At 70.6% G+C, this 57,671-nt stretch carries 44 protein-coding genes, 6 pseudogenes and 3 CRISPR repeat arrays (1 of these 53 only partly in view); of the genes and pseudogenes, 26 read left to right on the forward strand and 24 right to left on the reverse strand.

Translation table 11 applies throughout. From position 1 onward, the window contains the following. Positions 1–101: 101 nt before the first annotated feature. Entirely contained in the window at positions 102–3,518 is a 3,417-nt protein-coding gene (locus tag ACFYS8_RS15110) for a DUF4132 domain-containing protein (RefSeq protein WP_387640855.1), read from the reverse strand. 36 nt (positions 3,519–3,554) lie between these two features. Beyond that, positions 3,555–7,436 carry an AAA domain-containing protein gene (locus tag ACFYS8_RS15115; protein ID WP_387640857.1) on the reverse strand — a complete coding sequence of 1,294 codons (3,882 nt, stop codon included), beginning with the start codon at positions 7,434–7,436 and terminating at the stop codon, positions 3,555–3,557. 664 nt (positions 7,437–8,100) lie between these two features. On the opposite strand from ACFYS8_RS15115, the gene paaI reads away from it, so the two are divergent. Continuing rightward, complete coding sequence (paaI, locus tag ACFYS8_RS15120) at positions 8,101–8,532, forward strand: hydroxyphenylacetyl-CoA thioesterase PaaI (protein ID WP_387640858.1); 432 nt, start codon at positions 8,101–8,103, stop codon at positions 8,530–8,532. Beyond that, complete coding sequence (paaK, locus tag ACFYS8_RS15125; RefSeq protein ID WP_387640861.1) at positions 8,529–9,881, forward strand: phenylacetate--CoA ligase PaaK; 1,353 nt, start codon at positions 8,529–8,531, stop codon at positions 9,879–9,881. Before paaI ends, paaK begins: the two co-directional genes overlap by 4 nt. 282 nt (positions 9,882–10,163) lie before the next feature. On the opposite strand, the pseudogene ACFYS8_RS15130 reads toward paaK, so the two are convergent. Together ACFYS8_RS15130 and ACFYS8_RS15135 are read right to left on the reverse strand one after the other, a co-directional pair. Beyond that, positions 10,164–10,892: pseudogene (locus ACFYS8_RS15130) on the reverse strand (putative Ig domain-containing protein); the annotation flags it as partial. Positions 10,893–11,093: 201 nt separating this feature from the next. Then, a pseudogene (locus tag ACFYS8_RS15135) lies at positions 11,094–11,804 on the reverse strand (serine protease); the annotation flags it as partial. A gap of 887 nt (positions 11,805–12,691) precedes the next feature. Between ACFYS8_RS15135 and ACFYS8_RS15140 the strand changes: the two are divergent. Further along, a complete protein-coding gene (locus tag ACFYS8_RS15140; protein ID WP_387640864.1) occupies positions 12,692–13,375 on the forward strand; it encodes a GNAT family N-acetyltransferase in 684 nt (227 codons plus the stop codon). A gap of 9 nt (positions 13,376–13,384) precedes the next feature. On the opposite strand, the gene ACFYS8_RS15145 is transcribed toward ACFYS8_RS15140, so the two are convergent. After that, positions 13,385–14,692 carry a hypothetical protein gene (locus ACFYS8_RS15145; protein WP_387640867.1) on the reverse strand — a complete coding sequence of 436 codons (1,308 nt, stop codon included), beginning with the start codon at positions 14,690–14,692 and terminating at the stop codon, positions 13,385–13,387. A 122-nt stretch (positions 14,693–14,814) separates the two neighbouring features. On the opposite strand from ACFYS8_RS15145, the gene ACFYS8_RS15150 reads away from it, so the two are divergent. Further along, positions 14,815–15,126, forward strand: a complete 312-nt coding sequence (locus ACFYS8_RS15150) for a hypothetical protein (protein WP_387640869.1) — start codon at positions 14,815–14,817, stop codon at positions 15,124–15,126. 472 nt (positions 15,127–15,598) lie between these two features. Then, positions 15,599–16,960 (forward strand): hypothetical protein, encoded by a 1,362-nt coding sequence (locus tag ACFYS8_RS15155; protein WP_387640872.1) that lies wholly within the window; start codon positions 15,599–15,601, stop codon positions 16,958–16,960. Positions 16,961–17,351: 391 nt separating this feature from the next. Here ACFYS8_RS15155 and ACFYS8_RS15160 read toward each other — a convergent pair. Beyond that, positions 17,352–18,193 (reverse strand): annotated as a pseudogene (locus tag ACFYS8_RS15160) (IS5 family transposase). 274 nt (positions 18,194–18,467) lie between these two features. After that, positions 18,468–18,800: pseudogene (locus ACFYS8_RS15165) on the reverse strand (transposase); the annotation flags it as partial. Positions 18,801–19,111: 311 nt separating this feature from the next. Here ACFYS8_RS15165 and ACFYS8_RS15170 point away from each other — a divergent pair. Next, a complete protein-coding gene (locus ACFYS8_RS15170) occupies positions 19,112–20,074 on the forward strand; it encodes a HEAT repeat domain-containing protein (RefSeq protein WP_387640875.1) in 963 nt (320 codons plus the stop codon). 314 nt (positions 20,075–20,388) lie between these two features. Next, a complete protein-coding gene (locus ACFYS8_RS15175) occupies positions 20,389–21,078 on the forward strand; it encodes a hypothetical protein (RefSeq protein ID WP_387640877.1) in 690 nt (229 codons plus the stop codon). A 349-nt stretch (positions 21,079–21,427) separates the two neighbouring features. On the opposite strand, the gene ACFYS8_RS15180 is transcribed toward ACFYS8_RS15175, so the two are convergent. Beyond that, complete coding sequence (locus ACFYS8_RS15180) at positions 21,428–21,925, reverse strand: transporter (protein ID WP_387640879.1); 498 nt, start codon at positions 21,923–21,925, stop codon at positions 21,428–21,430. A 161-nt stretch (positions 21,926–22,086) separates the two neighbouring features. Here ACFYS8_RS15180 and ACFYS8_RS15185 point away from each other — a divergent pair, with 161 nt between their 5' ends. Together ACFYS8_RS15185 and fxsT are read left to right on the forward strand one after the other, a co-directional pair. After that, positions 22,087–22,503, forward strand: coding sequence for a hypothetical protein (locus tag ACFYS8_RS15185; RefSeq protein WP_387640881.1), 417 nt, complete (start codon positions 22,087–22,089; stop codon positions 22,501–22,503). Positions 22,504–22,634: 131 nt separating this feature from the next. Next, on the forward strand, positions 22,635–25,214 hold the full coding sequence (fxsT, locus tag ACFYS8_RS15190) for an FxSxx-COOH system tetratricopeptide repeat protein (protein ID WP_387642123.1): 2,580 nt from the start codon (positions 22,635–22,637) through the stop codon (positions 25,212–25,214). Between the two features lie 228 nt (positions 25,215–25,442). On the opposite strand, the gene ACFYS8_RS15195 is transcribed toward fxsT, so the two are convergent. Continuing rightward, on the reverse strand, positions 25,443–25,631 hold the full coding sequence (locus ACFYS8_RS15195) for a hypothetical protein (protein WP_387640884.1): 189 nt from the start codon (positions 25,629–25,631) through the stop codon (positions 25,443–25,445). 347 nt (positions 25,632–25,978) lie between these two features. Here ACFYS8_RS15195 and ACFYS8_RS15200 point away from each other — a divergent pair, with 347 nt between their 5' ends. Continuing rightward, the gene (locus tag ACFYS8_RS15200; protein WP_387640886.1) at positions 25,979–26,836 is read left to right on the forward strand and encodes a methyltransferase domain-containing protein; all 858 of its coding nucleotides are present in this window, start codon (positions 25,979–25,981) and stop codon (positions 26,834–26,836) included. 7 nt (positions 26,837–26,843) lie between these two features. Here ACFYS8_RS15200 and ACFYS8_RS15205 read toward each other — a convergent pair whose 3' ends face one another. Continuing rightward, complete coding sequence (locus ACFYS8_RS15205) at positions 26,844–27,116, reverse strand: hypothetical protein (RefSeq protein ID WP_387640889.1); 273 nt, start codon at positions 27,114–27,116, stop codon at positions 26,844–26,846. A 301-nt stretch (positions 27,117–27,417) separates the two neighbouring features. Between ACFYS8_RS15205 and argS the strand changes: the two genes are divergently transcribed. Next, complete coding sequence (argS, locus tag ACFYS8_RS15210) at positions 27,418–29,178, forward strand: arginine--tRNA ligase (protein ID WP_387640892.1); 1,761 nt, start codon at positions 27,418–27,420, stop codon at positions 29,176–29,178. Positions 29,179–29,644: 466 nt separating this feature from the next. Then, a CRISPR array of direct repeats spans positions 29,645–30,195; the repeat unit is 38 nt; unit sequence CGTGGCGGTCGCCCTTCGGGGCGGCCGAGGATCGCAAC. A 117-nt stretch (positions 30,196–30,312) separates the two neighbouring features. On the opposite strand, the gene ACFYS8_RS15215 is transcribed toward argS, so the two are convergent. Then, positions 30,313–32,655 (reverse strand): CRISPR-associated endonuclease Cas3'', encoded by a 2,343-nt coding sequence (locus tag ACFYS8_RS15215; RefSeq protein WP_387640894.1) that lies wholly within the window; start codon positions 32,653–32,655, stop codon positions 30,313–30,315. A 90-nt stretch (positions 32,656–32,745) separates the two neighbouring features. Beyond that, positions 32,746–33,593: direct repeats of the CRISPR family, unit length 37 nt; unit sequence GTGGCGGTCGCCCTTCGGGGCGGCTGAGGATCGCAAC. Between the two features lie 100 nt (positions 33,594–33,693). Between ACFYS8_RS15215 and ACFYS8_RS15220 the strand changes: the two genes are divergently transcribed. The 9 genes and pseudogenes from ACFYS8_RS15220 (at position 33,694) to cas2 (ending at position 40,891) form a co-directional block, all read left to right on the forward strand. Further along, positions 33,694–33,999 carry a transposase gene (locus ACFYS8_RS15220; protein ID WP_387640897.1) on the forward strand — a complete coding sequence of 102 codons (306 nt, stop codon included), beginning with the start codon at positions 33,694–33,696 and terminating at the stop codon, positions 33,997–33,999. 5 nt (positions 34,000–34,004) lie between these two features. After that, on the forward strand, positions 34,005–34,907 hold the full coding sequence (locus ACFYS8_RS15225; RefSeq protein ID WP_387642126.1) for an IS3 family transposase: 903 nt from the start codon (positions 34,005–34,007) through the stop codon (positions 34,905–34,907). A gap of 593 nt (positions 34,908–35,500) precedes the next feature. Then, positions 35,501–36,160, forward strand: a complete 660-nt coding sequence (gene cas5c / locus ACFYS8_RS15230; RefSeq protein WP_387642128.1) for a type I-C CRISPR-associated protein Cas5c — start codon at positions 35,501–35,503, stop codon at positions 36,158–36,160. Positions 36,161–36,164: 4 nt separating this feature from the next. Further along, on the forward strand, positions 36,165–36,491 hold the full coding sequence (locus ACFYS8_RS15235) for a hypothetical protein (RefSeq protein WP_387640899.1): 327 nt from the start codon (positions 36,165–36,167) through the stop codon (positions 36,489–36,491). A gap of 9 nt (positions 36,492–36,500) precedes the next feature. Then, positions 36,501–37,958: a type I-C CRISPR-associated protein Cas8c/Csd1 gene (gene cas8c / locus ACFYS8_RS15240; protein ID WP_387642131.1), complete on the forward strand. Its 1,458-nt coding sequence runs from the start codon at positions 36,501–36,503 to the stop codon at positions 37,956–37,958. Between the two features lie 50 nt (positions 37,959–38,008). After that, complete coding sequence (gene cas7c, locus ACFYS8_RS15245; RefSeq protein ID WP_387640902.1) at positions 38,009–38,902, forward strand: type I-C CRISPR-associated protein Cas7/Csd2; 894 nt, start codon at positions 38,009–38,011, stop codon at positions 38,900–38,902. A gap of 98 nt (positions 38,903–39,000) precedes the next feature. Next, positions 39,001–39,570, forward strand: a pseudogene (cas4, locus tag ACFYS8_RS15250) (CRISPR-associated protein Cas4); the annotation flags it as partial. Next, positions 39,567–40,601, forward strand: coding sequence for a type I-C CRISPR-associated endonuclease Cas1c (gene cas1c, locus ACFYS8_RS15255; RefSeq protein ID WP_387640904.1), 1,035 nt, complete (start codon positions 39,567–39,569; stop codon positions 40,599–40,601). The pseudogene cas4 and the gene cas1c, both read left to right, overlap by 4 nt. Then, positions 40,601–40,891, forward strand: a complete 291-nt coding sequence (cas2, locus tag ACFYS8_RS15260) for a CRISPR-associated endonuclease Cas2 (protein WP_387640907.1) — start codon at positions 40,601–40,603, stop codon at positions 40,889–40,891. The genes cas1c and cas2 overlap by 1 nt, the downstream gene beginning before the upstream one ends. Positions 40,892–41,030: 139 nt before the next feature. Then, a CRISPR array of direct repeats spans positions 41,031–41,798; the repeat unit is 37 nt; unit sequence GTGGCGGTCGTCCCTCGGGACGGCCGAGGATCGCAAC. A gap of 390 nt (positions 41,799–42,188) precedes the next feature. Here cas2 and ACFYS8_RS15265 read toward each other — a convergent pair. Continuing rightward, on the reverse strand, positions 42,189–42,323 hold the full coding sequence (locus ACFYS8_RS15265; protein ID WP_387640909.1) for a hypothetical protein: 135 nt from the start codon (positions 42,321–42,323) through the stop codon (positions 42,189–42,191). A gap of 677 nt (positions 42,324–43,000) precedes the next feature. Continuing rightward, on the reverse strand, positions 43,001–43,804 hold the full coding sequence (locus ACFYS8_RS15270; RefSeq protein WP_387640911.1) for an exodeoxyribonuclease III: 804 nt from the start codon (positions 43,802–43,804) through the stop codon (positions 43,001–43,003). 210 nt (positions 43,805–44,014) lie between these two features. Between ACFYS8_RS15270 and ACFYS8_RS15275 the strand changes: the two genes are divergently transcribed. Then, positions 44,015–44,791, forward strand: a complete 777-nt coding sequence (locus tag ACFYS8_RS15275; RefSeq protein ID WP_387640914.1) for a GntR family transcriptional regulator — start codon at positions 44,015–44,017, stop codon at positions 44,789–44,791. Positions 44,792–45,003: 212 nt separating this feature from the next. On the opposite strand, the gene ACFYS8_RS15280 is transcribed toward ACFYS8_RS15275, so the two are convergent. Continuing rightward, positions 45,004–46,155: an ROK family protein gene (locus ACFYS8_RS15280; protein WP_387640916.1), complete on the reverse strand. Its 1,152-nt coding sequence runs from the start codon at positions 46,153–46,155 to the stop codon at positions 45,004–45,006. A 355-nt stretch (positions 46,156–46,510) separates the two neighbouring features. Here ACFYS8_RS15280 and ACFYS8_RS15285 point away from each other — a divergent pair, with 355 nt between their 5' ends. After that, positions 46,511–47,206 carry a class I SAM-dependent methyltransferase gene (locus tag ACFYS8_RS15285; RefSeq protein ID WP_387640918.1) on the forward strand — a complete coding sequence of 232 codons (696 nt, stop codon included), beginning with the start codon at positions 46,511–46,513 and terminating at the stop codon, positions 47,204–47,206. Positions 47,207–47,398: 192 nt separating this feature from the next. Here ACFYS8_RS15285 and ACFYS8_RS15290 read toward each other — a convergent pair whose 3' ends face one another. Next, on the reverse strand, positions 47,399–48,046 hold the full coding sequence (locus ACFYS8_RS15290) for a hypothetical protein (RefSeq protein ID WP_387640921.1): 648 nt from the start codon (positions 48,044–48,046) through the stop codon (positions 47,399–47,401). Positions 48,047–48,189: 143 nt separating this feature from the next. Between ACFYS8_RS15290 and ACFYS8_RS15295 the strand changes: the two are divergent. Further along, positions 48,190–48,612: pseudogene (locus ACFYS8_RS15295) on the forward strand (GNAT family N-acetyltransferase). A gap of 22 nt (positions 48,613–48,634) precedes the next feature. Here the strand turns inward: ACFYS8_RS15295 and ACFYS8_RS15300 are convergent. Together ACFYS8_RS15300 and ACFYS8_RS15305 are read right to left on the reverse strand one after the other, a co-directional pair. Further along, the gene (locus ACFYS8_RS15300; RefSeq protein WP_387640923.1) at positions 48,635–49,420 is read right to left on the reverse strand and encodes an SDR family oxidoreductase; all 786 of its coding nucleotides are present in this window, start codon (positions 49,418–49,420) and stop codon (positions 48,635–48,637) included. A gap of 115 nt (positions 49,421–49,535) precedes the next feature. Further along, entirely contained in the window at positions 49,536–50,120 is a 585-nt protein-coding gene (locus tag ACFYS8_RS15305) for a TetR/AcrR family transcriptional regulator (RefSeq protein ID WP_387640925.1), read from the reverse strand. A 156-nt stretch (positions 50,121–50,276) separates the two neighbouring features. On the opposite strand from ACFYS8_RS15305, the gene ACFYS8_RS15310 reads away from it, so the two are divergent. Beyond that, positions 50,277–50,654, forward strand: coding sequence for a nuclear transport factor 2 family protein (locus tag ACFYS8_RS15310; protein WP_387640928.1), 378 nt, complete (start codon positions 50,277–50,279; stop codon positions 50,652–50,654). A gap of 40 nt (positions 50,655–50,694) precedes the next feature. Here ACFYS8_RS15310 and ACFYS8_RS15315 read toward each other — a convergent pair whose 3' ends face one another. The 7 genes from ACFYS8_RS15315 to ACFYS8_RS15345 all read right to left on the reverse strand — a co-directional run bounded on the left by ACFYS8_RS15315 (position 50,695) and on the right by ACFYS8_RS15345 (position 55,691). Continuing rightward, positions 50,695–51,645: a GDSL-type esterase/lipase family protein gene (locus ACFYS8_RS15315; RefSeq protein ID WP_387640931.1), complete on the reverse strand. Its 951-nt coding sequence runs from the start codon at positions 51,643–51,645 to the stop codon at positions 50,695–50,697. A gap of 146 nt (positions 51,646–51,791) precedes the next feature. Then, positions 51,792–52,493, reverse strand: coding sequence for a LysR substrate-binding domain-containing protein (locus ACFYS8_RS15320; protein ID WP_387640933.1), 702 nt, complete (start codon positions 52,491–52,493; stop codon positions 51,792–51,794). Between the two features lie 128 nt (positions 52,494–52,621). Continuing rightward, positions 52,622–52,852, reverse strand: coding sequence for a hypothetical protein (locus ACFYS8_RS15325; protein ID WP_387640936.1), 231 nt, complete (start codon positions 52,850–52,852; stop codon positions 52,622–52,624). A 45-nt stretch (positions 52,853–52,897) separates the two neighbouring features. Then, positions 52,898–53,530: a M15 family metallopeptidase gene (locus ACFYS8_RS15330; protein ID WP_387640939.1), complete on the reverse strand. Its 633-nt coding sequence runs from the start codon at positions 53,528–53,530 to the stop codon at positions 52,898–52,900. Between the two features lie 131 nt (positions 53,531–53,661). Further along, the gene (locus ACFYS8_RS15335; protein WP_387640942.1) at positions 53,662–53,955 is read right to left on the reverse strand and encodes a DUF1330 domain-containing protein; all 294 of its coding nucleotides are present in this window, start codon (positions 53,953–53,955) and stop codon (positions 53,662–53,664) included. 237 nt (positions 53,956–54,192) lie between these two features. Next, on the reverse strand, positions 54,193–54,954 hold the full coding sequence (locus ACFYS8_RS15340; protein WP_387640944.1) for a dienelactone hydrolase family protein: 762 nt from the start codon (positions 54,952–54,954) through the stop codon (positions 54,193–54,195). Positions 54,955–55,112: 158 nt separating this feature from the next. After that, the gene (locus tag ACFYS8_RS15345) at positions 55,113–55,691 is read right to left on the reverse strand and encodes a dihydrofolate reductase family protein (protein WP_387640947.1); all 579 of its coding nucleotides are present in this window, start codon (positions 55,689–55,691) and stop codon (positions 55,113–55,115) included. 93 nt (positions 55,692–55,784) lie between these two features. Between ACFYS8_RS15345 and ACFYS8_RS15350 the strand changes: the two genes are divergently transcribed. Together ACFYS8_RS15350 and ACFYS8_RS15355 are read left to right on the forward strand one after the other, a co-directional pair. After that, positions 55,785–56,369, forward strand: coding sequence for a TetR/AcrR family transcriptional regulator (locus ACFYS8_RS15350; RefSeq protein ID WP_387640950.1), 585 nt, complete (start codon positions 55,785–55,787; stop codon positions 56,367–56,369). Positions 56,370–56,828: 459 nt separating this feature from the next. Continuing rightward, on the forward strand, positions 56,829–57,671 hold the 5' end (the start) of the coding sequence (locus tag ACFYS8_RS15355; protein ID WP_387640953.1) for an RICIN domain-containing protein. The gene runs 1,638 nt beyond the window's last position; the window shows 843 of its 2,481 coding nt (coding positions 1–843); the start codon lies at positions 56,829–56,831; its stop codon lies off the right edge, out of view.

A 57,671-nucleotide genomic window follows, 5' to 3' on the forward strand; every position in this document is an offset into this window, starting at 1 on the left:
GGCCTACCGAACCTCGGCGGGCGGCTGCTGAAGCTCCTCCTCGGCGGTGGTCGTGGTCATGGCAACCTTCCCGGGGTGTTGGTCGAGAGGGTGGTGGGGTGTCACCGCTTGGTCAGTTCGGTGAGGTCGGCGATCACCTCGGAGGCGATCACCGGGTCGAGCTCGGCGAAGGTCGGGAAGGTGCGGTTGTGGGTCCAGTAGTCGCCCGGGCGCCTGTCGAGCCACACCGTTTCCAGATGCTGCTCGGGGTAGGAGTCGTGCATGCCGACGGCGATGCCCTCGTCCGGGGCGATCACTACGTAGAGGTCGGGGCCGACCCGGCGGGACAGCCAGCGTTCGATGCCGTTGTCCGCGGGCTCGCCGCGGCGCCAGCCGCGTCGTTCCATGCCGACCAGCCGGGCGGTGGGCAGCACCGGACCGTTCTCGAAGCGGGTCAGGCGGTGGCCGGCCCGCTCCTCGTCGGTCAGCGTGTACACCGGGCGGCCGAGTTGACGGAACGGCTGCAGGATCTCGTAGCCGGCGAACAGCTCCGACCAGCCGGCGAGGCCGTTGCCGAGGCCGTCGCCGAGCAGGAGCGGGTGCGCCAGCCGGACGGAGGCCGTGGCCGGCAGCGTGAACGCCTCGTCCCGGACGTCCGCCAGGGTGCGGTCCTCGGCGACGCGGAACGCCGTCACCGTGCCGTCCGTCCCGGACAGCCACACCAGGCGGCGCACCAGGTGCCACAGCAGCGGATGCCCGATGAAGAGCTGGTCGAACTCCTGTGCCGTCCAAGAGCGCCCAGTGACCATCGCCTCCTCCAGGCGGCGGATCTGGTCTCCCGCCACCGTGCGGACGTCCTTCTTGAGCGCGGCGAAGCGCTTGCGCTCGGCGGGCGCCAGCTCGGCGTCGTCCCGCGCCCCCGGGGCGGGCAGGTCCTTGCGGCGGGCGCCGGCCGCGTCGAGCAGGTACGGCTTGAGCTGCTCGTCGAAGCCGACCGTGAACGTCCGGGTGCCGTAGTCGATGACGGTGGTCCCGTCGGCCTCCAGCCCGAAGTCCGGGACCAGGCGGTCGGACAGCTGCTCCCCGGTCAGGCCGAGACCGGCCGCCACCTCGGAGATCTTCTCCTGGGCCCGGGTCTTGAGCGCCTTGAACTTCACCCGCTGCGCGATGCCGTGCAGATGCAGCAGAGCCACGTCGGTGCCGATGGCGGCCAGCACCTCCAGGCCGTCCACCGCACGGTGGTGGGCCCCCTCGCCCGGCCAGGCGCGGAGCACCGGCGTCAGCCGGCGGACCGTCCCGTCGTCACCGAACCGGCCGAGCACGTGCAGCGCCCAGCCGTCCTGGGCGGGCATGCCGGCCAGCCGCCACTGCTCGAACACCGCCCAGCAGAACTCCGTCAACGACTGCGGCTCGCACAGCAGGGCCACCTCGTCGAGGCCGGGGTAGAACGCCTTGGGGCCGGACAGCGCGAGCATGGTGAGCACGTGCCGCACCGCCTCGGTGGGCAGGGCGCGCTCGCCGCCGCGCAGCAGCAGCTGCGGCAGCGTCACCGGCTCCGCCCAGTCGCAGGGCGGGGGCAGCTTCGCCGGGAGCGCGGTCACCAGCGGGTCGGCCGACAGCAGCGTGCCCACGGCCTCCTCCGCCTTCGGCCCGAACTCGCCGGCCACCGCCCGCACCGCGGCCGCGCCGTGCGCCTCGGCGATCACCCGCAGGGCCTGCTCGGCGCCGAACCGGGCTGCCCCGGCCTTCCCGAGCGCGGCGGGCAGCAGCAACCGGGCCGCGTCCGTGCCGTGTCGGACGAACCAGGAACTCGCGGTGTTCCCGGCCGACTTGAGGCGCACCAGCCAGTCCGCCATGGTCTCGGCCACCCGGGCGTCCAGGTACGGAAGCAGCAGGGGCGCGAGCGTGGCCGGGTTCCTCATCGCCGCGGCCAGGATCGGTTCGAGAGCGTCCGTCCCGAAGCGGGCGGCGACCCGGCGCAGGTCGTCCCCGGCGTACCCGACGCGCTCACCGACGCTCCAGTGCGCGATCAGGGGCCTGGCCAACTCCTCCTTGCCGTGCACGAACAGCCCGAGCTCGGCGTACTGTTCGCCGGGCAGTCGCATGGCCTCGGGCTGCCCGATCCTGGCCCGGATCGTGGCCGCGACCCGCTGCCAGTCGTCGTCCGACCAGCGCGTGTACCCGGGCTCGGAGATCACCGCCCACGCCTCGCGCTCACCCGGCAGCCACCGCATCTGCGGTTCCTGCGGCGCGGCGAGGCCGGTCAGTGCACGGGGCTTGCCGGCGGAGCGCGGCCGCGTCCACGGCGGGCTGGTGAACAGCTCCGGCAGCGAGTCGGGGCCGACCTCCGGCACCCGCTCGCCGAGGTCGGTGAGCGGCTCCACCAGGGCCGCCTGCTCCGGCGTCAGCTCCGGCAGCAGTTCGAGCGCGGTCGCGCGGTGAACCGCGACGTGGCCGGTGAGGAGCTGCCGGGCGAGCTGCTGCGTGGCCGGGTCGGTGGAGGCCACCGCGGCCTCGGCGAGCAGGCGCAGAGCACGCCGGGGGAAGCGGCGGACGCCGGCCAGCAGGGCAGCGCGGGTGGACTTGATGCCGTCCTGCTGGGTCAGCAGCCCCCGGAAGCCCTCGTCGGAGGGGAGCTCGGCGAGCGCGTCCAGGATCCGCTTCCTGCCGTCCTTGTGGTGGTAGCTGGTGGTCAGGTCGTGCAGCATCACCGGTGCTGCGCCGCCGCCGAGGCCCTGCACCACGGTCGCGATGATCTCGGTGGACCAACCGTCATAGCCCAGGCTCGGCAGCGGGGGGAGCTTCTCCAACGGCTCCGCCGAGGAGAGCGAGCACAGCAGCATCGACCACTCGACGCCGTCCAGTCGGGAGCCCGACGCGACGCACTCCTTCACCCAGGCGGTCTCGGACGGCACCAGGTACGCCGCCACCACCAGGCGGGTCAGGTCGTTCCGGCAGCCCGTCAGGGCCTCGACCGCCGCGCGGTGGGTCTCCTCGTCACAGTCCGCCAGCAGCGACCGGACCCGGTCCGCAGCGGGACGGTACCCGCCGCGCCTCTGGTCGGCCCCGTGCCGGACGCGGGGGTGGACGGACAGCTGGTTGATCCAGTCGGTCTCGACAGCCGTCGCGAACAGCTCGACGGTGGCCCTGGCCGCGAACGGCAGGCCGAACTCCGCCACCCAGGCGTCCACGGCCACGCCGACCTCGTTGCAGCGGGGATACGAGAACACGGCGGCGAGCACTGCCGCACCGAGCGGGTCCCGGCTGCCGGACCGGTGGGCGCGGGCGGCCGCGACCAGCTCCGGGTCACTGTGCTCCGAGGTGAGCGCCTGCTCCAGCCGGTCCCCCCGCTGCCGCAGCCCGTCGCGGTACGAGGTCACCGGGCTCTTCCCCGGCGCGGACGGCTTCCGGGGAATGCCGCCCCGGCGCGGGATCAGGGCCCGACGCCAGGCGTCCGGCATGACGAAGACGTCCTCGTCCTCGGGGCCGACGGCCCTGTCCGAGCCGCCCTCGACGAACTCCGAGCGCCGCACAGCCACGCCCCTCTCCTCGAACTGATGATCAAGAGGCGAACGCTAGCGAGTCCCACCGACAAGCCCTTGGCCGACTGCCCCCGAAGGCCAGGCGGTTCGGTCGCGGATGTGGTCGAACTCCTCGACCTCGCCGGACAGGACGTCGAAGTGGGGGAGTGGGGCCCACAGGCTCCGTTCCCCGATGACGTACAGGCGGTGTTTGGCGCGGCTGGCGGCGACATTGAGCAGGTGTGGGGTGCGGGCGGCCCAGCCCCGGGCGCCGGGCCGGCCGCCGCCGAGGACGAGGATGACGACGTCGGCTTCCTTGCCCTGGGCCCGGTGGACGGTGGCGCAGCGTTCGTCGAGGACCTCGAAGGTCCAGCCGGGGCGATCGCCGCAGATCTTCTTGCACTCGGAGACGAGTGAGCGGAAGGGGGCGATGATGCGCAGCCGGGTGAGATCGATGCCGTGCTGGTCCAGGCGGTCGAGGACGAACTCGAAGGCACGGCGGTCGCGTTCTCCCCAGGGGGCGTCCGGTGGCCGGGTGGGGTCGTCGGTGTTGAGCCAGCGGCTCGGCAGCAGGCCGTCGCGTTCCTCGTCGGGGAAGGCCTTGCGTGGCGTGCCGTAGACCATGAGGCCGCCATAGGCGACCTCGTTGCTGATGGTGAACATCGGCTCTCCGCAACGGCGGTGGACGCGCAAGGGGGAGCCGACCCAGACGTGTTCGTCGTCGCCGTCAGGAGCGGGCAGGTAGGTGCCGTAACGGTTGGTCCGGTCGGCGACGGCCTGGGCGGAGGTGGCCGAGGGCAGCCACTGGTCGTCGACGCCGTAGGCACCAAGCAGCCGGCGTTGCAGGACGGTGGGCATGGTGACGACGGGTTCGAGCTGGAGGGGGTCGCCGACGAGGACAGCGCGGCAGGCGCGCCACAGGGCGCCGACGGCGGCTTGCGGGGTGGCCTGGCCGGCTTCGTCGACGAGGACCCAGCCGATGGTGCCCTGGCCGAGACGGGCGAACATGCTGCCGATGGAGGAGAAGGTGGTGGAGACGACCGGGATCAGGAGGAAGAGGGTCTGCCAGGCGCGCTCGACCTCCTCGTCGGGGATCGGCCCGTTGGTGTTCGTCATCAGCTCCATGAGGACCTGGAGGTTCCCGTGGACCTGCTTGGCTGCCCCGGCGACGAGGGCGCGGTGCAGGTCGAGGGCACGCAGGAACAGGTCACTGCGGGCGATCGACCAGGCCTCGTCGGACCACGGCGAGCCGAGTTCCTGCTCGCGCTCGTCGAGGTGGAGCCAGTCGAGCGGCAGGGAGGGCAACGTCGATGCGGCATCCCGCAGTTGGCGGTGGCGGACGCTGAGGTCGGCGACGGCGGCGTCCAGGTCGCGCCGGGCCGCCGTCGCGGCGGTGCGGGCGGCCGCGAGGTCGGCGCTGGCCGCGTTCTCCCGGGCGAGGGCGGCCTGCTCGCGGGTCTGTGCGTTGGCGAGTGCGGTCGCGGCGTCGGCGACCACGCGGTCGGCGTCGGCGTGCAGGCCGGCGGCCAGGGCTTCGATGTGGACGGCGTCGGCGACCTGCTCCACGGCGTCGTCGAGGGCGCGTCGCTGCTGGACGAGCAGGTGAAGGATCTCGGCCTGGGTGCGTTCGCGCTGCTGCTCGGCGGCCTGCCGGTCGGCGGTGCTCTGCAGCAGTCGGCGCAGACCGCCGCGCATACCGCGTTCGACGGTGGGGGAAGCGTCGTAGCGGGTGGTCAGCGCGTCCACGTACTCGCGGTGGTGCGCGGCCCGTTCCCGCGCGCCGGACAGGCGTGCGCGGGCGGCTGCCAGCTCCTGGCGGGCTGCGGGTACCAGTCCGCCGGCCGCGCGGAGCTCGGCCTCGGCCGTCGCGGTGGCGGCACGGGCGGAGGCGACGGCGGCGTTGGCCGCGGCCAGGCGGGTCACGGAGGTGGCCACCCGTTCGTCGGCCAGCGCGATCGCGGCGTCCAGATCCGTGATCCGCTGCCGGGCGCGCGGGGATTCGACGGCCTCCAACTCGGTGGCCAGGCGGGTTCGTTGACCGCGCAGGCGCTCCACCTCGGCCTCGGCCACGCGGAACGCGGCGACGGCCTCACGCCACGACGGCACGGGCCGGGCCGGGGCCGCGGTCGGGGCCGCGGTCGGGGCAGCGCCGGTCCCAACGGCCGGGTTCTGTCGGTAAGTTGGCGAGTTCGGCGGGATCCAGCTGCTGAGGATCGCCTTCATGCCGGTGAGCGGCGGCAGGCCGGCGGCGGTGCGGGCGTCGGACTCGTCCGACGGCAGGCGGCCCCACCAGAACCGTTCGCCGAACTCCTTGCGGTTGGCCTTGTTGCCGAGCACGGCTGCCACCAGGCCCCATGCCGGAGCGCCGCCGAGGAGTGCCGAGGCGAGATCGGAGAAGTGGTCCGGGCCGCCCCGCCAGGGCTCGTCGAGCGCGTCCAGCCCCGGCAGTTCCGCGGTGATGTTCTCCACCGCGCCGTTGTTGGAGGAGGTGACCACGATCTCGAACCCGGTCAGCCGCGGGTCCAGCCGGGCGACGTAACGCCGGTGCTTGCCCTGCCGGTCCAGGCCCCGCCAGGCACGGCCGGTGAATGCCTGCCCGGGTCGGTCGAAGCCGGCCATCACCGTTGCACGCTCGACCACCAGGGCGGCCACCAGGTCGCGCAGCATCGTGGTCTTGCCGGTGCCCGGCGGACCGTTCACCGAGAACAGCCCGCCCTCGGTGCCGTCGCGGTCGGCGAGCATCCGGTCCACGGCGAACTGCTGGCTCAACGCGAGGGGGAAACGAGCCGGTGAGGGCCACCGTCCGGCCGGAACCAGAGCCGGAGCCACCCCGGCCAGGACGGCCTCGCGCACCTGCCGTACATCGGTGCGCGCCGCCATGTCCACCGAGCCCTGTTCGGTCAGGTAGGCGTCCAGCGCAGGCCCGAGCCCCTGGCCGGCCGCCGCGCGCACCCGGGCCAGGTCGGGCGGAAGAAGGCTGTTCAGGAACGGCGCGGCGGCGGCGACCTTCGTCCGCGGATCACGCGGACGGTGGACCAGTCGGCTGCGCACGCGGATCACCCGGGGACGCAGGTGTGCTTCCACCCCGCACAGGTCCGCGATCTGCGCGGTCAGTGCCACCAGGTCGGCGAGACCCACAGGCCGGGGACCCGGGGCATCCTCCCCGGCCGGCGGGCCAGGGGAGGGTGCCGCAGGGGCGGGTGCCGGAAGCTCGGGTGCCGCAGGCTCGGCGGAGGAGCCGCGCTCGGTGTGGCCCGGCCGGCCGTCGTCCGCGTCCTCCGGGGCGACACGGCGGGCAGCCGCCCAGTCGGCGGCGCGCCGGACAAGCGGCTCGGTCGCGCCCTGCACTGCGGCGCCGGCGACCTCGCCGAACAGTGCCCCCACCGCGCCCACGGCGGCGCCACCCAGGATCTCGGCCAGCAACTGCCGCCATCCGGAGGCCGTTGACGCCGGTGCGGGAGCCGTCGGGGCATGCGGGTGGGGCTGGTGCTCAGGCACCGGTCCGGAGCCCGAGGTGTAGGGAACGGGGGTGGCGGCCAGCGTGTCGATCGCGTTGCCGAAGGCGTCATTCAGGTCCTCGAAGCCGTCCAGCCACTCCGGTACGGACGGTCCGGGATCGAAGAGTCGACCGGTCGCCCACGCGCACGCGGAGATCACCGACGTGTCTTCGATCGGCCGGCCCTCGTCGTCCAGGACCAACGCGAACATCGCACTCTGCCCCGGCAACACCAGCTCGGCCTGCGGTACCCTGGGATCCGGGTCGGTTCCTTCGGGCAGCATCGCGATCATTGCCTGGCGCAGCAGCTCCAGGTCGAAGACGCCCCCGTACACCTCGTGGCGCCACATCTTGCCGTACGGGGCCCGGCGCTTGGCGGTGTCCGGGTGCTGCGGATCCCACGGCAACGGCAGCCGTTCCCGGCCCGGTTGCGGATCCATGTCGACGACGTATTCGTCCGCGGGTCCGGAGCGTGCGGCGCGGCGCCGGCGCCGCAGCGCAGGGATGGCCGGCGGGCTGAACAGCTCGATCGCTCGCCAGCACTCCAGCAAGGCCTCCCGGCCACGGTCCTGCGCGTGTCCGCTCCGCACCCACTGCCCCCGCGTTGAACGTGCGGCGTGTGGCCGCCCCTGTGTCGATCAGCTGCTGGCCGAATCTACCGGACGGTCACTGGGCCGATCGTCGCGTGCGGGCCGTTGGTCCACCGTGCGAGGGCCTGCTCTCGTCGCCGGCCGCATCCCTGCCCGCCGAACGACTGCCAGTCCTGTACCCCGACCGGCGCTCCGCGTGGGTGGCGGCGCGTTCGACGCGGGCCTCGACGGAGATCACGCCATGGAAGCGTCCGGACCCGGGGCCGTGGCTGACCGATGCAGGGCGAGTGGGACGCGATGGTGTGGGCGAAGGTCGACCGGGCGTTCAGGCGGGCGAAGGACTTCGCGGACGTGGCGCATTGGACGGGGAGAACCGGCGAAGAAAACGGGTCGATCCTGGGCGTTCGGCGACATGCGCTCACCTCTTGACAGGCACTGCCGATGCTGGATTACTTGGCCGAAATCGAGACGGTAACCGAATGTTCGGTCGGGCGACAAGAGTGGTGAAATGCACATGAATCGACCACCCGACGGCGCGGTCGCGGCAGGACCCGCCCAGCTGATGTTCGCCGCGGACACGGCGTCCCGGAGCCTGGGAATTCAACTCCTGGCCGCCGCCGACGGAACGGCTTCGGCGACCATGACGGTGACCCCGCAGATGGTCAACGGCCACGGCATCGCGCACGGCGGATACCTGTTCCTGCTGGCCGACACCACCTTCGCCTGCGCCTGCAACAGCCACGGTCCGGTCACCGTCGCGGCGGGCGCCGACATCACCTTCGTCGCCCCGGCACGCGAAGGCGACCTGCTCGTGGCGACGGCACACGAGCGCACCAGATTCGGCCGCAGCGGCATCTACGACATCACCGTCCTGCGCGGCGACGAGGTGATCGCGGAGTTCCGCGGCCGCAGCCGCAGCCTCAAGGACGTGAAGGAGACACGATGAGCACGACCACCGGCACGACGCGTTCCGTCGGCGGGCCCCGGCGACTGGGCGACGCACTCCCGACCGGTCTGCGGGACGAGGGCGAGCGCCTGGACCCCGAGGAGCTGAAGGCACTCCAGCTCACCCGGCTCCGGAGCACCCTGGAACACGCCTACCGGAACGTCGACTTCTACCGCCGCAAGTTCGACGAGGCCGGCGTCCGGCCCGAGGACTGCCGCACACTCGCCGACCTCGTCCGCTTCCCGTTCACCACCAAGGCCGACCTGCGCGACAACTACCCCTTCGGCATGTTCGCCGTCCCGAGGGAGGACGTCCGCCGGATCCACGCCTCCAGCGGCACCACCGGCCGCCCCACCGTGGTCGGCTACACCGCGAACGACCTGTCGATGTGGGCGGACATGGTGGCCCGGTGCATCCGCGGGGCCGGCGGCCGCCCCGGCGACATCCTGCACAACTCCTACGGCTACGGACTGTTCACCGGTGGCCTCGGCGCACACTACGGCGCCGAACGCGCGGGCTGCACCGTCATACCGGCTTCCGGCGGCATGACCGCCCGCCAGGTCCAGATCATCCAGGACTTCCGGCCCAGGATCATCATGGTCACCCCCTCCTACATGCTGACGCTCCTCGACGAGTTCGAGCGCCAGGGCATCGACCCGCGCACCAGTTCCCTGGAGATCGGCATCTTCGGCGCCGAGCCGTGGACCGAGGAGATGCGCCGTGAGATCGAGGAGCGCCTGGACATCCACGCCGTCGACATCTACGGCCTGTCCGAGGTGATCGGCCCGGGGGTGGCCGGCGAGTGCGTCGAGACCAAGGACGGCCTCCACATCTGGGAGGACCACTTCTACCCCGAGGTCGTCGACCCCCTCTCCGACGAGGCGCTGCCCGAAGGCGACAGCGGCGAGCTGGTCTTCACCTCCCTCACCAAGGAGGCCCTGCCGATCATCCGCTACCGCACCCGCGACCTCACCCGGCTGCTGCCCGGCACCGCGCGGCCCGCCTTCCGCCGCATGGAGAAGGTCACCGGCCGCTGCGACGACATGATCATCCTGCGCGGCGTCAACGTCTTCCCCACCCAGATCGAGGAGATCGTCCTGCGCATCCCCGCCCTCGCCCCGCACTTCCAGCTGGAACTGACCCGGCGCGGACGCATGGACCACATGACCGTGCGTGTCGAAGCACGGCCGGACGCGAGCGCCGACGAGCGCGGGGCCGCCGCCGCAGCCCTCGCCAAGGGCGTCAAGGACGGCGTCGGCATGACCGTCGGCGTTGATGTCGTCGACCAGGACACCCTGGAACGCTCGCTCGGCAAGCTGCGCCGGGTCGTCGACTCACGGAAGTCGTGATCACACGTCTGGGACCCTGATGGCGTGACCCGTCCTCCGTCCGACGGCGTCCCCGGCCCGGCGGCCCCAGGCCCGGCGTCCCCCGGCCCGGCGCCCCCGTCCCCGACCGGACCCCCGCCGAGGCCCGGCGACGGGGCCCGGCGACGGGGCCCGCCGGGTCGCTCGGCGGGGCCGCGGGCCGCACCCTGTGCTGGGCGCCTTGACACCCGACCCCGCCGCGCTGAGGACTCAGCCCGGCGGATCCACCGGAAGCGTTCGGGTGGCTCCGCCGGGCCGTGGGGCTCAGCTGGTCTGGATCGCGGTGTCGTCGATCACGAAGGAGGTCTGCAGCGAGGCGTCCTCGACGGCGTTGAACTTCACCGTCACCGACTGACCGGCGTAGGCCGACAGGTCAGCGGTCTTCTGGGTGTAGCCGGTGTTCTTGTCGAGGTTGGAGTACGTGGCGACCGAGGTGCCGTTCGCCGTGACGGTGAGCTTGTCGTACGCGCTCGAGGTGGTGGTCTCGGCGGTGTCGATGTGGAGCCAGAAGCTCAGGGTCGCCTTGCAGCCGGTCGGGATGGTGACGGTCTGCGAGATGCTGTCGGTGTGGCTGGAGCCGTAGCCGTCCATCCACGCCTTCCACGAACCGCTGTGCGCGGCCTGCGAGGCGGAGCTGTCGACCACGCCGGAGGTGGTGGTCCACGGGGCCGCGGTGCCGGTCTCGAAGCCCGCGTTGCCGAGGAGCTGCGCCGGGGTGCAGGTGCCCTGGTTCGTGGTGACCGTCCAGGAGAACGTGGTGGAGGCGGTCTTGTTGGCCGCGTCCTTGACGGTGACGGTCACCGAGGAGCCGCCAGAAGTGGTGGCGGTCCCGCTGATCAGGCCGGTGGAGGCGTTGATCGACAGGCCGGCGGGCAGGCCGGTGGCCGAGTAGCTCAGCGGGGCGGTGCCGCCGGATGCCTGGATCTGCAGGTTGACCGAACCGTTGACCACGGTGGACTGGTTACCCGGGTTGGTCACCGACACGGCCGCGCCGGCCGGCTTGGTCAGCAGGCAGCCGCTGACGTTCAGGTCGATGACCCGGCCGGTGCCCAGGCAGGTGGTGAACCAGTACGTCTCCTCACCGTAGCTCTGGCCCTTGGTGACGGTCGTGGTGCCGTCCGCGGCCACCTCGCACGGGTTGTTCATGGTGCACATCGCGCCGTCGTCGTTCCCCGTGTTGTTGATGCCGACGACCTTCTTGCTGGCGGCGTCGACGATGGGCGAACCGGACGTGCCGTGCGTGGTGTTGCAGCCCGTGCTGTAGCGCAGCGAGTCGTGCCAGGTCCACTGGTCCTCGCGCAGGGTGCCGACGAACCCGTTGATCGAGCAGTTCCACACCTGCTTCCAGTACGAGGACGGTATGTACATCGCCGACCCGTCGACCGGATGGGTGTCGCTGATCGTCAGCGCGGTCGCCCCGTACTTGGAGGTGATGGCGGCGAAGGTGTCGGTGAGCTGGTACAGCGCGACGTCGGTGCCGGTCATCGTCGCGTACAGCACCTTGTCCGCCTGGACGGTGCCGAGCGAGGTGCCGGAGGAGTCGAGCAGCGTGCCGCTGCGGCTGGCGCTCGCGTTCTGGATGACCTGGCCGGCCGACGGCATGGTGGGCAGGCAGTGGCCGTTGGTCAGCATCATCGCCCGGTCGGTGTCCACCGAGCTCGGGTAACGGACCAGCGAGGCGGAGCAGTTGCTCAGCGCGATGGTGGAGGTCAGGTCGCCCGCCTGAACGGCCTGCGCGGGAGCGGCACCGAAGGTCAGGGCACCCGCAACGACCGCGCCCGCGCCGAGCGCGGCGGCGAATCTCTTGAACATGGCTCTCCTCGTGGGGGATTGCGGACGTGCGACCGGTTGGTGCACGTCTGCGCCGCACGAAAATGCCATGGCCACTTCAATGCGGTCAACCATGTCGACGGAACTCGCAATCGAAGCCCTCCGCAGAAGCCCCCGTCGGGCCGGAGTTCTGGCGCACCGTCAAATCGCGTATGACCGAAACCCGTTCGTCGCCGATGGGCTGCGCACCTTGGCCCCCGCTCCGGGGATGCGAGTTGCCCGGTGGCGATCAGGGCGAGGCGTGAGAAGAGAGTGCCGGAGAATCCGAAGAGTTGACGGAGCGTCCGACCGCCACTGCCACCCTGGAGGCCGACGCGCCCGTCGGCGGTGGAGACGAGCCGGTCGGCTACGGAGACCGCGCCCGTGGGTGGTGAGGATCAGGGCGCGGCCGCCGTCGGCTCCGTCTCGACGTTGACAACTCGATTCGCCCCGCCGATCGACGGCTGGCCCCTCCCCCTCCGAACGGGGGCGACCTGCGAACCGTGGTTTGCGATCCAACGAGGGGCCAGAACACTCTGGGGCTCCGCGCCGAGCAGGTGCGGCAGTGACCTGGGAGGATTCAGCGGATGCTTCATCTTCCGCTGGTGGTACGGGAGTCAGGCGATGTCGAAGACGGCCGTGACGGACACGAGGTCCGACCAGCGCTACGCGTGGGTGGCGGCGCGTTCGACGCGGGCCTCGACGGAGCGGGCGGCGAGGGTGGGGGTGGCACGTCGCCCTCCACATCGGCGACGACCAGATGATCGAGGCCTCCGCCCGGGCACCGACATCAAACAGGCCAGCCTCTGGATCATGGGCCGCCCCGACTTCTACGCCCGCCCCTGACGCCGCCCGCCCCGCGGTGACGACGGGTCAAAACCGCTCGGCCGGCGGCGGATCGGGGCACACTGCGACGGCAGGAAGTCCGCACGCCCGAGGAGCTGCGGCGGCTCGGCGTCGGGACGGCGCTGCTGCGGGCCGCGATGCCCGCGGTCGTGGAGTCCGGGCGCGGCATCGTCCGCGGCCAGCCGATGAAGCCCGACTCCGCAGGGTCGGCCTGGGCGGCGGGCCTCGGGTTCGAGGTGACGCACAGCATGGTGATGCAGGTCCTGCGCCTCGCGGCGATTCCCGCACGGCTGTGGGAGGTTCCCGTCCCGGCCGGCTACCGGCTGACGCAGTGGACCGGCGCCTGTCCCGAGGAACTCGTCGACTCCTACGCCGCGGCCCGGCGGGCGATCCAGGACGCCCCGTCCGGCCGGTCGAGCCACCGGGAGCCCGCCTGGACGCCCGAACTGGTCCGGGACGCCGACCGGGAACTCGCCCAGGCAGGCGCCGAACAGCGGGTGGTCGTCGCCGTCGACGACAGCACCCGGCAGGTGGTCGGCGTGCACGTCGTCCACAGCTACCCGCACCGCCGGGAGATCGGCTACATCCACGACACCTCGGTGCTCGCCGCGCACCGCGGGCGCGGGCTCGGTCGGGCGATGAAGGCCCGTCAGACGCGGACGATCGCTGCCGAACGGCCGGACCTGGAGCTGATCTGCACCACCACCGCCACCACCAACACCCACATGATCGGCATCAACCACGCGCTCGGCTACGAGACGGCCCGGACGATGAACTGGGTCGAGACCACGACGGCGGGGCCGGCCGGGAAGCCGGCCTGAACGACCGGGTCACAGACGGTGGACGGTGGAGGTGTCCTCCGCCCAGAGCCAATTCACCGGCTGGTAGCGCTTCTTGGCGGCGTTGCGGGCCTTGGCGATGCCGGACAGCGTGGCCTCGACGGCGGCGGGGAGGTCGGCGAGGTCGGCGGGGACGGGGACGCGCAGCACGAAGTGCTGCTTGCGGTGGGCCAGGAGGAGTTCGCCGGCGGGGGTGCAGTCGAGCAGGGTGAAGTGCACCAGCGGCTTGAACGGCTTGTCGGCGGTGGACACCCGGGCCCGCAGCGCCCCGTCGGCGGTCCAGGCGTACAGGCCGTAGCGGTTGAGGTGGAAGGCGCGGGCGCGGTACGGGTCGGCGGCGACGGTGAAGTCGAAACCGGTGAACGGGCTGTCCTGGTACAGGTGCAGGCCGCCCAGCCGGCCGCGGACCGTGCCCCGGTCGTCGATCAGCGCGAAGCTGAACTCCTGGCCGCGGCTGCCGGAGCGGAAGGTGTGGCCGTACACCGGGACGACGAACAGGTCGTCGCCGAGCGCGGACGGCCGGGTCATGAACGAACGGTCGTAGCCGTAGAGGCTGCGGCGCGTCCCGGTGAGCTCGGTGAGGGCCTCGGCCAGCGACGGCGACGGGCGGTTGGCCCCCAGCACCGGTGCGTCCCCGAACACGACGTGTGGCTGGGCGTCGGCGTCGGTCTGACGGGGCGTCCGGTCGGTCAGCGTGGCGATCGCGCGCAGCCGCGGCTTGTGCCCGGGGGCGAGCACGTCGCCGGGCTCGGTGACGGCGACCAGGTTGAGGATCGCGCCCGCCCAGTTGTCCACCTTGAACTCGGAGGTCGTGCACAGCAGCCGCCCGCCCGGCGTGACCGCGACCGACGCGGCGAACGGGTCGCCCGCCGGCCCGTCCGCGAGCACGCCCGCCGTGGGCATCGGCCAGCCGGCCCGCACCTCGTCCAGCCCGGGGGAGACCAGGTGGGTGCTGCCCGGCCTGGTGCTGACCGCCAGCGAGCCGTCCGGGAGCACCGCCAGGTTCGCGTCGTTGCCCCAGCCGACGGCCGCCACCCGGTCGTCCGAGTGCTGCTCCAGCACGGCGGTGGCGACGGGCGTCCCGCCGGCGTCGTAACGGGTGATCATCCGCTCGCTGAAGCGGGGCACCGCCGGGTCGCGGGGGTACCGGTCGTGCCGCCACAGGATGCTCAGCACGTAGGTGTCCCCGGCGGGGGTCGCCACCGCGTGCTCCGCCTTCATGCCCCAGTCGTGGGCCTCCGGGTCGAGGGCGTGGCGCCGGACCAGCGAGGCGGGCGCGGTGACGGGAAGCAGTGTCATGCCGGACATTCTTTCGGATGCCGCCGACAGCTCCTGACGTGCCGTCGGGTGCGGGCGCGGCTCCCGGGCGGGCGGCGGGAAACCGGATGACCGGCTTCCGGGGGCCGCCGCACCGTGGGCGGATGGGCAACGACGCACAGCAAGGCATCGAGATCCGGCCGATCGTCCGCGAGGAACTGGCCGTGTGGGAACGGGCGATCGCCCGCGGCTTCCTCCGACCGCATGTCGCCCCGGCGACACAGTGGCGCGAGTGGACCATCACCGGCGCGTCCAACACCGCCCCGGCCGCCGCCGACGGCGAGCAGCTGGCCGAGCAGCCGACGCCCGACCTGCCCGGCGGCGGCGCGGCCCAGGTCGCCGAGATCGAGCAGGCCCTGCTGACCGCGCTCGCCGCCAGCGAGCAGAAGGGCGCCGTCGTCCGCGCCGAGCGCTAAAGCACCCGCCCCGCCCCGCCCGGGTTCCGGTACGGAGCCACCATCGACTTCACGGACGGATGGAGGCTGTGCGCCACCTGCGTTCTCTGGGGCTGGAGTGCAGCGTGAGGTGAGAAAGGGCGGGTTTGGCCAGCTCAGTGCCGGTCTGATCCAGGCTGAGCCGTGCTACAGGTGTGGTGCTGTTCCCTGATCAGGTGACCCCACTCCTGAACCCTCTACATGGTCTCCGGGATTGGTGGGCTCGCATGTCGGGTCGTTCACGAGCGGTGCTGACCAGGGACGATACCGGCCAGTGAAGATCGCGTTCCGATTCACTGGAGATCGTTTCCCGAACGGCTCCTACGTAGGGGGTATCTCCCATCCGCGTTGACATCCCACAGGTGTCGGAGCTGGCTGGAACACTGCGGCCGTGATCGACAGAACAGCCGCCAGTCCTTTAAGCGCTCTCGCAGCGTCCGTACCGTCTCCCGCCTTGGCCGAGCTCACCGGCACCGCGTGGAGTGAGTTGCCGCACTTCTGTACCGGTCTGCACAACGTGCCCGACACACCGGACATCCTTATAGGACTACTCGACAACGATCACACCCGCCGGGCGCGAGCGGTCTGGGACCTGTACCGGCTGCTCCTCAACCAGGAGCGGGTGTTCCCGGCGACCGCCCCGGCGGCTCTGGTCGTCTCCGCCCTCCTCGACGATCCGCGCATGCTCACCAGCGGACAGTGGGAGCGGAGAGCCGGCACGCGACCGCTGCGCGCGGAGCTGTTGAACTGGTTGGCCTCGTTCGCCGATGTCGCTCGTCTGGACCCGGAGGACGGTGCCGGCGCACCGCAGGATCTTGCCGCCGCTCGCGCTGTACGGCCGACGCTCCACACCCGCGTCGCGGCCTTTTGCGAGGACGACGATCCGCAGGTGAGGGAGGCTGCTGTCGCGGCCACCGCCCTTCTGCTGGCAGATCCCGCCCTTGCCGCGTCGATCCTCCGCTACGCACCCGTCGTCCGCGATGTGCTGGCCCGGAGCGCGGACTCGTACTACCGGTGGATCGCGCGGGAGCGGTTGGAGACCTGGGGCGAAGACATCGCAGACCTCACCACCGCGGAAGAGGAACACCGCGCGGCTGTGGACCGGGCGCACAAGCTGGCGAACAACCCGTTCGACGAGGGCCAGGGGCAGGCGATCCGATGGCTGGCCGAGCAGCCGGAGGACACCGCCGCCTTGGAACCCCCGGGCCGATGGCACCCGGACCGGGCGGCACCGGAGCGAACGGCCCCACACGAGCCGGCACCCGATGCGCCAACAGCCGTCCAGGGAGGCGCGCCGGAGCATCGGGGCCTGTGGAGGATCGCCCGAAGCGAGGAGCGCGACGAGTGGACGTTCACGCCGCACATCGGGGTGGGGCCGCTGCACTTCGGAATGACCCTGGAGGAGATCACCGCCGCCCTCGGCGAAGAGGGGGCTGTCTCGGGCTACCACGCTCCCGACACTTACGAGCGCAGGCTCATCTACGTCGACTTCCGCACCGCTGGAGTCAGGGCGCTCTTCCGGATGAACCGCCTGCAGTGCGTGGCCGTGAACGCCCTCACCGGTCCCCAGGTACGGCTGGACGGTGTTCCGCTGACCGGCTGCGTACCGTCCCAACTGGAGGACTGGCTCATTCACCGGCCACTGCACGGCCCTCTGATGTACAGCGTCGCCGGCGACCCGGTCTTCCCCGACCTCGGCCTTGCGATCCGTTCCCAACGCGCGGGCGACATCAACCTGACCCGACCGCTCTTCCTACTGCACAACTGGCTCGACCTCTGGCACTCACTGCCGAGCGAGGAGTGGAACTACCGGTAGAGGTTGCCCGGGCGCGATCTCGCGATACAGGGCGACGCTCCGCTGAGGAAGCAGCGTTCCCAGCGGTTTCCGGATGTGTATCGGCCAGGGCGTCATCCTGGCCGAGCGGGACGGCAGGGTAGTCGGATCGCCCTGAAGATCGGCCTCGCCGCGGTGTGCTTGGCTGAGTCCGTCGCGGTAACGGTGATCGGCATCGTCTGCCACGCTTGACAGCGGGAAGTGCGGTGGCCGAGAACGGCGGTGTCGCGGGGGCAGCGTGCTCCGCGACACCGCCGTTGTGGTCAGTCCTTCTCGCCGCCGCATTGGTTCAGGGCCCGCTCGTCGATGCCGTCGGGCACGTAGTGGGCGGCGTTCTCCTGGAGGTCGAGTGCGTCGAGCAGGGGTTGGATGTTCACGCCGTCACCGCTTTCGGGTTGCGCCGGGTGGGTGTGTTCGTGCCGGTGAGGCGGCGGGCCATGACCTGGGTCATCGCCCAGTAGATGCGGGAGGCGGCGGAGGCCGGGCGGTGCTCGTGGTCGCGGACCAGGCGCCGGTGCACTTTCAGGATCCCGTAGGTCTGTTCGACCCTCCAGCGTTTCGGCTGCGGGACGAACCCCGCCTGGTGCGGGTTGCGTTCGACGGTCTCGACGTCGATGCCGACAAGGCCGCCGTACGTGGTGACCTGCTTCTTGAAGCCCTGGTCGACCAGGGCCTTGTGGACGCTGCCGCCGGTGTTCTCCACGACGTGGTCCAGCAGGGCGATGCCTGCGGCGTTGTCGTGCGTGTTCGCGGCCAGGACGATGACGGCGATGACCAGTCCCAGGACGTCCACGGCCAGGGCCCGTTTGCGGCCCGGCACTCGTTTCGCCGGGTCCCGGCCGGTCGTGGAGGCGGGGACCCCGGCGGCCGCGTGGACACTCTGCGTGTCCAGTACCACCAGGGTCGGGTCCTCTAATCGGCGGGCCCGCTCACGGACCTGGCAGCGCAGGAGTTCATGGACGACCCGGTCGGTCCCGTCGTCCCGCCACGCTGCGAAGTAGTAGTAGGTCGCACTCTTCGGCGGCAGGTCGTGCGGGAGGTAGGCCCACTGGCAGCCGGTCCGGCCCTGGTAGAGGATCGCGTTCACGATCTCCCGCATCGAGTAGACGCCCTGATGGCCGCTCACCGACCGGCCCTTCCATGCAGTCAGCACCGGCTCGATCACGACCACTACTCGTTCGTCAAGTCGCTTGGGTAGGGCTTGCGTTCACTCACACCACCACCCCAACAGAGCACCGCCCCCGGACGGGCGGACTCCGCCCCTCCCCACACCATCAGGTGACAGCAGAATCGGTCAAATACTCACGAACCGCCCTCTTGTAGCCGCAGCACACTGGGCTGGTAGGACGCGGGCCGCCAACCCGGGACCGGCACCGCGCTGTCATGCCCTATTGCATGGTGGCGCGGGTCCTACGGGGCGCTACGGCCCGGCTCGCTGAGAACTACTTTTCTCGCGCACGTGGGAGGCGTCCACGCAGACGCGCGTTCAGTCGATCAGTCCGGCCGCATTCAATTCGGCCAGGAGTATGCGGTGCAGGGCCGCGAGCACCCCTGCCTCCTGCCAGCGGCCGAGCCAGCGCCAGCAGGTCTTCCCGGAGCCCAAGCCCAGTTCGGGCAGCACCTCTGCCAGGTGATACCGGTGTACAGCACGAATAGGATGCCCTGCAGGCACAGCCGGTCGTCCAGCGGACGCGGCCCGGCGACCGCTCCGGCCACGCTGACAGCAGCAGCTCGACCCGGCCCACAGCTCGTCGTCCACGATCCACGGTTTGTTACTCACGCCATCGCGAACGGACGAATCGTCACATCGGTCGCTCCCCACCAGTAACGATCACAAAGATCGTGTTATGAGTTCCTATGGAGCGAGGTAGGCCCATCAGTTGTAGAGCCGCTGTGCTTGGCTAAGATGCGATCGTTTCGTTTCTCGCCCCCTGTTCGCTTGTCGCTCTGCATGGACGACCGGTTCGGCGGTGCCCGCTCATGCGGGCGCCGAATGGATGGGGCTGGCGGCTACTTCGAACGAATATGCTTTTCCCGGTTAGCGCTGAGACGGCAACGCTCCAACACTGACTCTGGTATGCGCAATGAAAGAGGTTCTTGATGAGTTGGCGGGGTGGGCCGGATGCTCCTTCGGTGTGGAGCGAGGAAGGGATGGAATTTCATGCCGGCACAGTAGAAGACGTGCGTTTTGTCGTTGCTCACATGCCGGTGGAAGTAAAAAATGGGTTCGTCTACGGCGCCGTTCCATGGAGTAATTTCAGCCATGCATACGGGCCCGGTAGTGATGTGCCCGATCTTCTGGAGCAGGCTCGCACCGGCGATGAACGTAGCTCTAATGAAGCGCTCAGCAAACTTTCGGGGAGACTGCTTCAGCAGGGTACCAGTTCGGCGGCTGGTGCTTTGGCGATTCCCTTCTTGGTCCGCATTGTCGTTGCCCTCCCCTTTCATCGTGCCGGTATCCTGCGGGTCATTGCGGGCTTGGTTCGACGCCAGTATTTCGGGGACGGTAGCCGCACCGGTCTACTGCGAGCCGCTCGTGCCGATGACCAGATAGTATTTGAACCCTCCGGCTACCTTGCAAACTGGTCGGTACAGGCCGCTCGCGAGGCCTTGGCGGCCGACGCTGGCTTGCTGCTGCCATTGCTTGGCGATCCTGATCCGGAAGTGCGCCAGGCTTCTGCCTACGCCTTGGCCGCCGTTCCGAACCGGCCCGCGTCAGTCGCAGACTGCCTGAGCGCTCGGTTTCAGGATGAAGAGGATCCCGCGGTACGTGCCTGCCTGGTGCTGGCAATCGGCCAGCTTGCGTGGGAAGAACGGCACCCGGATACCATCGATCAAATGTGTGCTTGGTGGCAGGATTACAGTCAGCCTGCAGAAGTCAGGGTATGCGCGGCCCTGACATGGCTGTGCCTCACCGACGGCCCTGTCCCCGACAACCTTCGAGCCTTCCTGGAGCTGTCCGTCACGGACGATCTCGCCGCTCTTCTCGAATCGATCCCGTGGTTGGACCACATCGTCGACGGCGGGTTGCGCCGCTGTCTTGATCAGATGTTCTATCCAGAGAGATACCCCCACTTTACTAGCTGCCTTGATTAGCAAATACCGCACCCTCCTATTTGACTCTCGCTTCACAGTGAACGACGCCACTCCGGTGGTTCTGCAACGCTTCCGCGTTGCTACCCGCCTGGACGGCTTGTGCTGATCAGCCACTATTGCGCCCCAAGTCGTAATGCGGCCCTGATCCGCGGACGCTGCGACTGGGCGCGGACCGCCGGACGGTACTCCGACGCCCGGCCCCTGTTTCCCGCCACGCACCACCACGGAACGAGCAGGCGAGCGGCCCCATCGAGGTACCGGCCACCAGGGGCAGATGACCTTGACGAGCGGCGACCCGCGTAGCCGGTGACTCGGTGGCCACCGGGGAGTCGACTCACCGCCGCCGCTTCGCGACAGCTCCGACTCAGGGATCTCAACAGCTCCAGACCAGAGAGAGTTACCTCACCTGGTACGCCCGCAGTCGGCGTAACAGCGCCCTCGCCCACTTCGCCGGCACCGACCACTTCACCCAGCCCGGCACCGACCGCACCCACGCCCAGGCGCTCCGGCACATCCACTTCGTCGCCCTCCGCCCCGACTTCCAGTGCCGCAGCATCCAGCAGCTGCTCGACCAGGCTCCGGGGAGCGAGCGAGCCCGCTGGGATCCGTACACCCGCGCCCTCGCGGCGTTCGCCCTCCTCGGAAGCTCCGCCCCCGGTGCCCTCGAAGCCCTGGACCGCACCCTCGCCGAGGCCGGCGACAACCTCCAGGTCTGCCACGCCCTGCTCCACGGCCTCTGGCTCGGAGACGGACTACCCGACCAGGCCGAGCGGCTCCTGGAGTTGGCCGCCTGGCCCACCTTCGACGACACCGACCCGATCATGCTGTTTCGCACGGCCACCGCCTGGCGGAGCCTCGGCCGTCGATCCGAAGCCCTCGACGCGATCGACAGCGCCATCGAAGCCCTCGACCCGAACCAGCCCGAAGTCCACGCCGACCTCGTCCGTGAACGCGCTCTGATCACCGCGCTGGCCCGAGAACCGCGGCACCACCGAGGACTATGACCCCGCTCGCCTCACGGCGGCACCGGGAATCGCCACCCCCTGACGCAGAGGACCAACTCGAACAGCCGAACCCCCAGGACCGTCAGCCCGCAGCCCCTCACCCGAGCCTTGCCGGAGGGGAGGAAGCCCGGACCTACCAGCGCGACCTGAGCCGCTGGGCCGCCTGCCGCGCCCACATCCAGCAGGCCATCAACTCGGCCTCCGCCCCGCGGGCAAGCGAACCGACCGCCACCGCACCACCCCCGCCGGCGGTAACCGCCTCGCTGGCCAACCCGGCACCGCTGAAGGTCACGGTCCGCCCCGCGGACCCGGCCCTTGAACGAGCGGGCCGACCATCGCCGTTGACGAACTACGCGGCAGCCGCGTAGCTCGTGCGCAGCAGCTCCATCGACCGATCGAGGTCCTCCACCGACCCGATCCGGACCTCCAGCTCGCCCGTCCCGAGGTACCCGATTCTCCGGACGTCCCGGGTCCAGCCCGGGATCAGCTGGACCGTCGTCGGGTCGACCCGCAGGAAGACGACCAGAGCCTGAGCCTGCGCCAGCACCCGGACGCAGGCGAAGTTCCGCCGGCGGTAGGCAACGTAGTGCTGCAGCGGCACCGCGTGGCCATCGCCCAGGTCGAGCAGACGGGCGTCGAGCTCCTCGTACAGCCCGCGGATCTCGCCGCCGGCCTGCACGAGGACGTCGGTGACCGTCCGACGGCTGGCCGCGACCGGGCGGGCAAGCTCCGTCCGCCGACCCGAGAGGGCGCCGCACCCGCCGGGGACCGACGCCGCCAGCTCCAGCGTCACCAGGTCATCCCCGTAGCGCCGGTAGACCATCATGTCGATCCGGTGGTGGGACATCCCGGCCGCCACCAGGTCGTACCGGACTGGGGAAGAGGCAGTGTTCCGAGCGTGCGCTATTCCCTTGTTTAGTGCTGCGACAGGCGGTTAACTGGCCGCCCTGGCGGCGTTCGGGCTAGGTTTCACTGAGACACAGAGTCATGACGCCGGAGGGGGAGAGCATGTCAACCGAGTTGGTGCAGCTGGTAGAACAGACCGGGCCCTATCTCAGCGCGGCGGTCACCGCGTACGGGGCTGCTGTGCTCACACGGGCTCAGGATGCGGCCGTGGATGCGACGGCGAATCTCGGGCAGCGCATTATTCAGACGGTATGGCACCGGAGGCGGCGCTCGGACCAGGCCGCCCTGACCGTTGCGCTGGAGGAGGCCGCCGCCGAGCCGGAGAGCGCTGAGGCTGCTGTGGACCTGCGTCGACAGATCGAGCGTGCCCTCCGTGAGGATGACCGGCTCCGCGAGGACGTTGCCGCGATGTTGCCGCCCGCCCCGCAGGTCGTCATCACCGCCACGGGCGAACGAAGCATCGCGGCCCAGAACATCGGCACCGTAATCAACGGTGACAACACCACAGTTCAGCGGTGACACTGCCCGATGAGCCGCCTGCCCAGTACTGGATCACGTCCAACGGCCGTCGCGGACTGGCCGCGCAGCACATAGGCATGGTCGTGAACGGCAATCTGATCTTGACGTCAACCGAGGCCGGTGCCGGAGACATGCCGACACTGACACCAGCCGACAGCGGGTCCGGGCAAGGGCCGTCTGCTGGAATCGGCCCGACATACTGGAATGCACCACCGAAGAATCTGTCGTTCACCGGCCGAGACAATGTGCTGGCTGAGTTGCACGCGAGGCTGGTTGAGGGCACCACGGCCCTAGTGGCCGCGCCACCCCAGGCCCTGCAGGGGCTCGGAGGGGTCGGCAAAACGCAGCTGGCGCTGGAGTACGCGCACCGCTACAAGGCGTATTACGACCTGATCTGGTGGATCGACGCCGAGCAGACCGAGCTGATCACGTCTGCCCTCGCCGAACTGGCCCGACTGATCCGCCTTCCCGTCGGCGATGACGTTGACAAGGCGGCCGAAGCAGTCCGCGACGCGCTGCGCCGGGGCATGCCGACCGCCCGATGGCTACTGATCTTCGACAATGCCGACACCCCCGCTGATGTTCGCCGCTTCTTCCCGGACGGCCCCGGGCATACCCTGATTAGTTCCCGAAACCCGAACTGGTCTGGCCTGGCCAGGGTGTTGTCGGTGGACGTGTTCGACCGCTCGGAGAGCATCGATCACCTGTGCCGCCGGGTCGGTGGCTTGTCCCGGGAGGACGCCGCCCGGGTTGCCCACGAGGTGGGCGACCTGCCGTTGGCCGTCGAGGTCGCCGCCGCTTGGCTGGAGTCCACCGGGACCCCGGTGGACTCCTACGTCACCCAACTGTGGGCCGCTGCCACCAAGGTCCTCGCCGCCGGTGAGACCCCGCTGGACTATCCGACCCCGGTCGGTCTGACTTGGAACGTCTCGATCGCTCGGCTGCGCGAGCAGTCGCCGGCTGCCGTCCGGTTTTTGGAACTATGCGCCTTCTTCGCACCCGAGCCGATCTCGCTGAAGCAGTTCTTCTACTCCGAGCCGATGCGGCTCGCTCTGGAACCGTACGACCGGGAACTGACCGACATCTTCATGCTCGGCAAGGTCTTGCGTGCGGTCAGCCGCTACGCCCTCGCCAAGATCGACGTGGCGAGCGACAGCTTCCAGATGCATCGTCTTGTGCAGGCCGTGGTTCGCAGCGGCATGAGCGAGGACGAGAAGAGCGCCGCGATGCACGGAGTGCACCGCATCCTGGTCAGCTCCCGGCCGGTTCGCGGCGATACCGACGATCCTGCCAACTGGCCTACGATGGAGCGGATCTGGCCCCACCTTGCACCCTCGCACGCCCATGACTGCGACGAACGCGAGGTTCGCGAACTCCTCATCGACCGGGTTCGCTACCTCTGTAAGCGGGTCGACCTCGACCAGGCCCTCAGCCTTTGCCGGCAACTCAACGAGATCTGGTCGGCCCGGTACGAGGCTGAGTCGGACGAGGCGAATCGCCGCACGTTGCGCAGACAGATCCTCAGCCTCCGGTTCCACCGCGCGAACGTGCTCCGTTCCATGGGTTCCTACAACGATGCGCTGGCCCTTGACGAGGAGACCCTCGCAGGGCAGTGGGAACTGTTGGGCGAGCACCACCCGTACGCCCTGATCACCGCCAACTCACTCGCCGCCGACCTGCGGTACCTGAACCGCTTCAACGAGGCGCTGGCCATGGACCAGGAAACCTTCAACCAGTTCGTCGATCAGTTCGGCAAGGACCACCCGCTAACCCTCGCGGCGGCCAACAATTTGGCCATCGACCACCGGCTGGTCGGCAACAGCCAGGCCGCCCGCGACCTCGACCAGGACACCTTCGAGCGCCGCCAGATGGTATTGGGCCCGGTCCACCCGTACACGCTCAGCTCCAAGTCCAGCCTGGCCCGCGACCTCCGCGAGCTGGGCGACTACAAGGGCGCGGTCGAACTGCTCCGCGATGTCACTGACGCCTTCGCCGAACTCCCCCAGAGGGACCTCCCCGAGGACCTGCGCAACGCCAAGTCCCTCGCAGTCTCCCTGCGCCGCGCCGGCGCCTACGCCGAGGCCCGCGAACTCACCGAACGCACCTACCAGCGCTACCTCGACCTGTACGGCCCCGAATTCCCCGATGCACTCGCCTGCCGGCTCAACCTCGCCGCCGACCTCAGCGCCGCCGGCGACAAGGAGACCGCCCGCGACCTTGCCGCCGACGCGTTCGACGACCACCGCCGCCTGATCGGCGAGGACCACCCGTTCACCTACGCCTGCGAGAACAACCTCGGCATCTACCTGCGCGGCAGCGGCGACCTCGGCGGCGCCGTCCACCACGGCGAACTCGCCGCCGCCGGCCTCGCCGCCGGCCTCGGCGACGACCACCCCTTCACCCTCAACGCCACCATCAACCTGGCCAACGCCTACGCCGAGAGCGGCCGCCTCGCCGAAGCCGAACGCCTCGGCCGCACCGCCTTCGACGGCCTCTCCGCCCGGTACGGGCCCAGCCACCCGGACGCGCTGGTGTCCCAGGTGAACCTCGCCGTCACCCTCCGCGCCGGCGGGCGGCGCGCCGAGACGGAGAGCCTGCGGCTCCAGGCGGTCGCCTCGCTGGTCGAACTCTTCGGCGACGACCACCCGACCATCACCGCCGCCCGCACCTGGCAGCGCATCAACCGCGACCTGGAGACTCAGCCATTCTGAGGGCTCGCCATCTCTCCATGCTGTCGGGCAAGGGAGCGCAGCCGCCGTCGAGTCGTGGATGACCTGCCGCTGGCCTGACTGAGGTACAGGGCTTGGGCTGGCTCTCGGCCGCCGCCAGGCGGCGTGTCACGGGTGCCCTGGGGCGACAGGGTGACAGTCGTGGCGGCCCCCGAAGGACTTCCGGGGCCGACTCAGAGGGGCGCGCCCTCGCGGCGGCGAGCGAGACCGTTACGTGTCGCCGCGTTGGCGGGCGGCCAGGTCGTCGGCCCAGCTGCTCTGTGCGTACTGAGCCCAGCGGTAGGCGCTGCTGGGCGTGACGCCGAACAGATCGCTGACCACGATGGGTGGCAGCACGCTGACGGCCTCGATCACGGCCGTGTTTCGGGCGCCGAGGCTGGGCAGGCCGTGCTGGTTCATGAGGCTCTGGAGTCTGCTTGAGCTCGGGGGCTTGCTCGCCGGACGACCAGGAAACAGGAAGCGCGGTGTGCCGGGTGCGGGCTGGCGGAACATCGAGTCGCCGGCTGGTCGGCTGACTCCAGGAGGCACTCGGGGCGGCATGTGGCTGCGGCTTCGGCTGCGGGGCTGGGTGTTCTTCGTCTGGTGGGACGTGCTGCTGGGGTGGCCGGTGGCTCGAAGGGGTGAGCCATGCTGGGTGGGTTCCCTTCTCGGGATGAGGCATCTCGAAGCGTGTCATATGGTGCAAATCCGGACTCTTGGTGCCGCCATCTCGGGCTCTGGCGCGAACAGGGGAGGAGGGCTGCGCCGTGTCCGACAGTGCCGAGCCGATCCACGCACGCCTTGCGGAGCTGGCCCGCCCGCAGGAACCTGACCAGGTTGTTGTCGATCTCGGCTGCGGTGAGGGACCGACGCTGCGCGCTGTCAGCCGGATAGCGCCGCAGGCTTCCCTCATCGGGATCGACCGTTCGGCGGAGTCGCTGCGCCAGGCGCAGGAGGCTCTGGCAGGCCACAAGGGGTCGACGGCGACGGTCGTTGCGGATCTGCGCGATCCTCTCCCATGCTCCGACGAGAGCGTGGACGTCGTCCTGTCGTACAACACCACCGAGTGCCTGCCGAACCCGCAGGCGATGCTGGCCGAGGTGGTACGAGTCCTCCGGCCTGGCGGGCGGGCGGTCATCGCGCACGTCGACTTTGACTCGATGGTCGTCGCGGGCGCGGACGCCGATCTCGACCGGCGGGTGTGCCACGCGTTCGCGGACGACACGCAGAGCTGGATGGATCACGCGGACGGCAGGATCGGCCGCAAGCTCGGGCTGCTCCTCGCCCGCAGCCCGCTGGAGCTCGTCGGCGTCGAGCCGTTGCTGGCGTGGTCGACCGAGTTCACGGGGCACGCACAGGATCGGGTTGGCCAGATCCGGAAGGCTCTGCTGTCCGCCGCCAGGCATGGTCGTGGCGCGGTCACCCCTGAAGAGGTCGAGGCTTGGTACACCTCGGTGTGCGATGCGGACCGGCTGGGTGGCTTCTTCTTCTCCGAGCTGGCGTTCATCGGGGTGGCGGAGAAGGCCAGGGGCGACCGCAGCGGGCATGGCGCAGCCTCGCACGACGGGCGGCAGGCGGCACCCGTGCGGGCCGGTTCGATGCCGCATCTCCCGACTGCTGCTTGACTGACGTCTATGGGGAAGTGGCGTTCGCGAGGGCGGTGGCGGCGAAGGTGTACAGGGCGTTCGCGGTGGTGTTGAGAGGGGCCGTGGTGTCGAGCGCCAGCGCGGGCTGTTCGGGGCCGGGCCACGACAGCTCCGGCGCGTCCGGTGCCGGGTTGGTCCGGTAGGCGCGGACGGCGTCGCGGGCGTGGCGCACCGGTTCGGGGGCGCGGATGTGGATGAGGTGGAGGCGTTCTCCGAGGAGGTCTGCGGCGAGCCGTCGTTCCGCTTCGGTGGAGGTCATCAGGGTGACGATGCCGACCTGATCCTGGCGGCGGCGTGCGCGAGGGCTCGGAGCGTGGCGAACGCTTGCTTTCCCGAAGTCGGAGGGGTTCGTGCTTGTTGCTGATGGCCACTCAGGATGAGCTGCGATCAATGGTCTTGAGTGTTCGGGCTGCGCTCCGTAGCGAAGGGAGTTGGGCCGTTGGCTGTGGGGGGAATGGGATACTCGGCAGACGGCGCCGGCTGACTCGACCTTGCGGCGCTGTGCGACGCCTGCGGCCCGGCCGCGGATCCGCCTTCTCACAGAAGTGGTCCTTCGATCTATGCCTACGGTCCTCTCCATCGCCGACGCGCTGCGCGAGCGCTTCGCACAGGCGATCTCCACAGCGTTCCCCGACGCCGCGGACAGCGACCCCCAGCTGCGACGAAGCGACCGCGCCGACTTCCAGGCTAACGGCATCATGAGCCTGGCCAAGCCGCTGCGCGCCAACCCCCGCGAGGTGGCCGCGCGTGTGCTCGACAACCTCGGCTCTGACCAGGTGATCGCGAACCTGGAGGTCTCCGGGCCCGGCTTCATCAACGTCACCGTCACCGACGCCGCCATCCTCGAGCGCCTCGCCGCCCGCGCAGCCGACGTCCGACTCGGTGTCGGCAGCAACGCCGAGGCCGGCGTCACGGTGATCGACTACAGCCAGCCGAACATCGCCAAGGAGATGCACGTCGGCCACCTGCGCTCGACGATCATCGGCGACGCGCTGGTGCGCACCCTGGAGTTCACCGGCGAGAAGGTCATCCGGCGCAACCACCTCGGGGACTGGGGCACCCAGTTCGGCATGCTCATCCAGTACCTCGTCGAACACCCCGACGAGCTCGCCGACGACACCGAGCCGGACGACTCCGGGCCGTCGATGTCCCGTCTCAACCGCCTCTACAAGGCGTCGCGTGCCAAGTTCGACAGCGACGCCGACTTCGCCGATCGCGCGCGCCGGCGCGTCGTCGAGCTCCAGGCCGGCGACGCCGAGACCGTCGCGTCCTGGCAGGGCGTGGTCGACGAGTCGAAGGTCTACTTCGAGGCCGTCTACGCCCGACTCGGTGTCCTCCTCGAAGATGCCGACGCCGTCGGCGAGAGCTACTACAACCCGATGCTCGCCGACGTGTGCGCCGACCTCGAAGCCTCCGGCGTCGCCGTCCGCTCCGACGGCGCCCTGTGCGTGTTCTTCGACGACATCAAGGGCCCCAACGGCGAACCCACCCCGCTGATCGTCCAGAAGAGCGACGGCGGCTACGGCTACGCCACCACCGACCTCGCCGCCATCCGCGACCGCGTCGGTCTGCTCGGCGCCGACCAGCTCCTCTACGTCGTCGACAGCCGCCAGGCCCTCCACTTTCAGATGGTCTTCGAGACCGCCCGCCGCGCAGGCTGGCTCCCCGACAACGTCCGCGCCCTGCACCTCGGCTTCGGCACCGTCCTCGGCAAGGACGGCAAGCCCTTCACGACCCGCTCCGGCGAGACCGTCCGCCTCATGGACCTCCTCGACGAAGCCGTCGACCGGGCCGGCACCGTCGTCGCCGAGAAGAGCCCCCAGCTCGCCACCGAGGAACTCGAAGACCGCGCCAAGCAGGTCGGCATTGGCGCGGTCAAGTACGCCGACCTCTCGACCTCCCGCACCCGCGACTACATCTTCGACGCCGACCGCATGGTCTCCCTCAACGGCGACACCGGCACCTACCTCCAGTACGCCTACGCCCGAATCCAGTCCATCCTGCGCAAGGCCCCCGACGGCGTCACCCCGACCGTCCATCAGGACCTGGTCCTGGAGCCGGCCGAACGCGCCCTCGGCCTCCTCCTCGACGAGTTCGGCGCCACCATCGACCTCGTCGCCGAGACCTTCGAACCCCACCGCCTCTGCGCCTACCTGCACAGCCTCGCGGCGGCGTACACCGCGTTCTACGAGCACTGCCCCGTCCTCAAGGCCCCCAGCCGTGAGGTCATGGAGACCCGGCTGCTGCTCTGCCAGCTCACCGGCCAAACCCTCCGGCAGGGCATGGACCTCCTCGGCATCGGAACGCCCGAGAGGTTGTAGCTTTATAGGCGGCCGTCGGGGTGAGCAGCCATCTGAAGGGCGACCTTGCGCTGTCTCTTCTCCGCTTCGTCCAGGCCGTGCTGCCAGGCGCACGAGCCCTTCCCGACGTCGTGGACCAGGGCCAGGTACTCGGCCAACTCGCCCGCGCTGAAAGCCGATCCGAACCGGCGCGCCAGTGAGGCGGATCCTCGGAGATGGTCCTCCAGAGTGTGGCGGGCACCTGGTAGGTTCCGGCTGTGGGCCCACAGTGGTGCCACTTCGCTGTTTGAACTGTCCATAGTGGTTACCTTGTTCACGGCCGGACCGTACCGCTGCCGACTGACGTCAGCAGGCAGTGGTTCGGAACCCCGAGTGTGCAGCCGACACGCGGATCGCACCGAAGTAGGATGTCCGAACTCTGTGGATTTGCCTGTCCGGTTGGTCGCGCAAGCGCGCGAGAGACGGCCGGTTTCCGCTGATGGGCCGGCGTGGCGGTCGCCCTTCGGGGCGGCCGAGGATCGCAACGTGTACTCCGTGCGCACCCCGGGCCCCGACCAGCCCCGTGGCGGTCGCCCTTCGGGGCGGCCGAGGATCGCAACACCGACGTCACACCGAACCTCGCAGCCCGCGCAGCGTGGCGGTCGCCCTTCGGGGCGGCCGAGGATCGCAACACCGACCGTGGCGTGTCGCAGACCGTCGGCGGGGCGTGGCGGTCGCCCTTCGGGGCGGCCGAGGATCGCAACGCCAAAGCCGCTGGCCGCTTCATTGACGCGCTCGGCGTGGCGGTCGCCCTTCGGGGCGGCCGAGGATCGCAACGTCGGTGCCGCGATCTCCGCCGCGGTGCAGGGCGAGGAGTGGCGGTCGCCCTTCGGGGCGGCCGAGGATCGCAACCCGATGGTCCAGGCCGACAAGCACGACGTCGAGCTCGTGGCGGTCGCCCTTCGGGGCGGCCGCGGATCGGAACATCCCGCCCATGCTGCACCGAGTCGGTTGACCCGCCGGTGGCGGTCGTTTTGCGGGACGGCCGCGGATCGCAACGTCGCCGACGCGGCCCGGCGCGCCCATCAGATCGGACTGCGCCCAGGTGCGGTCGTCTCGTGGTCGGCGTGAGTGGAACGAGGGAGGCTCCGGGGCGGCTTCCGCGCTGAGGAGGGCTCAGAGGAGGAAGGCGGTTCGGTCTTCGGGTTGGGCGGGGTCGAGTCCGCGGTGGGGGTGGTAGGCGCCGTTCCACAGGAGGAGGTTGCCGATGACGGGTTCGGCGAGGCCGGCGGTGAGTGCGGCGTCGGCTTCGTGGCGGGGGAGTTGGGCGGTGTGGGGTTGGAGTCGGCGCAGTGGTTCTGTGCCGCACGGGTAGGGGGATCTGAGGGCGGCGATGTCGGCTTCGACGGCGGCGCGGTGGGCTTCGTCGCGGATGACGACGACGGGCCGGTTGAGGGTGTCGTCGATCATGCGGAAGGCGTCGTCGACGGCGGGGAAGTCGAGTTGGGCGCGCAGGGTGTCGATGTGGGCGCCCATGCTGGCGGGGCCGCTGCCTTGGAGGGTGTAGCGCAGCGGGTAGTACTTGTCGAGGGCGTCGAGGTTGTCGGGTCGGGCGAGGTTCGGGCCGATGTGGGCGGCGGTGGCGTCGAGTGCGGCGGAGTAGGCCTTGTCGCGGGGCTGTCCGGCGTCGTGGACCTTGAAGACGACGACGGTGCCGTGGGCCTGGTGGCCTTCGCGGTTGCACCGGCCGGCGGCCTGCTGCAGGGACTCCGCGGGCGCCCAGGCGCGGAACACACGGGGGAAGTCGAGGTCGACGCCGGCTTCGATCAGCTGGGTGGAGACGACGTGGATGTCGCCGCCGTACTCCAGGAGCCTGCGGATGTGCTCGATGACCTCACCGCGGTGGCCGGCGGTCATCCGGGTGGACAGGTGCAGGACGGTGCCGCTCGCCCGCTCTTCCAGGAGGCGGTGCAGGTGTGCGGCGTCCTTGGTGGTGTTCACCACGGTCAGTGTCTGACGGCCGCTGCGCCGGCCGATCTCGTCGGCCATCGACTCCCAGGTGACGTCGGGGCCGGTGCGCCAGTCGTAGGTGACGCGCCGCAGCTCTTCGAACAACTCGGCTGGGTCGGCGATGAGTTGGCGGCGGGGGAGGCCGTCGAGCTGGGAGAGGGACCAGAAGGCGGGCTGGGTGGCAGAGGTGAGGACGACGGTGGTGCCGAAGTGGTCGACCAGGCCGCGTAGGGCGCTGAGGATCGGGGCCAGGAGCCGGTCCGGCAGGGCCTGGACCTCGTCGAGGACGATGACCGCGCCAGCCAGGCGGTGGATCTTGCGCATGGCGGCGGGCCGGTGGGAGAAGAGCGACTCGAAGAGTTGGACGGTGGTGGTGACGACGAACGGCGCGTCCCAGTTCTCGGCGGCGGTGCGCGCCCAGGTTCCCTTCGCGCCGTCCAGGTCGACCGAGCTGTGATGCTCCAGAACGGTCGGGGGAAGGTCCGGGTCGTCGGGGTCGAGCATGTCGCGGTAGGTGCGGGCGTTCTGCTGGGTGATGCTCGTGTAGGGGACGGCGACGACGACACGGCGGTGGCCGTGCGCGACGGCGTGGTGAAGGGCGAAGCCGGCGGAGGTGAGAGTCTTCCCGCCGCCGGTGGGCACGTGGAGCACGTACATGCCGGGCGCGCCGGTCGCTGCGGCCACCGTCTCCTCGTAGACCCGCCGGCGGATGCCGTCGATCTTCGAGGCGCGGCGCCGGGACAGGGCTTCGTTCCGGCGCGTGTCGAAGACTTCCAGCAGGTGCGTCATGTCGGCGTCGGCCCGGACCTGCGCGGGCGTGTTTGCGAAGTGGGCGCTGGTGTCGAGGAAGTCGGCGTCGACCACGCAGCTGAACAGCATCCGCACCAGCAGGTCACGGTTCAACTTGCCTTCCGGGCCTGTCGCGTGGGCGAGCCAGGCCGGCAGGGTGATGCGTCTGGTCGGGACGATCTCCGGGACGACGGCCGCCGTGCGGGCGATCGCCTCCTCGATCAGTGCCTGGTTCGCGTGGGCGCCGGTCTTCACGGCGTGGACGAGGTCCTTCACCGCCTGGAGTTCGGGGAGTCCACCGTGGTGCCCCTGCACGACGGCGCCGAACGGGACCCCCGCGTGCGAGGCGGCCAGCCACGCGCCAGCCTCCTTGTGGGGGACGCCGACCTTGCGCTGCTTCTTCTCCGCCTGGTCCAGGCCGTGCTGCCAGGCGCACGAGCCCTTTCCGGCGTCGTGGATCAGGGCCAGGTACTCGGCCAACTCGCCTGCGCCGAAGGCCGATCCGAACCGGCGTGCCAGCGAGGCGGATCCCCGGAGATGGTCCTCCAGGGTGTGGCGGGTACCTGGTAGGTTCCGGCTGTGGGCCCACAGTGGTGCCGCTTCGCTGTTTGAACTGTCCGTAGTGGTTACCTTGTTCACGGCCGGACCGTACCGCTGTTGACTGACGTCGGCGGGCAGCGGTTCGGAACCCCGAGTGTGCAGCCGACACGCGGATCGCACCGAAGCAGGATGTCCGAACTCTGTAGATTTGCCTGTCTGGTTGGTCGCGCAAGAGCGCGAGAGACAGCCGGTTTCCGCTGATGGACCGGTGTGGCGGTCGCCCTTCGGGGCGGCTGAGGATCGCAACGTCAACAAGACCAACCGGCACGCGGGCGTGAGGCTGGTGGCGGTCGCCCTTCGGGGCGGCTGAGGATCGCAACTCCTGGCCGAGGCCGTACAGGTGGGCCTGGACGCGGGGTGGCGGTCGCCCTTCGGGGCGGCTGAGGATCGCAACTGCTCGGACCCGAGTGCGCAGCAGGACAACGCGCAGGTGGCGGTCGCCCTTCGGGGCGGCTGAGGATCGCAACTTGTGGTTGAAGTAGCGCACGATCCGGTCGAATGCGAGGGTGGCGGTCGCCCTTCGGGGCGGCTGAGGATCGCAACGACGTCGTAATCCCGGACGACGAGAAAGACCCGGGGGTGGCGGTCGCCCTTCGGGGCGGCTGAGGATCGCAACTCCGGGCCCGAGCCAGGAGATCCGCCGGTCCCAGGTGGCGGTCGCCCTTCGGGGCGGCTGAGGATCGCAACGTCGGAGGCGAGCAACAGGGAGTCGATCACCACGAGTGGCGGTCGCCCTTCGGGGCGGCTGAGGATCGCAACGCCGACACCGACGCCCGGGTGGCCGCGCTGCGGGCGGGTGGCGGTCGCCCTTCGGGGCGGCTGAGGATCGCAACGCCGAGGGCTGGCGCGGGGTCGGCCAGGGCTCCTGGTGGTGGCGGTCGCCCTTCGGGGCGGCCGAGGATCGCAACGCCGACTACATGACCAAGGAGATGACTGGCGGCGACACGTGGCGGTCGCCCTTCGGGGCGGCCGAGGATCGCAACGGCGGCGACACTACGGACCAGGCCGTGGTCGAGCTCGAGTGGCGGTCGCCCTCCGTGGCGGCCGAGGATCGCAACTCGCTCCACAACTACCTGCCCGATGCCCACGTGAGGTTCCCCCGCTGACCTGGACAGCTTGATACTGGGACGGATGGTCCCGGAGGAAGCAGCCCAGGTAGTGAGCAAGCAGAGCAACAGGAGCAAGCGGTACACAGCCGAGTTCAAGCGCGACGCGGTCGAGCTCGCGCTGTCCTCGGACAGGACTGTCACCGAGGTGGCCCGGGATCTCGGCGTCAGCTCCGAGGGGCTGCGGAACTGGGTCAACCAGGCGAAGGTGGACCGGGGCGAGGGCCCGACCGGCGCCCTGACCAGCGCGGAACGCGAGGAGCTGGCCCGGCTGCGGCGGCAGAACCGGGAACAGCAGCAGACCATCGAGCTTCTGAAAAAAGCCGCGGCCTTCTTCGCGCAGGAGACGCTGAAGTAGGCGCCCTGTGCGCCTTCGTCGACGCGGAGAAGGCCACCGAGACGAACCCCGGCGGCTTCAGCGTGGCACTTCTGTGCCGCGTCCTGGGTCTGCCGCGCTCCACCTACTACGCACATGCCGCCACCGCCCCGGCCCGGCGGGTTCGGCAGCGGGCCGAGGAGAGGCTGGTGGGTGAGATCCGGGTGCTGCACGCCGGCTCGCGCGGCGCCTACGGTGTCCCCCGGATCCACGCCGCCCTGGCGCGGGCCGGCCGGGTGGCCAACCGCAAACGCATCGAGCGGCTGATGCGCGAGCACGACATCACCGGCATCACCCGCCGCAGGCGTCGGGGGCTGACCCGGCAGGCCAAGCGGGCCGTGTTCGCCACCGACCTGATCGGCCGGGACTTCACCGCCCCCAGAGCCGGAATGCGACTGGTCGGCGACATGACCGAACTGGTCACCGGGGAAGGGAAGTTGTATCTGGCGACCTGCATCGACCTGGCCACCCGGGAGGTGGTCGGCTGGGCATTGGCGGACCACCACCGCGTCGAGCTGCCGGTCGCCGCGCTGAGGCTGGCGGCCGGACGCGGACAGTTGGAGGCAGGCTGCATCATGCACACCGACCGCGGCAGCGAGTACACCAGCAGTGAATTCCGGTCTGTGATAAGCGAGTTGGGAATGAGACAGTCGATGGGAAGGGTCGGCTCCTGTTACGATAACGCCGCAGCGGAGAGCTGGTTCGCCCTGTTCAAGGCCGAAATCGGCACCACAGTGTGGGCCACCCGAGCCCAGGCCCGGGCCGACATCTTCCGCTTCATCGAGGTCGAGTACAACCGCACCCGGCTCCGCAGGCACCCCCAGCTCGGGTACCTCACCCCATTTGAAACCCGGGCAAGACTGCGGCACGACTTCACCCCCGCAGCGTAGAAACCCGCTGTCCGAGATCAGGGGGGAACTTCAACGTGAACGAGTGGCGGTCGCCCTTCGGGGCGGCCGAGGATCGCAACCGCGACGCCGTCGACATGGGCACCACGTCCGACCTGTGGCGGTCCGCCCTTCGAGGCGGCCGAGGATCGCAACAACGAGGGGCCCGCCGATCTCGGGCTGCTGCCCGCGTGTGGCGGTCGCCCTCTGGGGCGGCCGAGGATCGGAACCGGGCAGAGTTGCGGCCGTGCGGCATGGAGATTTCCGGTCATTGCTGACTGCTGTTCGGTCGTGGATCGGTCGCCATCGATTCCTGGATGATCTTTGGAGTGGGATTGTTGGCCTTTTTGCCTGTTCTTGGCTGATGCCGATCGAACCTGCTCTCCATGGTGGGTGCGGAGAAGCGTCTGCGCTCCGGTCGTTGTCGGTGGGCTGGTCTACGGTCGCCTCGGCGCAGCAGAACTGATGGTGCGTCATCTTCTGTGTGTGGAAAGGCGATTGTGGTGGCCGGAAGGGTTGCTGCGGCGGGGGAGCGGGATGCTCTTGCTCGTCGTCGGGGGAATTCGGGGTGGGTGTTCCCGGATCTGGTGGTGGAGGTGTGGGGGCCTCTTGCGTGTTTCACCAGGCCGGAGTTGAAGTCGGAGCGAGTGAGTTATCCGGTGATGACTCCGTCGGCTGCGACGGGGGTGTTGGAGGCGATCTACTGGAAGCCCGAGTTCCGGTATGTGGTGCGGGCGATCGAGGTGCTGCGGCCGGTGCAGTGGATGCAGGTGCGTCGCAACGAGGTGAAGTCGGTCGTCACGGCGAAGAAGGTGCAGGAACTCCAGACTGTCCCGGGCGCCCGGTACGACGTGGAGGAGGACCGGGATCAGCGGAACACGATGGCGTTGGCGGACGTCGCGTACCGGATCCGGGCGCAGATCGTGGTGGCGCGGCACGCGAACGCGCCGGAGGAGAAGTTCCGGGAGCAGTTGCGTCGGCGGGTGGACCGGGGTGCGTGTTTCTCGCAGCCGTTCCTGGGGTGCCGGGAGTTCAGTGCCTCGTTCGGGCCGGCGACCGAGGCGCCCGCGTTGGCGGGGCGGATCGAGGAGCTGGGGGTGATGCTGCACTCGATCGTCTACACGCCGAAGGGCGAGCGCTACCGGTGGTTCCGTGCGCGGCTGGTGGACGGGGTGATGGAGGTGCCCGAGGAGCCGCTGTCCGTGGACGCGGTGGCGATGCCGTCGGCGCCGTGGCGTGTCGACGGCGAGGGGTGAGCCGGTGCTGTTGCAGCGGTTGGCCGAGCAGGCCGGGCGGTTGGAGGGCCTGCCGCCGGAGTTCTACCGGTACCGGCAGATCGACTGGGCGCTGGTGATCGCGACCGGTGGCGCGGCCCCGTCCTTGGCCGATCGCCGGCCGCCGCCGAAGTCCAGGGGTGAGGCGACGGTCGAGGCGGTGCCGTATGTGCAGCGGTCGGGAACGCGCGTGCCGCCGTTCCTGCTGGTGGACACCGCCGAGTTCGTCCTCGGCCGCGCCCGCGGCGAAGGCGACGAGCACGGGCCGAGCGAGAAGGACGTGGCCGAGGCCGCCCGCCGACGAGGGGAGTAACTCGCCCTGCTGCGCCGCTGGGCGGACGCGGTGCCTGACGATCCGTCGGCCGGCCTGGCGCTGGAGGTACTCACCCGGGGCCTCGCCAAGAGCGAGGTCCCTCCGGAGGTGGACGCCCGGCACACGGTCGGCGTGCTGGTGGACGGCCGCTGGCTGCACGAGCGCGCATCGGTGCGGGAGTTGTGGGCGCGCGTCGTGCGCGAGCGCAAGGGCGCCGGCGGTGCGGAGCAGGAGCTGTGCCTGGTGTGCGGCGAGCCGGGCGATCTGCTGTCGACGATCCCCGAGCCGATCAAGAAGGGCGCGATCCCGTCGACCGGCGGCAGCAACGAGGCGCAGCTGGTCAGCGTCAACTCGCCCGCGCAGGGCCGTGGCGGAGCCGTCAAGCTGGTCAACACCCCGGTGTGCGACCGCTGCGGGGGCCGCTCCATGGCCGCGCTGAACACCATGCTCGCCTCCGGCCGGCACCGCCGTTCCCTGTCCGACGGCGTGCTGCTGTGGTGGACGCGCGAGCCCGTCGACGAGCCGCTCATCGAGCTCATCGACGACAACGACCCGGATCCGGACGCCGTCGCCCACCTCATCGACGCCCTCCACGAAGCTCCCGACCCGGCCGCTGCCGGCCGCGTCGACCCCAACGACTTCTACGCCCTCACCCTGGGCCTGAACAACGCCCGCACCGTGGTGCGGGAATGGCTCGACGTCCCCCTGCGCACCGTCAAGGCCAACCTCGGCGCCTGGTTCGAGGACCACGGCGTCCACGACGGCTGGCGCGGCACCACCCGCTACCTGCCCCTGTGGCACCTCACCCTCGCCGCCGGCCGCCACAACGGCACCCAGTACGTCAAGGGCACCGCACCCCACGGCATCGAACGCGAACTCCTGCACAGCGCCCTGCGCCGCACCCCGCCACCGGCGCGCCTGCTCCCGCTCCTGCTCCAGCGCATCCGTGCCGACCACCGCATCGACGCCCCGCGCACCGCGCTGCTGCGCCTCGCCCTCAACCGCTCCCACGACCGAACGGACCGCCCGATGCCCAGGCTCGACTCCGACAGCACCGACCCCGCCTACCTGTGCGGGCGGGCGTTCGCCGTCCTGGAGGCGATCCAGGCGGCGGCCCTGCCCGACGTGAAGGCCACCATCGGAGACAAGTACTTCGGCACCGCGATGACCGCCCCGGCCGCGGTCCTGGCCAACCTCCGCCACGGCGCCAACGCCCACCTCAAGCGGCTGCGCCGTGACAAGCCGGGTGCTCACGCCGCCCTGAGCGAGCGGCTGGCGCAGGTTCTCGGCGCGCTCACCGACGACCCGCCCACGCACCTGTCGCCCCGCGAGCAGGCCCGCTTCGTCATCGGCTACGAACAGCAGCGTGCCGCCGACTTCGCCGCCCGCGCCGTGGCAGCAGCTGCCAAAGCCGCCGCGAAGGCGGCCAAGGCCGCCGCGAACACCCCCGACGAACAGCCCTCCTGACCAAACGCCAATCCCCGTCCGTGTACCACTTCTTGGAGAACGAGACCGCCATGACCGACGCCCACCTCGACCCCGCCCGCAAGCACGACTTCGTGTTCCTCGTCGAGGCCGTCGACAGCAACCCCAACGGCGACCCCGACGCTGGCGGAAGCCCCCGCACCGACCCCGTCTCCGGACAGGGCCTCATCACCGACGTCGCCATCAAGCGCAAGATCCGCAACACCGTCGCCATGCTCAACCAGCACCAGCCCAAGCCCGGCTACGACATCTACGTCGAAGCCGGCGTCGCCCTCAACAGCCAGCACGAACGCGCCTACACCGCCCTCGGCCCCAAGACCCAGCAGGCCGACGCCCGCACCTGGATGTGCCAGACCTTCTACGACATCCGCATGTTCGGCGCGGTCATGAGCACCGGCAAGAAGCCCGCCGGCCGCGTCCAGGGCCCCATGCAGCTCACCTTCTCCCGCTCCATCGACCCGATCACCCCCCTCGAGATCGGCATCACCCGCGTCACCCCCACCAAGCAGGAAGACGTCGACGCGTTCAACAACCCCACCGAGGACAAGAAGGGCAAGGAGACCGAGATGGGCACCAAGCACATCGTCCCCTACGCCCTGTACCGCGGAGCCGGCCACTTCAGCGCCCCGCTCGCCAAGCGCACTGGCGTCACCGGCGACGACCTCGCCATGTTCTGGCGCGCCTTCGAGATCATGTTCGAACACGACCGCGCCGCCGCCCGCGGCAGCCTCGCCCTGCGCGGCCTCTACGTCTTCACCCACGACGACGCCTTCGGCCGCCTGCCCTCCCACACCCTCTTCGACCGCATCCGCATCAAGCAACTCCACGACGCCACCGCCCGCAGCATCACCGACTACGGCCCCATCGATATCGACGAAACCGGCCTCGCCGACAAGGGCGTCACCCTCACCCGCATCGTCGGATGACCCACCCCAACCCCCGCCCGGGAGACGGCGACCAACCCCAAGTCGCCCTCTCCTGGCTGAAGCACTACACCTGTTTGCCCTCTTAATGGCGGTCGTCCTTCGGGACGGCCGAGAATCGCAACACCGAGGACGCCGCCACCACCCGCGGAACCCTCCTCCACCAACGCGTCGACACCCCCGGCAACCGCGGACGCGGCACCATCCGCACCCTGCACGCCCTCCCCGTCTGGCACGACGAACTGGGACTCACCGGAACCTGCGACACCGTCGAACTCCACGACAACGGCACCATCCTGCCCGTCGAACACAAATCAGGCCGCTTCCACCCGGGCGGCCCCGCCGACGTCCAAGCAGCAGCCCAAGCCCTCTGCCTGCAACACATGTTCCAACGACCCGTACCCCACGCCGCGATCTACTCCGCAGCCGACCGACGACGCCACACCCTCACCATCACCCCCGAACTCCACCAACGGGTCGCCACCACCACTCAGGCCGTCCGCGAACTCCTCACCACCCGTCAACTACCGCCACCCGCAACCGACAACCGCTGCCGCCGCTGCTCCATGGCCACCATCTGTATGCCCACCGTCCTCACCCGCACCCGTCAGTACCACCACGCCCTCACCGACCTCTACACCCTCCCCGACGAAGAACTCACACACCCATGACCCTCGAACTCCTCAACACCCTCTACGTCCAAACCCAAGGCGCCGACCTCCGCCTCGACCAGGAGGCCCTCCGCATCCACCTCCCCGACACCCCCGGCCGCAAGACCCTCCCCCTGCGACGCCTCGACGCCATCGTCCTCTACGGCCACATCAACCTCTCCACCGAACTCCTCACTCGCTGCGCCCAGGACGGACGCCCCATCACCTGGATGACCCGCGGAGGACGCTTCCAAGCCCGCCTCGAAGGCCCCGTCCGCGGCAACGTCCTCCTGCGCCACGAACAACACCGCGCCCACACCGACCCCCACCAACGACTCGCCATCGCCCGCAACACCGTCGCCGGAAAAATCCGCAACAGCCGCTGGATCCTGCTCCGCGCCGCCCGCGACACCAACCCGACCGCACAGACCCGCATCCGCGAAGCCGCCGCCAAACTCGCCGAAGCACTCACCGACACCCAGCACACGGACACGCTCGACACCCTCATGGGCATCGAAGGAAACGCCGCCCGCAACTACTTCGCCGCCCTCCGCGACATACACCGCCCCACCGACGACATCCCCGCCTTCACCCACCGCAACCGCCGCCCACCGACCAACCCCGTCAACGCCACCCTCTCCTTCACCTACGGACTGCTGCGTAACCTCGTCCACGGCGCCATCGAACAGATCGGCCTCGACCCCTACATCGGCTTCCTCCACGGCCTGCGCCCCGCGAAACCGGCACTCGCCCTCGACCTGATGGAAGAATTCCGACCCGTCCTCGCCGACCGATTCGCCCTCACCCTCCTCAACCGCCGAGAACTGAGGGCCCACCACTTCGACACCCTCGCAGGCGGAGCCGTCAACCTCACCGAAGACGGCCGCAAAACGGTCCTCGCCGCCTGGCAGGAATGGAAGACCCAACCCTGGGAACACCCGGCAGCCGGCCGGACAGTCCCCGCCGCACTCCTCCCGGTCCTGCAGTGCCGCATCCTCGCCCGCCAGATCCGAGGCGACCTCCCCGGATACCTACCCTGGACGGCCGGCTGATGGACCTGCTGCTCACCTACGACGTTGACACCACCACACCCGAAGGCCGCCGCCGACTCCGGAAAGTCGCGAAGCTGTGCGAAGGCCACGGCCTGAGGGTCCAGAAGTCCGTCTTCGAGATCGTCGCCACCGACGTCGACCTCCTACACCTCCTCAACGACATCGGCAACACCATCGACGAGAACACCGACAGCATCCGGATCTACCGCCTCCCGCACAACGGCTTCAACGACGTACGGACACTCGGCATCGCCCGAGTGCAACGCCACCGTGAGGACCTCATCCTGTGACAGACCAAGCTTCGGAACCCCAAGTGCACACACGCCACGCGGATCGCACCGAAGCGCGATGTCCGAGTTGAGCGGAATCAGCCGGTGAACAGCCTCCCCATCACAGTTGCTCGGAACGCGTTCACCCTGGTCATATGCCGTGGCGGTCGTCCCTCGGGACGGCCGAGGATCGCAACCAGACCGTCGCAGACAGGCCCGGCGGCGGGCGGGCCGTGGCGGTCGTCCCTCGGGACGGCCGAGGATCGCAACCTCGCCCCCGCCCTGCGCGCCATACGAACCGACGGGTGGCGGTCGTCCCTCGGGACGGCCGAGGATCGCAACTTTGTGGTGCCCGCACCACCGAGAATGTAGGTGAAGGTGGCGGTCGTCCCTCGGGACGGCCGAGGATCGCAACACCCGCAGGTCGGTGCGGAGGCCGGCAGGTACCTCGCTGGTGGCGGTCGTCCCTCGGGACGGCCGAGGATCGCAACTCCCAGGCGTACCGGTCCTGGTGACGCCTGACCAGGTGGCGGTCGTCCCTCGGGACGGCCGAGGATCGCAACCACGCTGCGGCGGTCTCGGGCAACTCGGTGGAGGAGTGGCGGTCGTCCTTCGGGACGGCCGAGGATCGCAACTCGTCCGTCGGGTCGGCCCACCAGCGACGCCAGGCGGTGGCGGTCGTCCTTCGGGACGACCGAGGATCGCAACGAGTCGGACCAGGCCGTCAGCCACCCGACGGACCTGTGGCGGTCGTCCTTCGGGACGGCCGAGGATCGCAACAACGCCACCACCTCTCCGGTGTGGATCGGCGACACCGGTGGCGGTCGTCCTTCGGGACGGCCGAGGATCGCAACCTGTCGAGCGGCCTCGGCTCCGCCACCGTCGTCCCCGGTGGCGGTCGTCCTTCGGGACGGCCGAGGATCGCAACACTGTTGCCGCGGCGTCGGTCCGCTGCTCGCCGTCTGCTACATCGGCGTCCGGCGGCGGTACCTGGGGAACCTCGTTCACGAGTCTGCCCATTCCATTCTGATGGCCCGTTGCCGGACGGACCGCCTCGTAGGCCGGCTGCTGCCCGCTCTGCTCGGGGGAAGACTTCCTCCGCTACGGCCGCAGCCATTCCGTCCACCACGCCAAGCTCGGCTCGGGTGTTGGTCAGTTTCATCCTGGCGGATGATGCGCGCACGACCCGCGCACGATGTGACGGGGCGGGGCGGTGGATGAAGGTGTGGTTCCCGCGACCGAGGAGGGAACCCGCAGTGGATCGATTGGACCGGGTGGGTTGGCCGGCTGCGTACGGGGCGGCGCTGGTGATGACGCCCTATCTGTTGATCAAGGTCTCGTGGGTGGTCGGCGCGATCGCCGGACTCTTACCGATCGGCGACGGATTCGGCCTGGCCGGCTGGGTGGTGCTCAACGCCGTGACCATCGGCATGGCAGGCACCGCGATCGTCATGGCCCTCGCCCTCGTGCGGCCCTGGGGAATGCGGATACCGGGGCCGCTGGTGGCGTTCGCGGTCTGGGTGGGCTCGGGATTCCTCGTGGCCATGGAGGCAGAACCAGACGCCGACGGGCGGGCCAGGCGGCCAGGGCCGCGTCGGCCTCGGCGTGGGACCCGCAGGGGAGGCGGTGCACAGCGGCCAGGCGCAGGTCTGTGTGGCGGTGCAGGCATGCTTGCCGAAGGGCAGGCGCGGCGAGCGTTTGCGCGAAGGTGCCCGGCCGCAGCGGCCCCTCGGCGCGGCCCGCACGGCGGTGCGGGCCTGCCGGACACGGGTGCGCCCGGGGCGCTGACGTGGGCCGGCCTGGCCGGTGGCGGACTGCTGACGGTGGGCGACGTACTGCTGGTGCGGGCCCGTAGTGGGACGAGTGGCGGGGCAGTGCTTGCCCTCCCTCGCCAGATGAGAGGAGAAGCGCGGAGCCGGCCGGTTGCCCCTGGGGCCTTTCGGGCGCGAGGGGCGCTGTCACGCGTCCGGCCCGGCGCCGGGACGCGCGAGCGACCCCGCCACCAGCCGAAGCCGGGATGGCCGCATCGCCCCAGCCACCTACTCCCGCCCTGATGGGCGGTATGCATTCGATTGCCGTGACACCCCTTGCTGCCGCGCGCCGACGGCAGCAGCGGTTCGGATTCCCTGGCTAGAGCGTGTGGTCGAAGACCGCGGTGACCGGGGCGTGGTCGGACCAGCGCTCGGCGTGGGAGGCGGCGCGCTCGACGTACGCCTCGGTGCAGGTGGCAGCGAGTTTCTGACTGGCCATCAGATAATCAATCCTCCAGCCGGTGTCGTTGTCGAAGGCGCGGCCCCGGTAGGACCACCAGGAGTAGGGGCCCTCCTGGTCGGGGTGGTGGCGGCGCAGGACGTCGACGTAGCCGTGGTCGTCGAGGACGCGGGAGAGCCAGGCGCGTTCCTCGGGGAGGAAGCCGGCCTTCTTCTGGTTGGCCTTCCAGTTGCGGAGGTCGGCCTCGCGGTGGGCGATGTTCCAGTCGCCGCAGACCAGGACCTCGCGGCCCTCGGCGGCGGCGCGCTCGCGGAGGGCGCCGAGGTGGACGAGGAACTCGGCCATGAAGCGTTCCTTCTCGTCCTGCCGCTCGGTGCCGACCTCGCCGGAGGGGAGGTAGAGGGAGGCGACGGTCAGGCCGGGGAGGTCGAGTTCGGCGTAGCGGCCGGAGGTGTCGAACTCGGCGGAGCCGAAGCCGATTCGGGTGGCGTCGGGTTCGCGGCGGGACAGGACGGCGACTCCGGCGCGGCCCTTCGCCGCGGCCGGCGCCCAGACCGCGTGCCAGCCGTCGAGCCGGGCCAGCACCTCGCCGAACTGCTCGGTCTCGGCGCGGACCTCCTGCAGGCAGACCACCTCGGACTTGGTGTCGTCGATCCACTCCAGGAAGCCCTTCTTGGCGGCTGCCCGGATCCCGTTGACGTTGACCGTGGAAACACTCTTCACCCGGCGAGGGTACCGGGTTGCGGTTGCGTACCGGTTCGCCGTGCCCGGCAGGAACCCTTCCCATTGGTCTTGACCATGTCCACGGGCACCCCCTACTGTCACTTACTGCAAAGACCTTTAATAAAGAAGGACGGATAAAGCCCGCCCTCCCCACCTGCCAAAACCGGGGAGCAGTGGCGGGCCCCGACGGCCTTCAGGGTGGAGGACACGGTGGGGCAAGGAACGCTTCCGGCGGTTGCGGAGCCGAAGTACTGGCACCTGCGCTCGGTGCTGCTGCGCACCATGGACGCCGAGTTCTCCACCGGTCAGGTCATGCCCAACGAGCGTGAGCTCTCGGCCCGTTTCGGTGTGGCCCGGGCCACCCTGCGGCAGGCGCTCGACCAGCTGGAGCTGGAGGGCCGGCTGGTGCGCCGTCGCGGCATCGGCACGCTCGTCGCCGCCCCGCGCATCGGCATCCCGGTCGGCGACCGCGAGTCCGGCCGGGCCGGGTCCGCGCGCGGCCAGGAGTGGAAGGTCGTCGACTGCACCACCGCCGCCGCCCCCGCCGCGCTGGCCCGCACGCTCGGCATCGCCGAGGGCGAACAGGTGCACACGGTGCGCCGGCTGCGGATCGTGCAGGGCGTGACGGTCGCCGCCGAGGCGCTGCACGTGCCGGCCGCCGGGCTGCCGCGGCTGGCCGTGGTGGTGGACGCGAGCGACCGGGCCCGCGGCGTGCTGCGCCAGCTGGAGCGCCTGGGCGTCGACAACGAGTCCCGCTCGGTGGAACTGGGCGTGGCGGAGACCGCAGAGGCCGCGCTGCTGGAGCGCCCCCCGGGCACCCCGGTGCTGGTGGTCACCACCCAGTACGCGGCGGCGGGCCGGCTGGCGGCCGTCGGTGTCTCCACCTACCGGGCCGACACCTGCAAGCTGACCTTCGGCGAATCCGGCGCGGCCGTCCAGGTCGCCACCCCGGCTGCCGCCAACGTCGCGGCCACCGCCGCGTCCTGACGAGCCGCAGGCAGAAGTTTGACCGTGCCACCCCTGTTTGCCGCATCGGACCGGTGAACAGGGGTGGCACAGCTATGAGTTGGGCCGATCGAGAACCGGTGCGCACCTGAGCCCGCGACCGGTTCGGCGGCGGCCGGGAGCTGATGTCGGGCCGGGAGGGCCGACGGCCGACGGCGATCTCGTGCTGGCGGACCGCCTGCCGTGGGACGGCCTTACCGGGACGGCGGATCGACCGCGAACAGCTGTTCCTCGACGTGGTCGAGGGCGATTCGCAGTGCGCCCATCGCCACCACCTCGGAGCCGAGTGCGGCGAGGGCGACTTCGGGCGCGCGCAGGGTGTAGCGGGAGAGCTGTTCGCGCAGCGGTTCCAGGACGCCGTCCAGGCCGGCCGCCCAGCCGCCGACCACCACGAGTTCGGGGTCGAGGGCGAGGACGAGTGCGGTGACGTCGTGCACCAGGCGGCCGAGGAAGCGGTCCATGGCGACCTGGGCGACCTGGTCGCCCTCCCGGGCCAGTCGGAGGACGCGGGCCACCGCGGCCTCGTCCAGCGGGTCGAGGGGCTGGCCGGTGGTGGAGAGCAGGCGTTCGGGGGTGGCCTGCCGGCCGAGCAGGTGGAGCGCGCCGATCTCGCCGGCCGCGCCGCCGAAACCGCGGTGCAGCCGGCCGCCGATCAGTGAGCCGGCGCCGGGGCTGAGGCCGGCCATCACGAACACCACGTCGCCCTTGCCGACGGCGGCGCCCTTCCAGTGTTCGGCGATGGCGGCGAGGTTGGCGTCGTTCTCGATCACCACGGGGCAGCGGAACGAGCGGCGCAGCCGGGCGCCGAGGTCGAGGCCGGTCCAGCCGGGCATCGCGGTGCCGAGCCGGATGACGCCTTCGCGGTCGACGATGCCGGGGGTGCCGACGACGACCTCCCACAGGCTGTCCCGGGAGACACCGGCCTTCTTCAGGACCTCGGCGACCGTGGTGCGGAGCTGGCTGAGCCGCTCCTCGGCCTCCATCGACTCGTCCACCGGCTTGGCGAAGCTGGTGATCACCTCGCCGGCCAGGTCGGCGAGGACCACCCGCAGGTCGTGGACGCCGACCTCGATGCCGAGGACGTGCCCGGCCTCGGCGCGGAACCGGAACCAGCGGGCCGGGCGGCCGCGTTGGCGGCCGGACTCCTGGACGTGGTCGACCTCGGCGACGAGTCCGGACTCCAGCAGTCCTTCGATGACGCCCTCGACGGTGGGTCTGGACAGGCCGGTGTCGCCCACGAGTTGGGTGAGCGTGACGGCCTGTCCGGCGCGCAACGACCGCAGGGTGACCGCGGCGTTGATCCGCCGCAGCAGTGAGGAGTCGCCGCCGGTGAGCCGATCCGTCAAGTCGCTGCCCTTCCGCTTCGCGCGACTGCCCTGGCGCGCGGTGCCATGAACGCGGATCGCGGCGCACCGGCGTGTGGTGCCGGGCGCGCCCCCGCGCAAGCCGCCGCCCCTGGCCAGGCACAACGCGTGTGCCGTGAGTGCCGGGGCGTCTGCCCGGATCGTACTCGGGCACCCTCCGCGGAGCGAGCGTTTCCGCAGCTCATCATGGCTTCGGTATCGAAACGGTACGTGGTCTGTGATCAGTCGGTGATCGTGCGGCGGCATCCCGGTGGTTGTGTGGTGGCGTCCCGGTGATCGTGTGGTGGCGGATCCGGGTTGCGCGGTGGTGGCGATCATTGCCCCTAGGCTGTGCGCCATGGGGAACGACACCACCACGCTGCGGAGTGCCGCGGACCGTCATATCTCGTCCGCCGACACGGAGTTCGTGCGCGCCCACACCCGGCCCGGGCCGGTGCCGTTCGTGCCCGAGGTGCGGCTGCACATGGCGCAGGACGCGATCGCGCTGTGGGAGATCACCGAGCGGGAGCGCGGCGAGATCGGACTGCCGCCGCCGTTCTGGGCGTTCCCGTGGGCGGGCGGCGTCGCGGTGGCCCGGCACGTGCTGGACCGGCCCGAACTGGTCGCCGGGCGCACCGTGCTGGACCTGGCGGCGGGCTCCGGCCTGGTCGGCGTCGCGGCGGCGCTGAGCGGCGCGGCGCAGGTGCGGGCGGCGGAGATCGACGCGTACGCGGTGGCCGCGATCGCCGTGAACGCGGCGGACAACGGCGTCACGGTGACGGCCGAGTTGGCGGACGTGCTGGACGGTGACGGTGACGGCTGCCAGGTGGTGCTGGCCGGTGACGTGTTCTACGAGCGGGCGATGGCGGCGCGCTTCCTGCCGTTCCTGGAGCGCGCCGCCGCCCGGGGCGCGACCGTGGTGGTCGGCGACCCGGGCCGCGCCTACCTGCCGCGCGAACGCTTCACCGCGCTCGCCGAGTACGCCGTCCCGGTCGCCGCGGACCTGGAGGACGCGGCCGTGAAGACCACCACGGTCTGGGCGCTGCGCGGCTGACGCATCGTCAATTCCGGTCCGCCCGAAGGTTGGGCGAGCCCGAGGGGGCGGGTGGTGTACGGCGAAGACGGGTGATGTAGGGCGAGGACGGGTGGTGTGCGGCGAGGACGGGACGGGCGGCGGGTAGCAGTCCGTGCCCGACCAGGTCGGAGTCGGCGTGGGGGTGGAGTGTGCGTACGGGGTGTTCGGACGTCAGCTGGTGGACGGCGCGGGAGTCCGGCTGGGTGTCGCGGTCGGCGTCAGGTAGCACGGACTGGCCGACGGGGCCGGGGTGTCGACGGCCGGGAGCGGGATGCAGGTGTTCCGCGGCTGCCCCGGACCCCACAGCTCCAACGAGCTGATCCGGTACGGCCCCTGCTGGTACCAGCCGTGGAAGTACACCATCAGCGTGCGGGTGTCCGGCCCGGTGGTGACCGTCCCCGTCAGCTCGTTCCAGTCGTTCTGGTTCGACCACAGCGCGATGTCCGTGGTGCCGGAACCGGTGACGCCCGCGAACACGAACGGCCCGGTGACCCGGGCGCTCAGCCGGTACGTGGAGTTCGGCTCGACCGTGACGCGCTGGGTGCAGCCCGCGTAACTGCTGTCGGTCGGATGCCCCTCCAGCGTGCCGAACGCGTCGGACGGCGGCAGCACCAGGCCGCTCTCGCAGCTCCACGCCAGCATCCGATTGCCCTGATTGAAGTGCCCGTTGTCGACGACGTCGACGGTCGGCAGCGCCGCCGACGCGGGCGAGTCGAGGCCGAGGCCCAGGCCGACGCCGGCCAGCGCGAGGGCGGCGGCCGCGAGGCCGATCGGCAGGCCGTCGCGGCGGTAGTGACGGGAGGTTCTTTGCGCACGCATGCCATCTCCGAGGTGGGGAGGATCGGGACGGGAAGCGGTGCGAGGGAGTGGCCCACACCTTGCTGGCGCGGGGCCGGTGCCGTCAAGAGCGGGACCGTAAATGGCTGGTGGCGCGGGCATCGCCGCTGGTAGGAAGAGGCGCCATGAGCGAGTACGAACTGCGGGCCGCGCTGCCCGCCGACATCGACGCGGTGCTGGCCTTCTGAGCCGAGGCCGCCGAGGGCACCAGCATCAGCGACGACCGGGCGGGCGTGGCAAGGCTGTTGGAGCGCGACCCGCAGGCGCTGATCCTGGCGGTGGCGGAGGACGTGATCCTGGGTACGGTGATCGCGGGCTTCGACGGCTGGCGCTGCCACCTCTACCGGCTGGCCGTCCACCCGTCGGCCCGCCGCCGCGGCATCGGCGGCGCGCTGCTGGACGCCGCGCACGCCCGCTTCGAGGCGCTGGGCGGGCGGCGGGCCGACGCGATGGTGCTGGAGCACAACGAACTCGGGCAGTCGGCCTGGCAGGCGGCCGGGTACGGGCGCGAGGCGCGGTGGCGCCGGTGGACCCGGCCGCTGGGCTGAGCCGTCGTCAACTTGGCGTGCTTCAGGCGGACTTGAGGGTTCCGCCGTCGACGACGAGGTCGGCGCCGTGGATGTTGCCGGCCCGGTCGGAGAGGGCGAAGACCACCAGGTCGGCGACCTCCTGCGGAGTGGAGAGCCGGCCGGACGCGGTGCCCGCCTGGGTGGGCAGTCCGTCCAGCAGGGCATCGAGGGGGACGCCCATGGCATCGGCCATCCGGCCGCCGTAGCCGCCGGCGGAGGTCCACTGGTCGGTGGAAGTCGGGCCGGGCGAAACGGTGTTGACGCGGACCCCGCGCGGCGCGAGTTCCTCGCTGAGGCGCTTGCCGAACTGGGTGAGTGCCGCCTTGGCCTCCGCGTACCCCACCGGGGAGCCGGTGGGGATACGGGAGTTGATCGAGGACACGTTGACGATCGCGCCGCGCCGCTCCAGCAGGCTGGGCAGCGCGGCCCGGGTGGTGCGCACCGCCGACATCACGTTCAGGTCGAACAGCGACTGCCACTGCTCGTCCGCGACGTCCAGCACGCCGCCCAGGGCGAACACGGAGGCGTCGCCCGCGCCCACGTTGTTGACCAGCAGATCGATGCCGCCGAGCGCCGCCAGTGCCTGCTCGACCGCGCTCTCCGCGCCCTGGCGGGTGCTCAGGTCGGCCGTCGCGACGGTGGCGACCTCCGCCAACTCCTTTGTGGCGGTGCGGGTTGCGCCCACCACCTTCACTCCCTCGGCGGCGAGCGCGCGGGCGACGGCGAGGCCGATGCCGCGTCCCGCGCCGGTGACCAGGGCGGTGCGGCCGTTGAGTCCGAGATCCATGGTTCCTCGTTTTCGGTCGATATTCTTGAACTTGAGGTCAAATATTTGGGCATGCGAAACCGCGCGGGCGGCGCGGTCGATGCTTCTTCGGCGTCCGGGTTTCAGTGTCCGGGTTTCAGTGTCCGAAGACGGTGGCGACGGTGGTGTCGACGACCTCGAGGACCGCCTCGCGGTCGTAGGCCCGGGCCATCACCCGCAGTCCCGCGAGTGCGGTCATCAGGAACCTGGCCTGCGCGCCCGCGTCCACCGAGTTCGGGACGTCGCCCTCCAGCTTGCCCCGCTCGATGCGCGCGGCCAGCAGGTCGGCGCTGCGGTCGGTCATTCGGCGCACCGCGAACGCGGCGTCCGCGTCCCGTCCGCCGAGCTCCAGCGCGGTGTTGACGGCGAGGCAGCCGCGACGCACCGGGCCGTCGAAGTCCGCGTCCACCAGCATCGCCAGGAAGGCGCGGATGCACTCCTTCGTGGTGCCCGGCCCCGCCAGGAACTCCTCGGCCAGCTCGGCGCCGCCCCGGTCGTACGCGTCCAGCGCCCGCCCGAAGAGTTCCCGCTTGGAGCCGAAGGCGTGGTAGAGGCTGCCCTTTCCGATGCCCGCCGCCTCGGCGAGTTCGGCCGGGGAGGAGCCGGCGTAGCCGTTCGTCCAGAACACCTCCATCGCCTGCGCGATCGCGGTGCCCTCGTCGAACTGCTTCGGTCGTCCCATGACCTGACGGTACGACATATTTGACCTCGGGGTCAATAATTCGTGGGCCGCGGCCGCGGCTTGTTCCACCCACCCGTCGGCGTCCTGCACGTCGATCGCTCCGAAGTCCCCCGCCGGAGTGCCGACATGAACCGGGCCGGCTGGTATTACTGGGACATGCAGGAAGAAACCGCACGCTCCGCGATCGACACGTTCATCTCCGCGTTCAACGCCTCGGACGACAGCTATGTGACTGCCCTGCTCTCCCAGGCCCTGACCTCGGACGTGGTCTTCTGGGGGCCGTTGGGCCGCAGCGAAGGAATCGCGGCGGTCGAGCGGTTCGTGCTGGACATCCGACGCCACCCGGCGGGGACCGGCACGATGACGCGCTGCTCAGCAGTGGACATGCCCGACGAATGGGCCCGGTACCAGTGGGTGTTCACCATGCCGGACGGAGGCCCCCGCCTGGCGGGAACGGACGTCGTCCATCTACGACGGAGCCTCATCGACCAGGTCATCGTCTTCGCGGGCGAGATCGAGCCGTTCGCCTCCTGAGTCGTCCACCTGTCGCTGTCCTTCTCCTGAACGGCAGGGGTCAGCAGCTGTGGCTGCTCAGCTGCCGGTAGAGCTCCTTGTGTCCGTCCGGGGTCGGGTGCACGCCGTCGACGAACTGGTGGGGCTGGTCGCGGAGGGGTTCCCACATGTCGATGAAGTCGATGTGGTTGTCCTCGCACCAGGCCTGGAGGGTGACGCGCAGGGTGAGTGCTCGCGCCGTGGTGAAGCGGAGGCCCTCGTAGTCGTCGAGCCGTGTTTCGTCGAGCCAGGACGGTCCGACGACGACCATGCGGGCGTTGTGGCGCTGGGCAGTTGCGGCCAGCGAGGCGAGATGGTCGGCGAGCGAGGCAAGATGGTCGGCGAGGTGGGGCATTTGGGTGTCCGGCGCGGCGACCGGCACGGCCGAGTCGTTGATCCCGGCGGCCACGACCAGCGTGTCCGGGTGGCGGGGAGCCAGTAGCGGGGGTGTCTGCTGGGCGACGTCCGCCAAGGTGCTGCCGGGGATGGCCAGGTTGAAGACCCGGTGGGCGTTCTCGTCCAACGCGATGTGCGTCGCCGCCAGGTGTCCGGCCCAGCCGCCCTGGGGGTCGCAGCGGCCGTAGGCGATGCTGTCGCCGACGATCACGATGCGCGCCGCAGGGCGCAGCGGCCTCGCGTCCAGGTAGGACCAGGCCGTCCGGCCCGAGGTGAGGACCACTCGTCGGCGGGCGTAGTCGTCCACCTCGTAGGCGTCGGCAGCGGCCAGTTCCTGGTCGGTCAGGTGCAGGACGGCGCCCTCGACCGTGCCGCCGAAGTCGCGTACCAGGGTGAGGTGTTCGTGCCGGCCGCTGGTGGCGATCACGGATTCGTCGGTGATCGTGAGGGGCCTGGTCGTGTGACCGGCCAGGGAGGCCGTGGTCGTCGGCACCGTGCGGCCGAAGAGGGTGGTTTGCACCTGCGGGTCCAGCAGCGTGCCGAAGCAGAACAGGGCGTGGGGGCGGGACTCGGTCACTGCGGTGCCGTGGCCTTTCACTCGGAACGATCACGTCACCTTATCGGCCCGTGGAAGCCCGTCCCTGTGCCGCTGACGAGGGCACTTCGCCCGGGCCGCGCGCGCATGCTTGTCGGTCGGACTGCTCGCGGCGTCATGTGTGCGCGCTACTGGCCGAGCAGGTGGGCGAAGTCGTAGCCGAGGCCGCCGAGCGTCGGAAGCGCGCCCAGGTCGGTGATTGCGCCGACGGGGATGCTGTAGGTCTGGTCCGGGGTGAGGGTGGCGGCGGCAGCGGCCGGGGTGGAGGCGAGGAGGAGGGTGGCGAGGGCAATGAGGGCGGTGCGCACGGTGGACTCCTCTGGGGGCCGGGGTTGACGCTTGGTCAACGGGCGGGCAGGGGAAGGGGTGACGGGGGACCGCCCGTTCGGGTGCAGAGGAGGGTGCGTCAGGACGGGAGGGTGCGTCAGGACGGGAGGGGGCGTTAGGACGGGAGGGTGCCGGCTTCGGTGGTGAGGCGGGTGGCCAGCTCCTCGGCGAGGCGGGCCGCGGGGCCCGCGGCGGCGGGAGAGGGCGAGGCCGAGGTGGCGGCGCGGGGCGGGTTCGGCGAGGGGGAGGGAGAGCAGGTCGGGGTGGTCGGTGAAGCCGATCCGGGGGATCAGGGCGACGCCGATGCCCGCGCGGACCAGTGACTGGGCGAACTCGTAGTCCGTCGCGGTGCAGGAGATCCGCAGGTCCACCCCAGCCGGCGCGCCGAACCGGACGAGCTGCCCGGCGGACTTGCCGCAGCCCAGGATCCAGCGCTGGTCGGCGAGTTCGGCGAGGTGCAGGTCGGTGCGGTGGGTCAGCGGGTGGCGTCGGGGAAGGACCACGCGCAGCGCATCCTCGGCGAGCGGCGTCCAGTCCAGGCCGGAGCGGTCGCCCGGGCGGGCAGGCGGTCGCCGAGGCCTCGGCGGCGCGTCGCAGGTGCCGCGGGTCGCCGTTGACCGTCCACGAGTCGTCACCGGGCCGGCCCCGGTCGCCGGAGGGAATCGACGAGCGCGGGGTCGATGCCCCAGTCGGCGTCCCACCCGAACGCGAGCACCGGCGTCCGCAGCCGCCACAGGGCCAGCGCGGCGGCCTGGCGCTGCTGGACGGGCGTGAGTGCGGCTGATCGCCCGGTCGGTGCCGGGTCGTCCTGCCGGAGTTTCTGGTGCGTCGTTTCCCGCTCGTGGGTAGGTGATTGACTCAAGGGACGTCGATGCCCCCGCACCGGGGTCTCGCTGGTTCGAGGTGGTCAGGCCGGTCCGTAGATGGCGCTGCCGGCCTTGGTGACCAGTGCCCAGTACCGGTCGCCGTAGGACCAGTGCCACCACTCGGTGGGGTAGTTGACGAAGCCGGCGTCGCCCATGGTCCGGGCCAGGAGGTCGCGATTGCGGCGCGCCCGGTCCGACAGTCCCGGGGCGTCCAGCGGACAGTACTTCTCGTCCCCCGTGCGGTGGCCGTTCACGGCGCCACCCATGTCCAGCTCGACGCCCTCGGCATCAACGAGCGTCAGATCGAGCGCCGCCCCGGCACAGTGCGGCGCCACCTCGACCGGGGAGACGAAGGCGCTGGCCCGGCGCCGCAGGTCGACAGGGCCGGTGATGCCCGAGCGGCGCAGGCGGTCCTCGTAGCGGGCGAACCGCCGCGCCTGCTCGGTGCTGCTGCGATGCCCCTCTACGACAAGGAACCTGACGCCGTCGGGAAGCCGTTCGGACGCCGAGCGCAGACGTTCGAGCACGCCGGTCCTGACCCGGCCGTAGGCCCCCGCCTCGTCCCGTTCCCGGGAGTCCAGCGCAGTCGCCGGGACCGAGGCGATCTCCGCGAGAGGCTCGCCGCAGTCCTGCACGGGGATGTTGACCACCTGGGGATCGCTCAGCAGAATCATGGACCCTGAGCCTAGAGCTTGTCCGGCCGCCCGGCCCAGACCGGCAGCGCTGCGCCGCACGCAACACCGTCGAACGAGTCGTCAACAGGCTCGAACACGCGTGATCGACCGGGCAAGCTCCAACTCATCGGTCAGTCAAGGCCTTCGATGATGCGGAAGTCACGCTCGACGGCGTCGCCGAGGACGACCAGCGCCTCCTGGTATGCCTCGCTCTCGCGGGCCGCAACGGCCTGTTCGAAGCTGTTGAACTCGATCAGTATGGTGCGCCCGGCGATTCCGGCGTCGTGTGCGACGACCTGACCGTCACGGGCGAGGACCCGCCCGCCCCCGGCTCGGACGGCCCGACCGGCCAGCTCGTTGTAGGCAGCCAGCTTCTCGGGGTCCGAGATCGTGCGGTAGGAACTGACCCAGTAGCCCTTGGCCATGGAGCCCTCCAGTGTTTGAAAGAGCACTTCCGACTTCGACTTCATACTTCAGATCGACCGCACCCGGCGACTGATATTCGGGCTGCTGCGGAGTCCTCGCCGGTCGGCCCCGATTCGGCCCCGATTCGGCCCGGCCGGTCCGGCCGGTTCGTGCTCGCAGGACCGGAGAAGCGGTGGCCGGAGTGATCGATCAGGCTGCCCCTGGCGCCGACGGGCGGCGTTCGGGGCGTCAGGGCGTCAGGGCTTCAGGGTGGCGAGGGCAGCGAGGATGCGGGACCAGGCGTCGGCGGATTCGGTGGGGCGGAAGGTGGCCGGGCGGTCGGGGCAGAGGAAGCCGTGCGGGGTGTCGGGGTAGGAGACCAGCTCGTGCGGGACTTCCGATTCGGTGAGGCGGGCGTCGATGCGGGACCAGTCGATGGGTGGGACGAGGTGGTCCTCGGTGCCGACCAGGCCGAGGACGGTGGTGCCGTGGGCGGCGAGGGTGGCGGCGCCGGTGGGGGTGAGCGGGGGCTGGGGGGCGGCGGTGAACGGGGTGGTGTCGGCGTCCAGCAGCCAGCCCGGGTAGCAGGCGACGATCAGGTCCAGCGGGAGGCGGGTGCCCGCGACGAAGGCGAGGTGGCCGCCGGCGGAGAAGCCCGCGAACGCCCGGCCCGGGCCGGCGCCGAGGGACGCTCCGACGGAGAGTGCGGCGGCGGTGTCGGTTGCGACCTGGTCGGCCGTCAGGGCGGACAGCAGTCGGAAGCCCTCGTCCCGGCCCGCCGCGTCGTACGGCAGATCCGCCCGGGGGACGGTGCGGCCGAAGAAGTCCGGCGCGACGGCGGCGTAGCCCGCGGCGGCCAGCTGCTCGCAGACACCGCGCACCCAGGCCGTCACCCCGAACAGTTCCATCCCGACCGCCACGGTGGCCGGCGGCGTGACGCCCTCCGGAACGGCGACGAACACCTCCGGGCCGGTGGTCTCCGGCCGGGTCCAATACGTCCTCGGCTTCGGCGAGTTCATCGTCCGTGTCCCCCTCGTACGGCCCGGCGCGGCGCCGGTCGAGGCCACGCTACCCGGACGGGGCGGGCCACCGGGCTGAAGGCGCGGGGGAGTTGGGTGTCCTGCACGTCCGGCGGGCGGGGGCCCCGGCGCCGCGCGGGCGTCCGGGCGTCGCGCGGCTACGAGGCCGGGCGGTAGGTGGTGACGGTGCCGCCGTTGCTGAACTCCAGCGTCTCGACGGGGGCGAACGGGCGCGGGCGGAAGTCGCCGGCGAAGGCGGGGAGGCCGGTGCCGGCGACCACGGGGTAGCGCTTCCAGATGAGTTCGTCGATCTCCGGGAGGAGTTCGCCCGCGAGCTTGGCGCCGCCGCAGAGCCAGATGTCGCCGTCGCCGGGCTGCTGCTTCAACTCCCGTACCAGGCCCAGCGGGTCGGTGCGGACCACGTTGACCGCAGGGTCGGTCGGTTCGGGGAGGGTGGAGGAGACCACGTACTGCTTCAGGTGGGCGTAGGGGCTGGTGACGCCGATGTCCAGGGCGGGGCGGTAGGTGCCAAGGCCCATCAGTACGGTGTCGAAGCGCTTGTTGGGCGCCCCGTCGAGGCCGATGTGGGGACGGGCATGGGTCGGCATGGTCTCGGGGAACTCGGCCCGGAGGTAGTCCACCATGTCGTCGCACTGGGGGTAGAAGTCGAACTCACCGGCCGGGCCGGCGATGAAGCCGTCGATGGAGACGGCGACGTAGTACACGAGCTTTCGCACTCGGTGCCTTTCGAAGAAGGGTGACCACTCGGTCTGTAGTACTCTGCTTGGAGTGGTAAGAACGTAGCACTACGAGTGGAGTGGTTACAAGCGATGGCCCGAAGCAATCCCGAACGACGCGTGGCACTGCTCGACGCCGCGATCGAAGTCCTTGCCGAGGAAGGTGCCCGGGGGCTGACCTTCCGGGCAGTCGACCAGCGCGCCACCGTCCCGACCGGCACCGCCTCCAACTACTTCAGCAACCGCGACGCCCTGCTCACCCAGTGCGCCGAGCGCGTCTACGAACGCCTCGGCGCCGACCCCGAGGCCCTCGCCCAGGGCCTGACCGGGCCGCGCGACACCGCGCGGGTTGCCGAGCTGATGCACCAACTCGTCGACCGGATCGCCGACTTCCCGACCGGCTTCCTCGCCCTGCTGGAACTCCGCCTGGCCGCGCTGCGCCGCCCCGAGCTGCGGGAGACGGTCACCCGGCGGATCGGCGCGGACCTCCAGTTCAACATCGACTACCACCTGGCGGCGGGCCTGCCCGGCGACGCCACCGCGGTTCGGCTGCTGTACCTGGCGCTGAACTGGCTCATCCTGGAACGCCTCGCCCTGCCCGACCTGTTCACCGCCGAGCAACGCGCCGAGCTGGTGGACGAGTTGGTGACCCGGGTGATCGGCGCGCCGGCGGAGTAGCGCCACCCGCTGCGCGGGGCGGGAGGGGCGGTGGCGCGCCTGGCGCTCGGTGGTGTCGGGTGGCCGTCGCGCGGGTGTGCAGGTGGTCGACGGCCGGCCTGTCGTGCGCGCGGTGCTTCGCGGGGCGTCAAGTGACGGTCGGCGTCGGCCAGTTCGATGGGGTGGCGCGAGTCGGTCGGCTCGCCGGGGGAGAGGGTGAGCGGCGGCGCGGTGCTCCTCCCGTGGCAGCGTCCGGTTCTCGGCGGGATGACGACGTGTCGGGCCGGGGTCGCGGCAGTCGATCGGGGTTCGGGGTGGTGAACGTCTGTTGAGGTCTGATCGATTGACGGTCAGTCAAGCAGCTTCGAACAGGGGCGGGAAGCCTTTGCGTGCAGGATTCTGCGCGAAGTTGTTGACAAGTGCTCGATCGGAGCCCGGATACTGCATCTCATTGCAGAACGGGCCACCGAAGGAGTACCCGTGTTCTCACCCCCACGCAGGCCGGCCGCCGGCGCTCTGGCCGCCGTGCTGCTGGCCGTCGCAGCCGGTGTCGCGCCGACCGCTTCCGCGGCTTCCGCCACGCAGCCGGACGCCGCGACGTACAGCGTCACCGTCGGCGCGCCGGTGACGTACAGCCACCCGACCGACACCCCGGCGGTGCCGTACCTGGACAAGGACGGCACGTTCTGGTTCCAGCAGTCCGCGGCGCTGTACGGCGCGAGCGACCCGCGGTACTGGGACTTCTTCACGGGGACGGACTTCGACACCGCCACCCGTTCCGGTGCCGTCTCCAACGCCGTCAACCCGGCCAACGCGCAGGACAAGAACAACGACACCACCTGGCGCTGCAACAACAGCCCGACCGGGAAGACCGCCACCGCCGCCCCGAGCGGCAGCGGTTACGCGCAGAAGAACTACTGCGACCTGTCGGGCGTCTGGATCGACCCCGACACCGGTGACTGGTACGGGCTGGTGCACAACGAGTTCACGCCCCAACCCTTCGGTGACGGGCTGCACTTCGACGCCATCGACTACGCGGTCTCCACCGACCAGGGCAGGACCTGGACGATCCGCGACCACGTGATCACCTCGCCGTACAGCACCACCCGCGGCGACACCGCGCAGTTCCCGAACCAGACGTACTCGTACGGCGACGGCGACCAGCGCCTGCTGGTGGACGCCGCGTCCGGGTACTTCTACGTGTTCTACGGCTCCCGGGTGGTCGACAAGAGCGGTGGCTGGAAGGCGTTCTACGAGCACGTCGCGCGCGCCCCGATCGCGGGCAAGATGGCGCCGGGCTCCTGGCAGAAGTGGTACAACGGC

Origin of the sequence: Kitasatospora sp. NPDC004615, assembly GCF_042873545.1 — a bacterium.
In the GTDB taxonomy this organism is placed as follows: Bacteria; Actinomycetota; Actinomycetes; order Streptomycetales; family Streptomycetaceae; genus Kitasatospora.

Excerpts from the sequence above, each read along its gene's own strand:
- ACFYS8_RS15185 (WP_387640881.1), top strand. The coding sequence starts at position 22,087 with ATGTCAACCGAGTTGGTGCAGCTGGTAGAACAGACCGGGCCCTATCTC.
- ACFYS8_RS15330 (WP_387640939.1), bottom strand. The coding sequence starts at position 53,530 with ATGATTCTGCTGAGCGATCCCCAGGTGGTCAACATCCCCGTGCAGGAC.
- ACFYS8_RS15180 (WP_387640879.1), bottom strand. The coding sequence starts at position 21,925 with ATGTCCCACCACCGGATCGACATGATGGTCTACCGGCGCTACGGGGAT.
- ACFYS8_RS15350 (WP_387640950.1), top strand. The coding sequence starts at position 55,785 with ATGGCCCGAAGCAATCCCGAACGACGCGTGGCACTGCTCGACGCCGCG.
- ACFYS8_RS15205 (WP_387640889.1), bottom strand. The coding sequence starts at position 27,116 with ATGACCTCCACCGAAGCGGAACGACGGCTCGCCGCAGACCTCCTCGGA.
- ACFYS8_RS15335 (WP_387640942.1), bottom strand. The coding sequence starts at position 53,955 with ATGGCCAAGGGCTACTGGGTCAGTTCCTACCGCACGATCTCGGACCCC.
- cas1c (WP_387640904.1), top strand. The coding sequence starts at position 39,567 with ATGACCCTCGAACTCCTCAACACCCTCTACGTCCAAACCCAAGGCGCC.
- paaI (WP_387640858.1), top strand. The coding sequence starts at position 8,101 with ATGAATCGACCACCCGACGGCGCGGTCGCGGCAGGACCCGCCCAGCTG.
- ACFYS8_RS15265 (WP_387640909.1), bottom strand. The coding sequence starts at position 42,323 with ATGACGATCGCGGTGCCTGCCATGCCGATGGTCACGGCGTTGAGCACC.
- ACFYS8_RS15310 (WP_387640928.1), top strand. The coding sequence starts at position 50,277 with ATGCAGGAAGAAACCGCACGCTCCGCGATCGACACGTTCATCTCCGCG.
- ACFYS8_RS15285 (WP_387640918.1), top strand. The coding sequence starts at position 46,511 with ATGGGGAACGACACCACCACGCTGCGGAGTGCCGCGGACCGTCATATC.
- ACFYS8_RS15195 (WP_387640884.1), bottom strand. The coding sequence starts at position 25,631 with ATGAACCAGCACGGCCTGCCCAGCCTCGGCGCCCGAAACACGGCCGTG.
- ACFYS8_RS15305 (WP_387640925.1), bottom strand. The coding sequence starts at position 50,120 with ATGGGACGACCGAAGCAGTTCGACGAGGGCACCGCGATCGCGCAGGCG.
- ACFYS8_RS15140 (WP_387640864.1), top strand. The coding sequence starts at position 12,692 with ATGCCCGCGGTCGTGGAGTCCGGGCGCGGCATCGTCCGCGGCCAGCCG.
- paaK (WP_387640861.1), top strand. The coding sequence starts at position 8,529 with ATGAGCACGACCACCGGCACGACGCGTTCCGTCGGCGGGCCCCGGCGA.
- ACFYS8_RS15290 (WP_387640921.1), bottom strand. The coding sequence starts at position 48,046 with ATGCGTGCGCAAAGAACCTCCCGTCACTACCGCCGCGACGGCCTGCCG.
- cas7c (WP_387640902.1), top strand. The coding sequence starts at position 38,009 with ATGACCGACGCCCACCTCGACCCCGCCCGCAAGCACGACTTCGTGTTC.
- ACFYS8_RS15115 (WP_387640857.1), bottom strand. The coding sequence starts at position 7,436 with ATGGATCCGCAACCGGGCCGGGAACGGCTGCCGTTGCCGTGGGATCCG.
- cas2 (WP_387640907.1), top strand. The coding sequence starts at position 40,601 with ATGGACCTGCTGCTCACCTACGACGTTGACACCACCACACCCGAAGGC.
- ACFYS8_RS15150 (WP_387640869.1), top strand. The coding sequence starts at position 14,815 with ATGGGCAACGACGCACAGCAAGGCATCGAGATCCGGCCGATCGTCCGC.
- argS (WP_387640892.1), top strand. The coding sequence starts at position 27,418 with ATGCCTACGGTCCTCTCCATCGCCGACGCGCTGCGCGAGCGCTTCGCA.
- ACFYS8_RS15340 (WP_387640944.1), bottom strand. The coding sequence starts at position 54,954 with ATGAACTCGCCGAAGCCGAGGACGTATTGGACCCGGCCGGAGACCACC.
- fxsT (WP_387642123.1), top strand. The coding sequence starts at position 22,635 with ATGCCGACACTGACACCAGCCGACAGCGGGTCCGGGCAAGGGCCGTCT.
- ACFYS8_RS15300 (WP_387640923.1), bottom strand. The coding sequence starts at position 49,420 with ATGGATCTCGGACTCAACGGCCGCACCGCCCTGGTCACCGGCGCGGGA.
- ACFYS8_RS15145 (WP_387640867.1), bottom strand. The coding sequence starts at position 14,692 with ATGACACTGCTTCCCGTCACCGCGCCCGCCTCGCTGGTCCGGCGCCAC.